Source organism: Arthrobacter sp. CAN_A1, from assembly GCF_015751665.1.
Lineage (GTDB): Bacteria > Actinomycetota > Actinomycetes > Actinomycetales > Micrococcaceae > Arthrobacter_D.
The window spans coordinates 171,607-228,336 of record NZ_JADOUR010000004.1 but is presented as its reverse complement, the minus strand read 5'-3'; the positions used below and the strand labels follow the sequence as shown (position 1 = coordinate 228,336).

The 56,730-nt window shown below is 64.4% G+C and carries 51 protein-coding genes, 5 tRNA genes and 1 other RNA gene (2 of these 57 cut by a window edge); 34 read left to right on the top strand and 23 right to left on the bottom strand.

The window, feature by feature from the left end; translation table 11 throughout:
* The 5 genes from IWX62_RS06945 to IWX62_RS06925 form a co-directional block, all read left to right on the top strand.
* Positions 1-372, top strand: the 3' end of a protein-coding gene (locus IWX62_RS06945; RefSeq protein ID WP_196840637.1) for a YifB family Mg chelatase-like AAA ATPase. The gene continues 1,173 nt to the left of window position 1, outside the view; the window shows 372 of its 1,545 coding nt (coding positions 1,174-1,545); its start codon lies off the left edge, out of view; it ends in the stop codon at positions 370-372.
* The gene (gene dprA / locus IWX62_RS06940) at positions 369-1,586 is read left to right on the top strand and encodes a DNA-processing protein DprA (RefSeq protein WP_196840636.1); all 1,218 of its coding nucleotides are present in this window, start codon (positions 369-371) and stop codon (positions 1,584-1,586) included. The genes IWX62_RS06945 and dprA overlap by 4 nt, the downstream gene beginning before the upstream one ends.
* A gap of 14 nt (positions 1,587-1,600) precedes the next feature.
* A complete protein-coding gene (locus IWX62_RS06935) occupies positions 1,601-2,209 on the top strand; it encodes a methylated-DNA--[protein]-cysteine S-methyltransferase (protein WP_196840635.1) in 609 nt (202 codons plus the stop codon).
* A gap of 98 nt (positions 2,210-2,307) precedes the next feature.
* Positions 2,308-3,228, top strand: coding sequence for a tyrosine recombinase XerC (locus tag IWX62_RS06930; RefSeq protein ID WP_196840634.1), 921 nt, complete (start codon positions 2,308-2,310; stop codon positions 3,226-3,228).
* A 169-nt stretch (positions 3,229-3,397) separates the two neighbouring features.
* A complete protein-coding gene (locus IWX62_RS06925; protein ID WP_196840633.1) occupies positions 3,398-3,901 on the top strand; it encodes a DUF3145 domain-containing protein in 504 nt (167 codons plus the stop codon).
* 95 nt (positions 3,902-3,996) lie between these two features.
* Here the strand turns inward: IWX62_RS06925 and fabF are convergent, their stop codons facing one another.
* The 6 genes from fabF to aceE form a co-directional block, all read right to left on the bottom strand.
* Complete coding sequence (fabF, locus tag IWX62_RS06920; RefSeq protein ID WP_196840632.1) at positions 3,997-5,232, bottom strand: beta-ketoacyl-ACP synthase II; 1,236 nt, start codon at positions 5,230-5,232, stop codon at positions 3,997-3,999.
* Between the two features lie 105 nt (positions 5,233-5,337).
* Positions 5,338-5,583, bottom strand: a complete 246-nt coding sequence (locus IWX62_RS06915; RefSeq protein WP_019482900.1) for an acyl carrier protein — start codon at positions 5,581-5,583, stop codon at positions 5,338-5,340.
* 82 nt (positions 5,584-5,665) lie between these two features.
* Entirely contained in the window at positions 5,666-6,718 is a 1,053-nt protein-coding gene (locus tag IWX62_RS06910) for a beta-ketoacyl-ACP synthase III (RefSeq protein ID WP_196840631.1), read from the bottom strand.
* Complete coding sequence (locus tag IWX62_RS06905) at positions 6,715-7,680, bottom strand: ACP S-malonyltransferase (protein WP_196840630.1); 966 nt, start codon at positions 7,678-7,680, stop codon at positions 6,715-6,717. The genes IWX62_RS06910 and IWX62_RS06905 overlap by 4 nt, the downstream gene beginning before the upstream one ends.
* A 96-nt stretch (positions 7,681-7,776) precedes the next feature.
* On the bottom strand, positions 7,777-9,012 hold the full coding sequence (locus IWX62_RS06900; protein WP_196840629.1) for a PucR family transcriptional regulator: 1,236 nt from the start codon (positions 9,010-9,012) through the stop codon (positions 7,777-7,779).
* Positions 9,013-9,163: 151 nt separating this feature from the next.
* Entirely contained in the window at positions 9,164-11,902 is a 2,739-nt protein-coding gene (gene aceE / locus IWX62_RS06895) for a pyruvate dehydrogenase (acetyl-transferring), homodimeric type (protein WP_196840628.1), read from the bottom strand.
* A 402-nt stretch (positions 11,903-12,304) separates the two neighbouring features.
* Between aceE and IWX62_RS06890 the strand changes: the two genes are divergently transcribed.
* The 5 genes from IWX62_RS06890 to IWX62_RS06870 all read left to right on the top strand — a co-directional run bounded on the left by IWX62_RS06890 (position 12,305) and on the right by IWX62_RS06870 (position 14,742).
* Positions 12,305-12,724, top strand: coding sequence for a DUF3052 domain-containing protein (locus tag IWX62_RS06890; RefSeq protein WP_196840627.1), 420 nt, complete (start codon positions 12,305-12,307; stop codon positions 12,722-12,724).
* Position 12,725: 1 nt separating this feature from the next.
* On the top strand, positions 12,726-13,214 hold the full coding sequence (locus IWX62_RS06885) for a peroxiredoxin (protein ID WP_196840626.1): 489 nt from the start codon (positions 12,726-12,728) through the stop codon (positions 13,212-13,214).
* Complete coding sequence (locus tag IWX62_RS06880) at positions 13,211-14,134, top strand: NAD-dependent protein deacetylase (RefSeq protein ID WP_196840625.1); 924 nt, start codon at positions 13,211-13,213, stop codon at positions 14,132-14,134. The genes IWX62_RS06885 and IWX62_RS06880 overlap by 4 nt, the downstream gene beginning before the upstream one ends.
* 94 nt (positions 14,135-14,228) lie before the next feature.
* Positions 14,229-14,304 (top strand) — tRNA-Val (locus tag IWX62_RS06875).
* A 138-nt stretch (positions 14,305-14,442) separates the two neighbouring features.
* Positions 14,443-14,742 (top strand): DUF732 domain-containing protein, encoded by a 300-nt coding sequence (locus IWX62_RS06870; protein WP_196840624.1) that lies wholly within the window; start codon positions 14,443-14,445, stop codon positions 14,740-14,742.
* Here the strand turns inward: IWX62_RS06870 and IWX62_RS06865 are convergent, their stop codons facing one another.
* A complete protein-coding gene (locus IWX62_RS06865; RefSeq protein ID WP_196840623.1) occupies positions 14,743-16,785 on the bottom strand; it encodes an acyltransferase family protein in 2,043 nt (680 codons plus the stop codon).
* A gap of 216 nt (positions 16,786-17,001) precedes the next feature.
* Between IWX62_RS06865 and gndA the strand changes: the two genes are divergently transcribed.
* Positions 17,002-18,441: an NADP-dependent phosphogluconate dehydrogenase gene (gndA, locus tag IWX62_RS06860; protein ID WP_196840622.1), complete on the top strand. Its 1,440-nt coding sequence runs from the start codon at positions 17,002-17,004 to the stop codon at positions 18,439-18,441.
* A gap of 64 nt (positions 18,442-18,505) precedes the next feature.
* On the opposite strand, the gene epsC is transcribed toward gndA, so the two are convergent.
* From epsC to msrA, 3 genes are all read right to left on the bottom strand, one after another.
* Positions 18,506-19,093, bottom strand: coding sequence for a serine O-acetyltransferase EpsC (epsC, locus tag IWX62_RS06855; RefSeq protein ID WP_196840621.1), 588 nt, complete (start codon positions 19,091-19,093; stop codon positions 18,506-18,508).
* 24 nt (positions 19,094-19,117) lie between these two features.
* Positions 19,118-20,053, bottom strand: a complete 936-nt coding sequence (gene cysK, locus IWX62_RS06850) for a cysteine synthase A (protein WP_196840620.1) — start codon at positions 20,051-20,053, stop codon at positions 19,118-19,120.
* 100 nt (positions 20,054-20,153) lie between these two features.
* On the bottom strand, positions 20,154-20,678 hold the full coding sequence (gene msrA, locus IWX62_RS06845) for a peptide-methionine (S)-S-oxide reductase MsrA (protein WP_196840619.1): 525 nt from the start codon (positions 20,676-20,678) through the stop codon (positions 20,154-20,156).
* Between the two features lie 111 nt (positions 20,679-20,789).
* Here msrA and IWX62_RS06840 point away from each other — a divergent pair, with 111 nt between their 5' ends.
* The 3 genes from IWX62_RS06840 (at position 20,790) to IWX62_RS06830 (ending at position 23,604) form a co-directional block, all read left to right on the top strand.
* A complete protein-coding gene (locus IWX62_RS06840) occupies positions 20,790-21,761 on the top strand; it encodes a Nif3-like dinuclear metal center hexameric protein (protein WP_196840618.1) in 972 nt (323 codons plus the stop codon).
* Between the two features lie 114 nt (positions 21,762-21,875).
* Positions 21,876-22,616, top strand: a complete 741-nt coding sequence (locus IWX62_RS06835) for a zinc ribbon domain-containing protein (RefSeq protein WP_196840617.1) — start codon at positions 21,876-21,878, stop codon at positions 22,614-22,616.
* 4 nt (positions 22,617-22,620) lie between these two features.
* Positions 22,621-23,604, top strand: coding sequence for a reverse transcriptase-like protein (locus IWX62_RS06830; RefSeq protein WP_196840616.1), 984 nt, complete (start codon positions 22,621-22,623; stop codon positions 23,602-23,604).
* A 4-nt stretch (positions 23,605-23,608) separates the two neighbouring features.
* Here IWX62_RS06830 and IWX62_RS06825 read toward each other — a convergent pair whose 3' ends face one another.
* Entirely contained in the window at positions 23,609-24,373 is a 765-nt protein-coding gene (locus IWX62_RS06825) for a YaaA family protein (protein WP_196840615.1), read from the bottom strand.
* Between the two features lie 42 nt (positions 24,374-24,415).
* Here IWX62_RS06825 and rnpB point away from each other — a divergent pair.
* Together rnpB and IWX62_RS06815 are read left to right on the top strand one after the other, a co-directional pair.
* An RNA gene (rnpB, locus tag IWX62_RS06820) (RNase P RNA component class A) lies at positions 24,416-24,822 on the top strand.
* Positions 24,823-24,936: 114 nt separating this feature from the next.
* Complete coding sequence (locus tag IWX62_RS06815) at positions 24,937-26,220, top strand: MFS transporter (RefSeq protein WP_196840614.1); 1,284 nt, start codon at positions 24,937-24,939, stop codon at positions 26,218-26,220.
* A 27-nt stretch (positions 26,221-26,247) separates the two neighbouring features.
* Here IWX62_RS06815 and def read toward each other — a convergent pair whose 3' ends face one another.
* From def to IWX62_RS06790, 5 genes are all read right to left on the bottom strand, one after another.
* Positions 26,248-26,820, bottom strand: a complete 573-nt coding sequence (def, locus tag IWX62_RS06810; RefSeq protein ID WP_196840613.1) for a peptide deformylase — start codon at positions 26,818-26,820, stop codon at positions 26,248-26,250.
* A 41-nt stretch (positions 26,821-26,861) separates the two neighbouring features.
* On the bottom strand, positions 26,862-28,016 hold the full coding sequence (locus IWX62_RS06805; RefSeq protein WP_196840612.1) for an acyl-CoA dehydrogenase family protein: 1,155 nt from the start codon (positions 28,014-28,016) through the stop codon (positions 26,862-26,864).
* A gap of 115 nt (positions 28,017-28,131) precedes the next feature.
* A tRNA-His gene (locus IWX62_RS06800) sits at positions 28,132-28,207 on the bottom strand.
* A 140-nt stretch (positions 28,208-28,347) separates the two neighbouring features.
* Positions 28,348-28,950 carry an oligoribonuclease gene (gene orn, locus IWX62_RS06795; RefSeq protein WP_196840611.1) on the bottom strand — a complete coding sequence of 201 codons (603 nt, stop codon included), beginning with the start codon at positions 28,948-28,950 and terminating at the stop codon, positions 28,348-28,350.
* A gap of 20 nt (positions 28,951-28,970) precedes the next feature.
* Complete coding sequence (locus IWX62_RS06790; protein WP_196840610.1) at positions 28,971-29,468, bottom strand: hypothetical protein; 498 nt, start codon at positions 29,466-29,468, stop codon at positions 28,971-28,973.
* A 237-nt stretch (positions 29,469-29,705) separates the two neighbouring features.
* Here IWX62_RS06790 and mptB point away from each other — a divergent pair, with 237 nt between their 5' ends.
* From mptB to ettA, 5 genes are all read left to right on the top strand, one after another.
* Complete coding sequence (mptB, locus tag IWX62_RS06785) at positions 29,706-31,235, top strand: polyprenol phosphomannose-dependent alpha 1,6 mannosyltransferase MptB (RefSeq protein ID WP_196840609.1); 1,530 nt, start codon at positions 29,706-29,708, stop codon at positions 31,233-31,235.
* 55 nt (positions 31,236-31,290) lie between these two features.
* Positions 31,291-31,701: a DUF3224 domain-containing protein gene (locus IWX62_RS06780; RefSeq protein WP_196840608.1), complete on the top strand. Its 411-nt coding sequence runs from the start codon at positions 31,291-31,293 to the stop codon at positions 31,699-31,701.
* A 202-nt stretch (positions 31,702-31,903) separates the two neighbouring features.
* Positions 31,904-31,979: transfer RNA gene (locus IWX62_RS06775), tRNA-Arg, on the top strand.
* Positions 31,980-32,303: 324 nt separating this feature from the next.
* Positions 32,304-33,011 (top strand): single-stranded DNA-binding protein, encoded by a 708-nt coding sequence (locus IWX62_RS06770; RefSeq protein WP_196840607.1) that lies wholly within the window; start codon positions 32,304-32,306, stop codon positions 33,009-33,011.
* Positions 33,012-33,151: 140 nt separating this feature from the next.
* Complete coding sequence (gene ettA, locus IWX62_RS06765) at positions 33,152-34,834, top strand: energy-dependent translational throttle protein EttA (protein ID WP_196840606.1); 1,683 nt, start codon at positions 33,152-33,154, stop codon at positions 34,832-34,834.
* 191 nt (positions 34,835-35,025) lie between these two features.
* On the opposite strand, the gene IWX62_RS06760 is transcribed toward ettA, so the two are convergent.
* The gene (locus IWX62_RS06760) at positions 35,026-35,910 is read right to left on the bottom strand and encodes an acyl-CoA thioesterase (protein WP_196840605.1); all 885 of its coding nucleotides are present in this window, start codon (positions 35,908-35,910) and stop codon (positions 35,026-35,028) included.
* A 165-nt stretch (positions 35,911-36,075) separates the two neighbouring features.
* On the opposite strand from IWX62_RS06760, the gene IWX62_RS06755 reads away from it, so the two are divergent.
* Both IWX62_RS06755 and IWX62_RS06750 read left to right on the top strand, forming a co-directional pair.
* Positions 36,076-36,558: an acyl-CoA thioesterase gene (locus IWX62_RS06755; RefSeq protein WP_196840604.1), complete on the top strand. Its 483-nt coding sequence runs from the start codon at positions 36,076-36,078 to the stop codon at positions 36,556-36,558.
* A gap of 2 nt (positions 36,559-36,560) precedes the next feature.
* Entirely contained in the window at positions 36,561-37,229 is a 669-nt protein-coding gene (locus IWX62_RS06750; protein WP_333483250.1) for a hypothetical protein, read from the top strand.
* A 42-nt stretch (positions 37,230-37,271) separates the two neighbouring features.
* Here IWX62_RS06750 and IWX62_RS06745 read toward each other — a convergent pair whose 3' ends face one another.
* Together IWX62_RS06745 and IWX62_RS06740 are read right to left on the bottom strand one after the other, a co-directional pair.
* A complete protein-coding gene (locus IWX62_RS06745; RefSeq protein WP_196840603.1) occupies positions 37,272-37,748 on the bottom strand; it encodes a globin in 477 nt (158 codons plus the stop codon).
* On the bottom strand, positions 37,745-38,350 hold the full coding sequence (locus IWX62_RS06740; protein ID WP_196840602.1) for a mechanosensitive ion channel family protein: 606 nt from the start codon (positions 38,348-38,350) through the stop codon (positions 37,745-37,747). The genes IWX62_RS06745 and IWX62_RS06740 overlap by 4 nt, the downstream gene beginning before the upstream one ends.
* 92 nt (positions 38,351-38,442) lie before the next feature.
* Here IWX62_RS06740 and IWX62_RS06735 point away from each other — a divergent pair, with 92 nt between their 5' ends.
* On the top strand, positions 38,443-39,432 hold the full coding sequence (locus IWX62_RS06735) for an NAD-dependent epimerase/dehydratase family protein (protein WP_196840601.1): 990 nt from the start codon (positions 38,443-38,445) through the stop codon (positions 39,430-39,432).
* On the opposite strand, the gene IWX62_RS06730 is transcribed toward IWX62_RS06735, so the two are convergent.
* A complete protein-coding gene (locus tag IWX62_RS06730) occupies positions 39,429-39,923 on the bottom strand; it encodes an OsmC family protein (RefSeq protein WP_196840600.1) in 495 nt (164 codons plus the stop codon). The genes IWX62_RS06735 and IWX62_RS06730 overlap by 4 nt on opposite strands.
* A gap of 31 nt (positions 39,924-39,954) precedes the next feature.
* Complete coding sequence (pepN, locus tag IWX62_RS06725) at positions 39,955-42,507, bottom strand: aminopeptidase N (RefSeq protein WP_196840599.1); 2,553 nt, start codon at positions 42,505-42,507, stop codon at positions 39,955-39,957.
* A 176-nt stretch (positions 42,508-42,683) separates the two neighbouring features.
* On the opposite strand from pepN, the gene IWX62_RS06720 reads away from it, so the two are divergent.
* Positions 42,684-43,157 carry a ribose-5-phosphate isomerase gene (locus tag IWX62_RS06720; protein ID WP_196840598.1) on the top strand — a complete coding sequence of 158 codons (474 nt, stop codon included), beginning with the start codon at positions 42,684-42,686 and terminating at the stop codon, positions 43,155-43,157.
* Positions 43,158-43,162: 5 nt separating this feature from the next.
* Positions 43,163-44,119, top strand: a complete 957-nt coding sequence (locus tag IWX62_RS06715) for an Fpg/Nei family DNA glycosylase (protein ID WP_196840597.1) — start codon at positions 43,163-43,165, stop codon at positions 44,117-44,119.
* Positions 44,120-44,208: 89 nt separating this feature from the next.
* On the opposite strand, the gene IWX62_RS06710 is transcribed toward IWX62_RS06715, so the two are convergent.
* Positions 44,209-44,282, bottom strand: a tRNA-Gly gene (locus tag IWX62_RS06710).
* Positions 44,283-44,414: 132 nt separating this feature from the next.
* Here IWX62_RS06710 and IWX62_RS06705 point away from each other — a divergent pair.
* The 6 genes from IWX62_RS06705 (at position 44,415) to IWX62_RS06680 (ending at position 49,798) form a co-directional block, all read left to right on the top strand.
* Positions 44,415-44,488, top strand: a tRNA-Pro gene (locus IWX62_RS06705).
* A gap of 87 nt (positions 44,489-44,575) precedes the next feature.
* Complete coding sequence (gene tig, locus IWX62_RS06700; protein WP_196840596.1) at positions 44,576-46,093, top strand: trigger factor; 1,518 nt, start codon at positions 44,576-44,578, stop codon at positions 46,091-46,093.
* A 234-nt stretch (positions 46,094-46,327) separates the two neighbouring features.
* Positions 46,328-46,924: an ATP-dependent Clp protease proteolytic subunit gene (locus IWX62_RS06695; RefSeq protein ID WP_196840696.1), complete on the top strand. Its 597-nt coding sequence runs from the start codon at positions 46,328-46,330 to the stop codon at positions 46,922-46,924.
* 53 nt (positions 46,925-46,977) lie between these two features.
* The gene (locus tag IWX62_RS06690) at positions 46,978-47,652 is read left to right on the top strand and encodes an ATP-dependent Clp protease proteolytic subunit (RefSeq protein ID WP_196840595.1); all 675 of its coding nucleotides are present in this window, start codon (positions 46,978-46,980) and stop codon (positions 47,650-47,652) included.
* 163 nt (positions 47,653-47,815) lie between these two features.
* The gene (clpX, locus tag IWX62_RS06685) at positions 47,816-49,108 is read left to right on the top strand and encodes an ATP-dependent Clp protease ATP-binding subunit ClpX (RefSeq protein ID WP_196840594.1); all 1,293 of its coding nucleotides are present in this window, start codon (positions 47,816-47,818) and stop codon (positions 49,106-49,108) included.
* 60 nt (positions 49,109-49,168) lie between these two features.
* Positions 49,169-49,798 carry a mycothiol-dependent nitroreductase Rv2466c family protein gene (locus IWX62_RS06680; protein WP_196840593.1) on the top strand — a complete coding sequence of 210 codons (630 nt, stop codon included), beginning with the start codon at positions 49,169-49,171 and terminating at the stop codon, positions 49,796-49,798.
* A 109-nt stretch (positions 49,799-49,907) separates the two neighbouring features.
* On the opposite strand, the gene valS is transcribed toward IWX62_RS06680, so the two are convergent.
* Complete coding sequence (gene valS, locus IWX62_RS06675; protein ID WP_196840592.1) at positions 49,908-52,526, bottom strand: valine--tRNA ligase; 2,619 nt, start codon at positions 52,524-52,526, stop codon at positions 49,908-49,910.
* Between the two features lie 31 nt (positions 52,527-52,557).
* Here valS and IWX62_RS06670 point away from each other — a divergent pair, with 31 nt between their 5' ends.
* Both IWX62_RS06670 and ileS read left to right on the top strand, forming a co-directional pair.
* On the top strand, positions 52,558-53,328 hold the full coding sequence (locus tag IWX62_RS06670) for an SDR family oxidoreductase (protein ID WP_196840591.1): 771 nt from the start codon (positions 52,558-52,560) through the stop codon (positions 53,326-53,328).
* Between the two features lie 316 nt (positions 53,329-53,644).
* A protein-coding gene (ileS, locus tag IWX62_RS06665; protein WP_442859240.1) for an isoleucine--tRNA ligase crosses the window boundary here: on the top strand, positions 53,645-56,730 show its 5' portion. Its footprint extends 322 nt past the window's final position; only the first 3,086 of its 3,408 coding nucleotides appear in the window; its start codon is at positions 53,645-53,647; the stop codon falls past the right edge of the window.

The following is a 56,730-nucleotide window of genomic DNA, read 5'->3' as shown; positions in this document are numbered from 1 at the left end:
GTCGATCTTCAACTTGCCGTGGCACGGGTTTCCCTTGCCGATTACGCTGACGGCTCCGCCGCCGAAGCGTCGCACATCGTCGCAGCGAGGGTGGCCGCCGCGCGCGCTGCCCAACGGGACCGTCTTGCCAAGTGGGATGCCACGACCAACGCCGAAATGTCCTCGGCAGTGCTGAACGACGAGCTCAAACTCCCCAGATCTGTGACGGCACCGGTGGACAAGGCCATGGATCAGCAGACACTGACGATGCGCGGCCACGATCGGGTGTTGAGGGTGGCCTGGACCCTCGCTGACCTGGGCGGACGCACCTCACCCATCACCCATGACGTGGACGTCGCTTTGACCCTTCGACTTCAGGAGAGTCCATCGTGACACTGTCAATTGACCCGACCATTGTGGCGCGAGCCGCTCTCTCCCGGCTCTTCGAGCCATCTGACACGGTAGGGCTTGCCCTGACCGTCGCCGTCGGACCGGTCGATGCGTTGAAGATTGCTACCGGTTCCGTAGCCGCAGGACCCCAGGTGGCACGCGAGGTGGCAGGACTGCTCGAATCGCAGGGGATCAGTGGCCGGGCGCAGACGTTTTACGAGGCGTTGGAGCGGTGGAAACCGCGGGTCGCCGACCTTGCGCCGGACCGGGACCTGGCAACCCTCGACCGGCTCGGCGGATTCCTCCTTACCCCTGAAAGTGATGTGTGGCCCGGAGCTCTCGACGACCTGCAACTCTTGGCCCCCTCGTGCCTCTGGGTCCGCGGCGACGTCTCGGCGGGCCTGCCCGAAGTCGATCGGATGGTAGCGGTTGTCGGCTCGCGGGACAGCACAGCCTATGGGGCTGGTGTCACCGGGGACCTCGCCGCCGGCCTCGTCACACGTGGCTACACGGTGGTGTCGGGCGGGGCCTATGGCATCGACGCGCAGGCGCACCGATCGGCGCTTGCCGCGGCGGGAGGGGATCGCCCGATGCCGACCATCGGGGTGACTGCGTGCGGCGTTGACCGCTACTACCCAGCGGGCAACGAGCAGCTCCTCCGCGAGACAGCGCGTCGCGGGCTGTTGATTGCTGAAGTGCCGCCGGGCTCATCACCGACGCGGTGGCGGTTCCTGCAACGCAACCGTCTCATCGCAGCCCTGTGCGCGGTGACGGTCGTGGTCGAGGCCCGGTGGCGGTCCGGCGCGCTGAACACCGCCCACCACGCGGCGGGGTTGGGGCGGGCGGTGGGAGCAGTGCCGGGATCGGTGTATTCAGCCAACTCGGCCGGATGCCATCGGCTGCTCCGCGACGGAAGTGCCGTCTGCGTCACCGATGCCGCGGAGATCGCTGAACTCGCCGGACCGATCGGCGCCATGACCGTCCCAGAGCCCGACCAACAGCCGGCAGTTCACGATGGCCTCAGCGTCGAAGATCTCCTCCTCCTCGATGCGCTACCCGTGCGGACCTCCACTACCGTCGACAAGCTTGCGTCGGTCGCCGGCCTGAGTGTCCGCGACGTCCTGGCGGGACTGAGTCGCCTGGATCTCAGCGCCCTGGCGGAACGGACCGATGACGGCGGCTGGCGTCGCGGAAACACCCAGCGGAATCACCGATAAGAGAGGAACCACCCATGAAAACCCATAGGTTCATTGCCAGTCCGATCGGCAGGCTGCTGCTGGTCGTGGAACGGGGTGCCCTGACGGCGGTCTACCACGAGGTCCACGACCCGCCGCCGGTACCAGCGGCCGTCGGAGTTCCCTTCGCCACGCTCTCGGTCGCGCAAAGTGCTGCAGGTACACCAGTGGGACCACCGGTCCTGCCATCTGGGGGTAAGAATCCTGCGGACACTTCAATCACCGCCGCAGGGCTGAAGGCCGACGCGGCGACCTTCGAGCGCGCAACTGAGCAGTTTCGGGCCTACTTTGCGGGCACGCGACGGGCCTTTAGCCTGCCGGTCCACGCCACCGGGACCGACTTCCAGCAGCAGGTCTGGGGAGCTGTTCTGGGCGTCCCCTACGGGGAAACACGCAGCTACAAGGAACTGGCCGCGCAACTGGGAAACCCGTCGATGGGTAGGGCCATTGGTGCTGCTATCCGGGTAAACCCGTTGTCGATCATCATTCCGGGGCACCGCGTGATCAGGTCCACTGGCGGTGTGACCGGGTACTCGGCGGGATCAGACATCAAACGCTTCCTGCTCGACCTGGAGGCGGGTGATGCTGCCCGCCCAGCCGCCTGACCGCCATGCCGGGCCTGGGCTGCCCGCCCAGCCGCCTGATGGACCGTCGTGCGGAGCGCCTCCTTGAGGATGCACACCGGAGGGCCCACAGTAGGAGAATGCAGCAACTGCCCGAACCGTTCGAACCCCTCGTGGAGCGGTACCAGACCTACCTGGGCGCCGAACGCAACCGGTCGGTGCACACGATCCGCGCCTACCTCACTGATATTGGCGGGCTGCTCCGGTTTGCCCATGATGCGGGGATGACCCGCCTGGATGAGCTGACCCTGGCCGACCTCCGGTCCTGGCTGGGGTCGATGGATGCGCAGGGCCAGGCGCGATCAACCATTGCGCGACGTGCTGCGACTGTCAGAAGTTTTCTGGCCTGGGCCGTTCGCGAGGAACTCATCGAGACTAATCCGGCGCTGCGCCTCCGCGCCCCCAAACGGGAGAAGACGCTGCCCGGGGTGCTCTCTGCGAAACAGCTCGAAGGGGTCTTTGGAGCATTACAGGTGGCCGCGGTCGAGGGGGATCCGGTAGCGCTCCGGGACACTGCGATCATCGAGGTGCTGTACGCCACGGGCATCAGGGTGGGGGAGTTGGTGGGCCTCGACGTCGACCACCTCGACATGGACCGCCGCACTCTCCGTGTGCTCGGCAAGGGCAACAAGGAGCGCACAGTTCCCTATGGTGTGCCGGCTGCCCATGCCCTGGATGACTGGCTCCGCCGCGGTCGCCCCAGGGTCGCCGCGGCGGCCAGCGGCTCCGCGTTGTATCTGGGGCTGCGCGGCGGACGGATGGACCAGCGACAGGTCCGGTCAATGGTAGAGAAACTTCTCGCCGGCGTTGAAGGCACTTCCGCCACCGGCCCGCACGCGCTCCGCCACAGTACTGCCACCCACCTCCTGGACGGCGGCGCCGATCTGAGAGCAGTGCAGGAGATCCTCGGACATTCCAGCCTTGCCACCACCCAGATCTACACCCATGTCTCCGTCGACCGGCTCCGCAAAAGCTATGAACAGGCCCACCCACGAGCCTGATCAGTAGGCTTGGTCCCGTTGCGAGTAGCAGCCGCGTAGTGACAGTGGCGCAATGAGGCGATGTAAGGCAGAATGAACCCTAGTCTGCCGTGTCGGCAGACACATCCAGAAGATTTCATTCCCGTTGCAGGTCGTTGGGGAAGACGTACCTACAGCTATGGAGGATGGAATGTCTGGTATCACGGCGCGCGGAGTGTTGTATATTCACTCAACTCCTTCTGCGCTATGCCCACATATCGAGTGGGCGATCGGTTCGGTGATTGATCAGCGAACCGATCTTGAGTGGTCCCCTCAGCCTGCCTCACCGGGTATGTTCAGGGCCGAATTGTCATGGGTCGGCCCCCAGGGTTCCGGATCCCAGCTTGCCTCTGCACTCCGGGGTTGGGCGCACCTGCGCTACGAAGTTACCGAAGAGCAGAGCGCTGGCGCCGACGGCGGCCGCTGGTCGCACACCCCCGATCTGGGCATCTTCCATGCCACTACCGACGTGCACGGCAACATCATGGTCACCGAGGACCGCATTCGCTATGCCTACGAAACCGGTGCCGGCGACCCCGCCGCTGTTTACCATGAGCTGTCTCTCGCCCTCGGCGAGTCCTGGGACGAAGAGCTTGAACCCTTCCGGCACGCTGCCGAAGGCGCACCGGTCAGGTGGCTTCACCAGGTCGGCTAGCTCCAGATCGGTCAAACACCACATCATCCAGACAAACAGAAGGCGCCACCCGCGAGGGGTGGCGCCTTCCGTCGTCAGCGGTCGAACGGGTACGGCTAGACGCTCTTCACCACGATCACGGCGTTGTGTCCACCGAAGCCAAACGAATTGCTGAGCGCAACCAGGTCACCCTGGGGCAGCGTGCGCTCCGTTGTCACGATATCCAGCGGGATTTCTGGATCCTGGTTCTCCAGGTTGATGGTCACGGGCATTTTGCGGTCGTACACAGCGAGGACCGTCATGACAGCCTCCACGGCACCAGACGCTCCCAGCAGGTGGCCGGTCTGTGACTTGGTCGCCGATACTGCGACGTTGTCGATATGCGAGCCGAGCGCCGTCTTCAGAGCGACGTACTCGGGCTTGTCGCCCACCGGGGTGGACGTCGCGTGCGCATTGACATGGGAAATGTCGGATGGCTGAACGCGGGCGTCGAACATGGCCGCTTTCAGGGCGCGGGTGGCGCCCAGCCCGCCGGGATCAGGGGCGGTGATGTGATAAGCGTCAGCGGTGACGGAGGTGCCAGCCAGCTCACCGTAAATCCGGGCGCCGCGGGCCAAGGCGTGCTCTTCCGCCTCGATCAGGAGTGCTCCAGCACCCTCACCCATGACGAAACCGTCTCGCCCGGTGTCGTAGGGCCGGGATGCGTGCTCGGGATCATCGTTGCGCCGGGACAGCGCGTGCATCGAGGCGAATGCGGCGATCGGCATGGGGTGGATGGCTGCTTCGGCGCCGCCACACATCACGACGTCGGCCTTGCCGGAGCGGATCAGCTCCAGTCCCTGGTGCAGCGCTTCGGTGCCTGACGCACAGGCCGACACGGGGGTGTGGGCTCCGGCGCGGGCGCCCAGATCGAGGCTGACCGCTGCGGCCGGACCGTTGGGCATCAGCATCGGTACCGTCATGGGCAGCACCCGTCGGGGGCCCTTGGCGCGGAGCGTGTCCCACGCATCCAGCAGCGTCCAGACGCCGCCGATACCGGTAGCAAACGCGACAGCAAAACGGTCATGATCGATTTCTTCGAGGCCTGAATCCCGCCACGCTTCGCGGGCTGCAATGACCGCGAACTGGGTGGAGGGGTCCATCCGCTTGGCTTCGACGCGTGAGAGGACATCGAGGGCAGGGACGGTGATCTGCGCGGCGAAGGTTACGGGCAGCTCGTACTCCTGAACCCAGTCGGCTTCGATGGTTCGGGCACCGGAGACACCTTTCAAGGCGTTCTTCCACATGGTGGGAACGTCTCCGCCAATGGGCGTCGTCGCGCCGAGTCCGGTGATGACTACTTTGCGTGCCATGGTTCACTCTCTAAAACGTGGGGGTGTAGCTGTGGAACGTGCTGGTGGGCGTCTCCCGGTCCACCAGCACCGGCTGGTGCTGGTGGACCCGAAGCCAGGAAGTGATTAGGCCTGCGCGCCGGAGATGAAGTTGACGGCGTCGCCGACGGTCTTCAGGTTCTTGACCTCTTCGTCGGGGATCCGGACGCCGAACTTTTCCTCGGCGTTGACCACAATGGTCATCATCGAGATGGAGTCGATGTCCAGGTCATCGGTGAAGGACTTGTCCATTTCGACCGACTCTGGTGCAAGACCAGTTTCCTCGTTGACGATTTCGGCCAGTCCGGCCAGGATTTCTTCGTTGCTAGCCATGGATGGCTCCTTTTCTTGTCTAGCCGGATCACAGATCCGACATGGATAATCAAACCGCGGTTGACGGTTTGGCTTGGGGAAACTAGGGAAGTACTACCACCTGTGCGCCGAACACCAGCCCGGCACCAAAACCGATCTGCAAGGCCAGGCCCCCACTGAGGGTGGGGTGTTCCTGCAGCAGACGGTGCATGGCCAGCGGAATGGAAGCGGCGGAGGTGTTTCCAGCGTCAACGATATCGCGGGCCACCTCAACATGCTCGGGAAGCTTCAGCTGTTTGACCATCTCGTCGATGATCCGGATGTTGGCCTGGTGGGGGACAAACGCCACCAGATCGTGGGCGGTAATCCCCGCCGCGTCAAGGGCCTGTTGGGCAACCTTGGCCATTTCCCAGACCGCCCAGCGGAAGACCGTCTGGCCGTCCTGGCGCATGGTGGGCCAGGTGGCCTTCGGCGCGTCGTCAAGGGACCCGCCCACCGCGGCGACCGAAGCCAGCTCGGCGTCGCGGATGTCGAGCAGTGAGTGGGACATCCTGATGGCCTGGTGCTTGCTGCCATCCGAGCCCCACACCGACGGGCCGATACCGGGGCTGTCGGCCGGTCCGATGATCACGGCCCCGGCGCCGTCCCCGAGGAGGAAGGAGATGGTGCGGTCCGCGTTGTCGATGAAGTCTGAAAGCTTTTCGACGCCGACCACCAGGACGTACTCCGCGGTTCCGGCGTGCACCATCGCGTCGGCCTGGGCGATGCCGTAGCAGTAACCGGCGCAGGCAGCGGAAATGTCGTAGGCGGGCGCCGGCGTGGCTCCGAGCCGGTCGGTGAGCTGCGCTGCAGCTGACGGCGTGGCATAGGGGTGGGTGACAGTGGAAACCAGGACCGCGCCGAGCTGCGACGCCTCAATTCCCGCGTGCTGCAGGGCGGCCCGCGCTGCGGCTTCCGCCATGTCGATCACGCTGGTATCCCGATCGGCGCGATGCCGGGTGACAATGCCGGTGCGCTGGCGGATCCACTCATCGGAGGAGTCGATCCACTGACAGACATCCTCATTGGTGACAATGACATCCGGACGGAAGATGCCGATGCCGTGGATGCGGGTGTGCTCGCGCAGTGGAGCTTGCTTCAAAGCCGGGACGTTCACTGGTGCCCTTCTGCGATGGGGGAGTTGACTGGATCGGGTGTGCGTGAGTGTTCGGTGATGAACGACACCGCAGCATCGAGATCCTCAGGCGATTTTACGGCCAAAGTTGGTGTGCCGCGCATTCCTCGCTTCATCAGACCGGTGAGAGTTCCTGCCGGGGACAGTTCGACGACGCCGGTGACTCCCATCTGCTCCATCTGGGCCATGCAGAGATCCCACCGCACCGGCCGGGAAACCTGGGCGATGAGGCTGTCGAGGTTGCCGTCCCCGGTCACCACTGGTGAGCCGTCGAAGTTCGACAGTAGGGTTGCGACGGGATCCAGTGGGGTCAGGGTGGGTCGCAGTTCCTGAAGCGCGGCGGCCGCGGGGCTCATGTGGTGGGTGTGGAAAGCGCCGGCTACCTTCAGGGGAATGACCCTGGCTTTGGCTGGCGGGTCGGCGGTGAGTGCTGCCAGCTGCTCGAGGGTGCCCGCCGCCACCACCTGACCGCCACCGTTGCTATTCGCCGCCGTCAGCCCGTGCCGTGACAGGACAGCAGCGACGTCGTCGGGATCGCCACCCAGGATTGCACTCATCCCGGTGGGGACCACCGCCCCGGCCTCAGCCATGGCGGTGGCGCGCACCCGGACAAAGGACACAGCGTCCTGTTCGGACAAGGCCCCAGCGATGGCCGAAGCCGTCAGCTCTCCCACCGAGTGCCCGGCGACAACTGTGGCAGCGTTCATCGGACGCTGGGCGAGGAGCACACGGGCGGTCACCAGCCCGGCGGCGACGATGAGAGGCTGCGCGACGGCGGTGTCCTTGATCGTCTCCTCATCCGACGTGGTGCCGTGCTGGATCAGATCCAGACCCGCCTGGGCGCTGAGGGACTCGAGATGTTCACTGACGCCCGGGAGTTCCAACCAGGGGCTCAGGAAACCGGGTGTTTGGGACCCCTGACCGGGGCAGACGATTGCAAGCACTTATCAAGCTTTCCAAACTGGGAGTGGATTGTTGGGTATCCCGGCGCACGAAGCTCCGGGGGACGCTTTGTAGGAAGTCTACAACGAGCCGGTGGGTTACGGACGAGTAACAGGACGCTCGGGCGCCGTCGAGGGCGGCTGACTCAACCGCCCCACCACCAGTGCTGTCTGGAGCACAAACGCCTCGCGGGGGAGCAGGGGATCCCAGCCGGTGATGTCGCAGACCCGTCGGAGACGGTACCGAACAGTGTTGGCGTGGACGAACAACGCGCGGGACGTGGCTTCGAGTGAGTGCCCCAGATTGAGGTAGGCGGACAGGGTTTCCTCCAGACCGTTCGATGCGCCGACCAGCGGACGGTAGATGTTCCGGATCAGCGCCTTCCGGGCCGTGTCGTCGCCGGAAATGACCCGTTCAGGCCACAGATCGTCAGCCGCGACCGGGCGTGGCGCGGCAGGCCACGCCCGGGCCGCGGTGAGACCGGCAAACGCTGCCTGCGCGGATCCGCTCGCTGCCACCAGTGACTCGGATTCGGGTCCATAAACCACCGGTCCCGGCCCGAAGAGGTCACTGAGCCGGCTATAGGTGGCGTCGGTGTTGTCCACCCCGCCGAGCACCAGGATGAGGCGGTCGCCCTGGATGCCCACCAGCGTGTCTTCGGCGATCCGGTCAGTGGTGCGGCGCAACTCGTTGAGGAACATCGCATTGGGTTCCGGCGGCGAACTGCCCACCATCACGGTGATCCGGGCCTGCGACTTCCAGCCCACCGCCGCGATCCTGGAGCGCAGGGCGTCGGAACTCTCCCCACGGAGGATGGCGTCGACCACCAGCGCCTCCAGGCGGGTGTCCCACGAGCCGCGGGTTTCGGCGGCCCGGGCGTACACATCGGCGGCAGCAAAGGCCACCTCCCGGGAATAGCGCAGCACCGCCTCACGCAGTGCGCCCTGGTCGGCGTCCGCGGCGAGGTCGGGTACCCGGTCCTCCACCACCTGAACCACCACCCGGATCAGTTGCAGGGCTTTGTGCAGGCTGATGGAACGGGTGAGTTCGGTGGGCGCCGTACCGAAGACGTCGCTGAGCACCCAGGCGGGTGACACCGGGCGCTGATACCAATTCACAAAGGACGCGATGCCCTTCTGCGCCACCAGCCCCAGCGCGGACCGCTCATCGGGGCGCAGGCCCCGGTACCAGGGCAGGGAAGCGTCGAGTTGCTGCAGGGTGGCCGTGGACAGGGCGCCGATCTTCGACTTCAACCGCACCAGGGTGTCAGGATCGGCCACCGGGATCTGGGTCCTGCGGGAACTGGGTGGAAACGGGCGTTCGGACACAGGCATTTCACGAGCATACGTCCGAAGCGGTGTCATAACCCATTTTGTGTGGAGGCTACAAAACCAGGGGCCCCGACAAAGAAACTGCCCCGACGCTCAGGATGGACGGTTGCAACCATCCATCCTGAACCCCAGGGCAGTTTCTACGGGCAAACTTCTAGCTGTCGCCGCCGGTGTTCCCGGTGGTGCCAGCGTTCACGTCGAGCAGCTTGTACTTGTCGATCGCCTCGGCCGGCGCTCCGGCGTCGACCTCGCCGCGGCGTGCCAGCATCTCGAGCGCGCGCACCACCACGGAGTGGCTGTCGATCTTGAAGAACCGGCGTGCCGCGGCCCTGGTGTCCGAGAAGCCGAAGCCGTCAGCTCCCAGCGTGGCGAACTCGTTGGGCAGGAACTGGCGGACCTGGTCCGGGACGGCCTTCATATAGTCGGTGACAGCGACGATGGGGCCGGTAGCGCCTTCGAGCTGCTGGGTGATGAACGGTACCCGAGCCTCGGCGGACGGGTTGAGGAAGGCGTCTTCCTCGGCTGCCAGTCCGTCGCGGCGCAGCTCGGTCCATGAGGTGACCGACCAGACATCAGCCGATACGCCCCAGTCCTCGGCGAGGATCCGCTGGGCGTCGAGAGCCCAGGGAACCGACACGCCGGAGGCCAGCAACTGGGTTCGTGGGCCGTCGATCTTGGCCGGGGACACCAGATAAATGCCCTTGAGAATGCCCTCGACGTCGAGCTCTTCCGGTTCCTTCGGCTGCAGGATGGGCTCGTTGTAGACGGTGATGTAGTACATGAGATTCCGGTCTTCCGAACCCTCGCCGTACATCCGGTTCAGCCCGTCCCGCATGATGTGGCCAATTTCGTAGCCATACGCCGGGTCATAGGTGACCACTGCCGGGTTGGTGGAGGCCAGGAGCGGCGAGTGGCCGTCCGCGTGCTGGAGTCCCTCACCGGTCAGCGTGGTCCGGCCCGCGGTGGCACCGATGATAAATCCGCGGGTCATCTGGTCGGCGGCCGCCCAGTAGGAGTCGCCGGTGCGCTGGAAGCCGAACATCGAATAGAACACGTAGACCGGGATCAACGGTTCGCCGTGCGTGGCGTAGGCGGTCCCCGCAGCGGTGAACGCGGCAACCGATCCGGCTTCGTTGATACCTGCGTGCAGGATCTGGCCCTCGACGGACTCCTTGTAGGCCAGGACCAGGTCCCGGTCCACCGACAGGTAGTTCTGACCGTTCGGGTTGTAGATCTTCGCCGTCGGGAAGAACGAGTCCATGCCGAAGGTGCGGGCCTCGTCGGGGATGATCGGGACAATCCGCTTTCCGAATTCCTTGTCCCGCATCAGGTCCTTCAACAGCCTGACGAACGCCATGGTGGTGGCGGCCTGCTGTTTTCCGGAGCCGCGCTTGGCTACCTCGTAGGCCTTGTCGCCCGGAAGGGTGATCGCGGTGTGCTCTTTGCGGCGCTCCGGGACAAACCCGCCAAGCGCCTTGCGGCGTTCGAGCAGGTACTTGATCTCCGGGGCGTCAGCGCCGGGGTGGTAATACGGCGCGTTGTAGAGATCGTCGTCGATCTGCTCGTCGGTGACAGGGATGCGAAGGTGATCCCTGAACGCCTTCAGATCCTCCGAGGTGAGCTTCTTCATCTGGTGGGTCGCGTTGCGTCCCTCGAAGTGTGGCCCCAGGCCGTAACCCTTGACGGTCTTCGCCAGAATGACGGTTGGCTTGCCCTTGAATTCGGTGGCTGCCTTGTAGGCAGCGAAGACCTTGCGGTAGTCGTGTCCACCCCGCTTGAGCTTCCAGACCTTGTCGTCGCTGTAATCAGCGACCATTTCCTTGGTCTGGGGGGTCTTTCCGAAGAAGTGCTCGCGGACGAATCCGCCGGACTCGGCCTTGTAGGTCTGGTAATCGCCGTCGGGGGTCGAGTTCATGATCCCTACCAGCGACCCGTCCTCGTCCTTTTCCAACAGTTCGTCCCACTCGCGGCCCCACACCACCTTGATGACGTTCCAGCCGGCGCCCCGGAAGAAGGCTTCCAGCTCCTGCATGATCTTCCCGTTGCCGCGGACCGGTCCGTCGAGGCGCTGCAGGTTGCAGTTGATGACGAAGTTCAGGTTGTCGAGGCGCTCGTTGGCTGCGAGCTGTAGCAGACCGCGTGATTCGGGCTCGTCCATCTCGCCGTCGCCAAGGAAGGCCCACACCTGCTGGTCGGAGGTGTCCTTGATCCCACGGTTGTGGAGGTACCGGTTGGACTGGGCCTGGTAAATCGCGTTCATGGGACCGATGCCCATGGAGACGGTGGGGAATTCCCAGAACTCCGGCATCAGGCGCGGGTGGGGGTAGGAGGAGAGGGCGTGGCCCTCTTTTGACTTCTCCTGGCGGAATCCGTTGAGGTCCTCCTCGGTCAGGCGACCCTCCAGATAGGCGCGGGCATACATGCCGGGGGAGGCGTGGCCCTGGAAGAACACCTGGTCCCCACCGCCGGGGTGGTCCTTGCCGCGGAAGAAGTGGTTGAAGCCGACCTCATACAGGGTGGCGGCGCCCGCGTAGGTGGAAATGTGGCCACCGACCCCAATCTCGGGGCGCTGGGCGCGGTGCACCATCACAGCGGCGTTCCAGCGCATCCAGGCGCGGAACTTCCGCTCAATCTCCTCATCGCCGGGGAAATCGGGTTCCTGGTCCGCCGGGATGGTGTTCACGTAGTCGGTGGTGGTCACCATCGGTACGCCGACGCTGCGCGCACCAGCGCGCTGCAGCAGTGAGCGCATGATGAACTGGGCCCGTTCGGTGCCCTGGACCCGGATCAATTCGTCAAGCGATTCAATCCACTCTGCTGTTTCCTCCGGATCACCGTCCGTGCCGCCGGTCAAACTGCTTAGAATTTCCGGTCCACCCTGCTCTACAGCCACGCCAAACCTCTCCCGCGCCGCAGATGATGTCTGCGGTGCTTAAAACTCCCGCAACGAAGCAGTACTTCGAAGCCTGTCTGGAGCCACAATCCAAGATCGCCGGATCGTGACGGATCACCTTGTTACTCTAGCCGCGACGTGCCGGGGATGCGTAGCCGAGACTGCGTACCGGTGCGCATTCTGCTCTCGGCACAGGTCAGAGCCTCCGTCATGAAGGTGTGAGGCCCGGCATCGGCCGGGCTGCGGCAGCTATAAGGTGTAGCTAGGCACCCCGCAGGATTCGATCTAAATCCACGCTGGCTTGATGCATGGCGTTAAAGGGTGTTGGCTGGTAATAATGCATATCAACGTAACGAGTGGACCCGCCTCCTGGGTGGCCCACAGTCTTTCGGGAGGACAACAGTGAGCGAGGCCGAAGCCGCCACAGCGGATACCGTGGCGGGCAAGTTGGGTTTCAAGAACGGGGACCTGCTGCAGGAACTCGGGTACGACGAGGATGTGGACTTCGATTTCCGCGCCACCCTCGAAGATGAAACCGGGTCGGAATTGCTCACCGAAGATGACCAGGACGTGGTTGACGGTGTACTCCTCTGGTGGCGCAGCGACGACGGCGACCTGGTCGATGCCCTGGTCGACGCCCTGATCTGCCTCGACGAAGGTGGCACCGTGTGGGTCCTGACCCCCAAATCGGGACGCGACGGCTATGTAGCTCCGTCACTCATTCAGGAAGCCGCTCCCACCGCCGGTCTGCACGCGACGTCGTCGGCCGGTGTGTCCAAGGACTGGGCTGCCACCCGATTGGTCAGCCGACGGAAAAGCTAGCGTGACCGGGCTCCCGACGATCGGCGAGCCAGCGCCGGACTTCGAACTGGCCAACCAGTTCGGTGAGCCGGTTCGCCTCAGTGACCTGCGCGGCTCCTCCGTTGCCCTGGTGTTTTACCCCTTCGCCTTTTCGGGGGTGTGCACCGGTGAGCTCTGCGAGCTGCGGGATAATCTGGCGCTGTTCGACGACGACGGCGTGCGCCTCCTCGCCGTATCGGTCGACTCCAAGTACACTCTCCGCGCCTATGCCCAGGACCAGGGGTTCACCTTCGACCTGCTCGCCGACTTCTGGCCGCATGGCGACGTCGCCGCCCGGTACGGCGCCTTCGACACCACCCGCGGCTACGCGGAACGGGCCACCTACCTCATCGACGCCGAGGGAATCATCGCGGCAATCTTCCGGACCCCGCTAGGGGAACCCCGCCACCTGGACGATTACCGGGTCGCGCTGGCTGCCCTCCGGGCACCAGCCCAGCGCCCTGGATCATGAGTCACGCAGCAGACTCTCAAGCATCACCCGGCCTCGGGCTGACCGGTTTCGCCAGTGGTGATCCGGCCGTAGGCGGAACCCTCACCGCGGAGGAGCTTCAGCAGCTCGGGGAGGTAGTCACGCTCCTCAGCGGGCACCGTCTCGCGGTCCTCACCGGTGCTGGCCTGAGCACCGATTCCGGAATCCCCGACTATCGTGGCCCGCAATCCGTCCCCCGCAGCCCGATGACTTATCAGCAGTTCGTCGGAGACGAGGCGCTGCGACGTCGCTACTGGGCCCGGAACCATGTGGGCTGGCACCATCTCCGCCACGCCGATCCGAATCCTGGGCATCAGGCCCTGGCCGTCCTCGAGGCCCGGGGGCTGCTCTCTGGCCTCATCACACAGAACGTTGACCGGCTGCATTCGGCCGCCGGGCACCTCGACGTGATCGACCTGCACGGGACCTATGACCGTGTGGTATGCCTGCAGTGCCACCGGCACTATGGCAGGTCCGATATTGCTGTGCTCCTGGAGCAGCTCAACCCCGGGTACCTCGAACGGGAGTCCGATGCCGGGGATGTGGCGCCCGACGCCGACGCCGACGTCGATGACACCGGAGACTTCGTGATGGCCCCCTGCCCCACCTGCGGGGGGATGCTGAAGCCGGACTTCGTGTACTTCGGGGAGAACGTTCCCAAGGATCGGGTCGCCGAGGCCTACCAGGTGGTCGACTCAGGGGATGCGCTGCTCGTCGCTGGGTCATCGCTTACGGTGATGAGCGGGCTGCGTTTCGTCCGGCATGCAGCGAAGGCCGGCAAACCGGTGGTCATCATCAACCGGGGGTCGACCCGCGGCGATGATCTGGCGACCATGCTGGTTGATCTGGGAGTCTCGGAAGCCCTTACCTTCCTGGCTGAAACGCTGCCCGATCTCCGGTAGGCGCAGGGCGCTCCCCGATTGGCATTCGATCTGGAATGCCAGTAGAGTAATTCTTCGTTGGTTGGCCGGTCCCAGGACTGCCGATCACATGTTTGGGTCTTTAGCTCAGCTGGTAGAGCGCCACGTTTACACCGTGGATGTCATCGGTTCGATCCCGGTAGGACCCACCACCGAAACCCCGCCTTTCCAAGCCATAGTGCTTCATAAGGCGGGGTTTTTCAGTTTTAGGGCAGGCGGAGGGGCAGGGCAGTCCAATAATCAAGAGCAAGGTATCGCACCGTGCCGCAGGAGCTGCGCTGGTGTGCCTGATGGTGGGATTGGTGGGGTGCTCGACGGCCGACGGGGGACCGGGCACCGCCGAATCCAAGGCAGTCTCCCAGCAGCGATTCCTGTCTGAGCTGCGCGACGCCGCACCGGACTCGGTGTACTCGAAGGATGAACAACTCATCGCCACGGGTGAGCGGGTCTGCGAAGAGCTGGCCGCAGGGTCCGACCTGGAGGAGCTGGGCGCACGCGATCCGGCGGAGAACCTGACCGACGAAACCGTCGAACGTATCAGGATCACCCAGGCCCTGGCGTCAGAGCACCTGTGCCCGGACGCCGCCTAATTACTTGAGCTGGTCCAGTTCATCGCCCAGCGGACCTGCCAGGGCCAGGCTGAAGTCAGTCGTGATGTGGTGCTCATCCCGGTACACCAGCAGGTCTCCGATGATGGACGGGCAGGTCTCGGTACACAAATAGCCGTTGAGGTCCACAAACGACGCATTGGGGTACCCTGCGGCTGCCCGCTCCTCGGCGGCAACAATCTCCTCGTCGATGCTCTCAGCCTTCGGAATGTCGCAGGTGGCAACGCTTTCGATGTTTTGCGACAGACAGGCGAGCGGTGAGGCCGCGTGGCGGGGTGTGTTCGCTATTACCACTGTGTGAGACGACGCAGGCAGGGACGCCAATGTTGATGACAATCCGGCGTCCCACTGGGCCAATAGCGGATCAGTTGTGTTTGTCGGATCGACTTCTGCGTAGTTGGATATGAGGACCAGCTCTGGATCCAGCTCGTTAATGTAATCCAGCGCGTTTTGCCGCCACTCTTCGCATTCGGAGTATGGAGCCTGCTCGTGAAGTATTCCGATGTCAACCGACGGGCAGCTGGACTTCGTCAGGTTGTGCAGCCGGTAAGAATTGCCGGCTGCATAGGCCTCTGCCGCTGGAAACCATTGGGCCGCGTGGGAGTCGCCGAAGAGCACCATGTCTCGGTTTGCGTCTCCGTCTCCGAAAAGACAGTCTTTCCGGACATCTGTATCCGGGAAGTCCGCGTGACACCCGGTGGCATAAGTTTCGGGGATGCTGTCGGGTGCCTCGCGCAATGAGGGTCGAAGGTTGGCGGGGACAAAGGAGGAACCGGCTGGCCCATCCAGCAGTGGTTGTGAGGTTGCATCCCTGTCAGTAGCCAGGGGGACCTCTCCCTGAAGCGCCATGATGACTGTTGCAACTCCGACAAAACCCACCGAGGTCAGCGCCGCAATGAGGATAACCCTGCGGGCCCGTACGGGAGCCGCTGCGGACGGATGACGGAAGCGATTCTCGACGTGCCTGTACAACAGGACGGCGAGCGGGACGCTCAGCACCCCCAGCGCGAGCGTGACGGGCAGCGGCAGCGGGTTCTCATAGCCGACCGCTGCCTGCGGGATGATCAGCAACGGCCAATGCACCAGATAGATGGAATAGGACCAGGCACCCACCTTCTGCATCGGTGCCCGGCTCAGCAACAGGCCGGCGCCAGCGCCCGGATGGGTGCTGCCACAGATGATCACCAAGGCGGTGGACAGCACCGGAAGCAATGCGGCCCAGCCGGGGAACACCGTCGTCGCGTTCAGGGCCACCAGGCTGACCCCAATGCCCGCCAGGCCCGCCCACGTGCCAATGGCCGAGGAGCGGGCGTTGAGGGTGACCATGCCGGCATGGAGAGCGAAGGCCGCCAAGGCTCCGACGCCCAACTCCCACGCACGGGTGGGCAGGAGGAAGAAGGCCGCCGGCTGCGAGGTGCTGGTCAGGATGACGCAGAGGATGAAGGACACGATGACAAGGGCCAGTACCACCCAGAACAGGCGCTTGATGGACCGTCTGACCAGCAGGAAAACCAGCAGCAGGAGCAGCGGCCAAAAAAGGTAGAACTGCTCCTCGATCCCCAGCGACCAGTAGTGCTGGAAGGGTGAGGGGGCCGTTTCCGCGAGGTAATCGGACCCCTGCACGGCGAACAGCACATTGGGGACGTACAGGGCGGTGGCGATGGCATCCTGCAGCGCCCCCGGCCGGGTGAAGGGCGCCAGGAACAGCAGCGATGCCACGGTGGTCAGTGCCAGTACGGCGAAGGACGCCGGGATGATCCGCCTGATCCGCTTGGCGTAAAACTCCCCAAAGGGAATCCGGCCGCCGGCCTTGAGCATCGAAATCAGCTGGCCGGTGATCAGGAATCCGGAGATGACAAAGAAAATGTCCACGCCGACGTAACCGCCAGGGACCGCACCGAGCCCCGCGTGATAGAGGACCACCGCACCCACCGCTACGGCCCGCAAACCTTGAATATCAGACCGGAACGGGGCCGACTGTCGGGCAGCTGGTCGCGAACTGACAAGTCCTTCATGGTTAGCCATCTGCGCCTAATCTATCAATTCGGCAACGATGTATCGATTCTTAGGTCCCGCAGCGGCAGGCTCACGACGGCGACTCGCCTTCATGATCCGACGCCGTCTGGCCAGTGGCCCACCAGCGGTAATAGGGTGAAAGGACTACTTCGTGGCGCGGAGCTGCCTGGCTGGCCGCGCATCGGCCCCCGTGGTTGGGGGCATAACCCCAGTATTGGAGACTTCATGAGTGCACAGATCGGTGTCACAGGCCTAGCGGTCATGGGCGCAAACCTGGCCCGAAACCTCGCCCGCAACGGGTACACCGTCGCGCTCCACAACCGTTCAGTGGAGAAGACCGACGTCCTGCTGGAGAAGCATGGACACGAAGGCGACTTCATCCGCACGGAGACCCTCCAGGAACTGGTCGACTCCCTGGAGACTCCGCGCCGGGTGCTGATCATGGTCAAGGCCGGTGCGCCGGTTGACTCGGTCATCAGCCAGCTCGAGCCGCTGCTGGAAAAAGGCGACATCATTATCGACGCCGGCAACTCACACTACGAGGACACCCGCCGCCGGGAGGCCGCCCTCGCACAAAAAGACCTGCACTTTGTGGGCGTCGGCGTGTCCGGCGGTGAAGAGGGAGCACTGCTGGGTCCCTCGATCATGCCCGGCGGCTCCCGCGAGTCCTACGATTCGCTCGGCCCCATGCTCGAGAAGATCTCCGCCAAGTACGACGGCGAGCCCTGCTGCCGCTGGATCGGCACCGACGGCGCCGGCCACTTCGTCAAAATGGTGCACAACGGCATCGAGTACGCCGACATGCAGGTCATCGGTGAGGCCTATGACCTGCTCCGGTCCGGCGCCGGCATCGAGCCGGCCGAGCAAGCCAGGATCTTCACCGAGTGGAACACCGGCACCCTGTCCTCCTTCCTGATCGAAATCACCGCCGAGGTCCTCGCCCACACGGACGCGGCCACGGGTAAGCCCTTTGTCGACGTCGTCGTCGACTCCGCCGGACAGAAGGGGACCGGTCGCTGGACTGTTGTCTCGGCGCTGGAGCTGGGCAGCCCGACGTCGGGCATCGCCGAATCGGTATTCGCCCGCGGACTGTCTTCCCAGCGGGACCAGCGCGCCGAGGCGCAGGACATCCTCGCCGGCCACGAGGGAACCGTCGATCTCCCCGAGTCCTTCGTCGAGGACGTGCGCCTGGCGCTGTATGCCTCGAAGCTCGTCAGCTACGCCCAGGGCATCGACATGCTCACCGCAGCCGCCAGGGAGTACGGCTGGGAGCTCAAGCTCGACGAGATCGCGTCGCTGTGGCGCGCCGGCTGCATCATCCGCGCCGAACTGCTGGACGACATCATGAAGGCCTACGCCGAAGCGGACAGCCACCCGCTCAACCTGCTGCTCGCGCCGGCCTTCGCCGAGTCGATCGCCGGCGCGGTTCCAGCCTGGCGACGGGTTGTCTCCACAGCGGTGCAGCTGGGGATCCCGGTACCGGTGTTCTCGGCGTCGTTGGCCTACTACGACGGACTGCGCCGTCGCCGGCTGCCCGCAGCCCTCACCCAGGGCTTGCGGGACCTGTTCGGTGCTCACACCTACCACCGCGTGGACAGGGATGGCACCTTCCACACCCTGTGGGGCGAGGACAAGTCGGAGATCGAGGCAGTGGACACCCACTAGTCCCGTTAAACGACTGATGGCCCGGGCAGAATTGCCCGGGCCATCACTCGTTTAACCGGAAAATCTAGATGTAAAGCGCCGGATCGATGTACTCGGCCGGATCCACGGCGGGCAGGGTTTCCCGCGCTGAATCACGGTGCCGGAAGGTCGCCGGTATACCCGTCGCTATCGAATCCGGTGGCGTGTCCTTCACGACGACGGCGTTCGCGCCGATCGCGCTCCCGGCACCGATGGTGATGGGACCCAACACTTTCGCCCCGGCACCGATGGTGACCCGGTCGCCGATCGTCGGATGCCGTTTGACCTTCTCCAGCGAGCGTCCACCCAGCGTGACGCCCTGATAGAGCATCACGTCGTCGCCGATTTCCGCTGTACCGCCGATCACCACGCCCATGCCATGGTCGATGAAGAACCGCCGGCCGATGGTTGCGCCGGGATGGATCTCAATCCCGGTGGCGGCGCGCGCCAGCTGGGCCAGGAGCCGCGCCGGGAACCGAAGGCCCGGCCGTGCCCACATCTGGTGGGTCAACCGGTGCACCCAGATGGCGTGCAGACCGGAATAGACCAGCCCATTCTCGAAGGAACCACGGGCGGCCGGATCATGCTCCCGCGCCGTCTGAAGGTCCTCGTGCAGTCGCGCTAGAAAACTCACAAACCACTTTCCGTTGGGAGGGGGTTAGCCCCGAATATCGTCGAACAGGACAGTCGAGATGTATCGCTCTCCGAAGTCGCAGACTATCGCCACAATGAGCTTACCCGCGTTCTCGGGCCGTTTGGCGAGCTCCAGGGCCGCCCAGACAATGGCGCCGGAGGAAATACCACCCAGGATCCCCTCCTGCGTTCCGAGTGCACGGGCCACGCGCACCGAATCCTCAACCGAGGCGTCGATGACCTCGTCGTAGGCGTTCCGGTCAAGGATCTCGGGGATGAAGTTGGCGCCCAGACCCTGGATCTTGTGCGGACCGGGCGCGCCGCCGTTGAGGATCGGTGAATCGGCTGGTTCCACGGCGACGATCTGCACGCCGGGCTTGCGTTCCTTGAGGACCTGCCCGACGCCGGTGATGGTTCCACCGGTCCCCACGCCTGCCACAAAAATGTCGACGGCGCCATCGGTGTCCTCCCAGACCTCTTCGGCGGTGGTGGCACGGTGAATGGCCGGGTTCGCCTCATTGGCGAACTGCTGCGCCCAGATGGCGTTCTCGGTGGTGGCGACAATGTCCTTCGCCTTCTCCACGGCGCCGCGCATCCCCTCGGACCCTGGAGTCAGCACAATCTCGGCGCCGTAGGCACGCAGCATGACGCGGCGTTCAGTGGACATAGTCTCCGGCATGGTCAGGAGCACGCGGTAGCCGCGTGCGGCGCCCACCATGGCAAGAGAGATCCCCGTGTTGCCGGAGGTGCCCTCCACGATGGTGCCGCCGGGCTTGAGCGCTCCCGCTTTCTCTGCGGCGTCGATGATCGCGACACCGATCCGGTCCTTGACACTGTTCGCCGGGTTATAGAACTCCAGTTTCACGGCAACCTGGGCGTCGAGGCCCTCGGTCAGGCGGTTGAGCCGCACCAGCGGGGTGCGGCCCACAAGCTGGGTGACGTCGTCGTAAATCTTTGCCATTGGTACCTGCCTAGGTTAGAAGTCGGGGATTGCTCGCCGGGTGCTCCGGTACACGCTGGGATTCAGCCTAGCGGCGCGGGTGGACACGCGGGTGGGAACGTTACTCGACCAGCCATTGCGCGTAATACTTCCGCGCCTTGGCGAGCTTCGGGTTGATGATCACCTGGCAGTACCCCTGCTCGGGGTGCTTGGCGTAGAAATTGTTGTGCCATTCCTCGGCCGGATGGAAGCGGGGCAGCCGGGTCACCTCGGTGACGATCGGCTTGGACCAGCTCTCCTGGTTCCGCTCCACCGCGCGCTCGAACAGTTCCTTCTGCTCGGTGTCCTGGTAGAACATCGAGGACCGGTACTGGGTCCCGACGTCGTACCCTTGACGGTTCAGCGTGGTCGGGTCGTGCGAGACGAAGAACATGTCGAGGATCACTTCCGGCGGGATGATCGACTCGTCGAACGTCACGGCCACCACCTCGGCGTGACCGGTGGTGCCGGTGCAGATCGCCTCGTAGTCGGGGTCCGGTGTGTGTCCGCCGGTATAGCCGGAGATGACGTCGGTGACGCCGCGGGTTTTTTGGTAGAGGGCATCGAGGCACCAGAAGCAGCCTCCGCCGAGCACGAATGTCATCATGCCTATAACAATGCGTTGCCTCTCCAGAAGATTCCCATCCCTTGAATCCCGTCGCCTGGTGTCGGGAGGAAGAATTGGTCGACGGCGGCCGTAAGGGGTACAACTGGTGCTATGGAACCGGACCATCAGACTACTGAGCACCCCGCCGAACCGACCCATGCTGACCGGCAGGCTGACCCCGCCGGGCAGAGCGAGTCCGCCGGGCAGATCGGGTCCACTGGGCAGGTCGGCGCCGGACCGACAACGCCCACGGTGGGCGACGCCATGGTGGCCATCGAGGAGCTGTGGCCGGAGGCTCTCGCCGAAAGCTGGGACGCCGTAGGGCTGGTGGTGGGCCGGCCGGACAGCAGTGCAGCGAAGATTCTGTTTGCCGTGGATCCCACCCACGAGGTCATCAGCGAAGCACTCGACTGGGGAGCTGACCTGGTGATTGTCCATCACCCGTTGATGATGAAACCGGTCCATTCGGTGGCGGCGAGCCACTTCAAGGGCGACGCTGTGCATCGTCTGATCGAAGGTGGCTGTGCCCTCGCCACCGTGCACACGAACGGTGATAGCGCCGTCGGCGGTGTCTCCGACGTCCTGGCCGACGCGTTTGGACTACAGGATGTCGAACCGCTGTCGAAGGCCGCCGACGGGCTGCCCGAGGAAGGTATCGGGCGGGTGGGTAACCTTGGCGAAGCGACAACCCTCGGCGATTTCGCCGCCGTCGTATTCTCGATCCTGCCCGCGGTAGCGGGCGGCGTGCGGGTTGCCGGGGACCGCGATGGGCTGGTCCGCAGGGTCGCCGTCTGCGGCGGCGCCGGCGACAGCCTCCTGGGCCAGGTGCGGGACAGCCGGGCGGATGTCTACGTGACGGCCGACCTGCGCCATCACCCGGTGTCGGAGGCACGCGAAGGGGCGCACAACGGCAGGCCGTACCTGATTGACGTGTCCCACTTCGGCAGCGAATGGCTGTGGCTGACACCCGCCGCCTCTGCCCTGGAGAATGTGCTGGCGGACCAGGGTTTCACCGCTGACATTCGGGTGAGCAGCGTCAACTCCGACCCCTGGGATTTCGTCCTCACCGCCGGCCTGGACTAAACCCGGCGGCCTCGGGCGCCAGCGATTCGGGGACGTCCGGCCAACGGTGACCGCAGCCGACGCCGTGCAATAGGCTAGATGGACGGCTCATCGGCAACCGCGGAGGTAAATACTGTGGCAAAAGCACCACCGGCAGAACAGCTCCGGCTGTTGGAACTACAGGCCCTCGACTCGCGGTTGAACCAGCTGCAACGCCAGGCGGCCACGGCGCGGGCCAACCCCGCCCTCGCTGAGCTATCTTCCCAACTCGAAGGCACCGACAGCGAACTCGTGGGCACCGCCACGGTCCTCAGCGACCTGGAGCGTGAACTGACCCGTTCCGAGGACGATGTTCAGTCAGTGGTCAACCGCCTGGAACGGGACCAGAAGCGACTCGACAGTGGCACCGGCAGCCCCAAGGATCTCACCGCCCTGCAGAGCGAGGTCGCGTCACTCACCAAACGGCGCTCCGACCTTGAGGACATTGAACTCGACATCATGGAACGGGTCGAAACGGCCCGCGAGGCCAAGCAGGCCGCCCAGCACCGCAAAGAGGACGCGCAGGAACGGCTCACCGCTATCGAAGCCACCCGCGACGCCGAGCTCGCCACCATCGATGCTGAGGCCAGTTCGGTCAGGGCGCAGCGCGGCGACCTTGCCGCAACGTTCGACGCCGGACTGCTGGCTCTCTACGAAAAGACCCTGGCCCGTCGCGGTGTTGGTGCGGCCCGGCTTTTCCACGGCACGTCCGAGGGATCGGGGATGCAGCTGAGCCCGGGCGACCTCGCCGACCTCCGCAAGGCGGCCGACGACGACATCGTGTTCTGCCCTGACTCGGGTGCCATCCTGGTGCGTTCCGCCGAGTGGGGCAACTGAACCGGTGCCTGCTGAACGAACCCTTTTTGACCACACCGACGAAACACCCACCACAACCTCAAGTCCGCGTTTCCTGATCGTTGAGGCCGACGGTGGATCGAGGGGCAACCCCGGCCACGCAGGCTACGGCGCGCTGGTGCGTGACCCCGAGACGGGGTCCATCCTGGTGGAAAAGGCCTCCTACATTGGGAAGGCTTCCAACAATGTGGCCGAGTATTCCGGCCTGGTCGCCGGCCTGGAACTCGCGAACGAACTGGATCCCACCTGCCGCATCCTGGTCAAGATGGACTCCAAACTGGTGGTGGAGCAGATGGAGGGCCGCTGGAAGATCAAGCATGCAGACATGCGGGCTCTCGCCACCAAGGCGCGCGCCGTCCTGGACCCCAAACGGGTGAAGTATCAGTGGATCCCCAGGGAACTCAACAAGGACGCTGACCGCCTCTCCAACGAGGCAATGGATGCCGGCATGGCGGGTATTCCCTGGGTGCCCCGCACCACACCGCGGCAGGCTGCCGGCGCGTCTGACGCCGCGGCCGACGCAGCGGATGACGGTCCTGAACGGGTCAAACAGCCGACGGGCCGGTTGCACCATGTGGAGCTGTGGGTCAGGGACCTGGCGGAGGCCTCCGAGTCCCTGGGCTGGCTGTTGCTGCAACTCGGCTTTACGGAGAAGGACTCCTGGGCAGACGGCGTCAGCTTCGCCGGTGCCGACGGCTTGTTCGTGGTGATTGAGTCCGGCCCGGATGTCGCCGATGAACCCCACCAGCGTCGTCGTCCCGGCCTGAACCATCTGGCCTTCCAGGCCGGGGCTCCGGCAGAGGTGGATTTGCTGGCGCGCCGCGCCACCAGCCACGGGTGGACCAAGATGTTCGCCGCTGACTATCCGCACGCGGGTGGCCCGGATAGTTATGCGGCGTACCTGGAGAACGCTGCCGGTTTTGAAGTTGAACTCGTTGCTGACTGGGACGGGCCTCCCGCAGCCGGATAAGTGGCTAGCCCTGCAGAATGATGCTGAGCTGGGCAGGCTTCCGCGACGTCGCCGGAGTGAGCTCGGCCGGCCACCGCTCACGCGCCGCTGCAAGGAGCTGAACGGGAGTGCCGGGCTGTTTGCCCCGCCGGGTGAGCAGGTGCCGCGCCAGGAGTCCCCGGGTGTGCTTCGCCGAATGCGACACCACCGTGCGCTTCCCGTCGCGTTCCTGCAGCACATTCACCGCGATTGTCCGCTCCGGCGCCCCGGCCCACGCAGACGCGTAGGTGCTGGAGCGGCAGTCGACCACCAGGGCGTCACCGGACCTGACACCGAGCGGTCCGCTCAACCGTTGCTTCCAGAACGAGGAGAGCGTCCCCGTGCCGGGTAGCGACACCGACATGGACAGGCGGTACGCAGGAATAGGATCGGCGAAGCCGAGCGCGCCCCAGAGCGCGGAGATCACCACCACCGATTCCTGGGCCTTCCGACGCTGCACCGGGGTCAGTGTTGAGTAGCCCAGCGCGTCATACAGCACCCCGGAATAGATCCTGAAGGCGGGCGCCGCTGGTTGATCGCCGAGCGTCGCGTTCCGCAGCAACTCAGCGCCGAGCGAATCACCCACGCCCAGAATGCTGTGGGCATCCGGGGCGGTGCTGGTCACCGCCAGGGCTGTCATGACCGTCTGCCGGGCAGCAGTGAGTTCAGGGAACTGGAGGGCCTCAAGATCGACTGCCGGGCCTTTCACGGCAGGCGATTTACCTTCGGACGGAGGCAGCAGAATTAGCACCGCACCACTTTACCCAATCACCCCGGTAGAATCGATCGCGGATGGGTTGACCAGGCGGTCGCGTTGAACCGATCGAAGTGTTCGTGCACGGACATCGGTTCGCCGAGGAACGTCCGGGCTCCGCAGAGCAGGGTGGTGGGTAACGCCCACTCGGGGTAACCCGCAGGAAAGTGCCACAGAAAACAGACCGCTGGGTCGCTGAGAAATATGCGGCGCAGTAAGGGTGAAAAGGTGGTGTAAGAGACCACCAGCGCGCCGGGTGACCGGCGCGGCTCGGTAAACCCCACCCGGAGCAAGGCCAGACAGGGCGCGTTTGAAGGCTGCTCGCCTGAGTGTCCGGGTAGGCCGCTGGAGGGCGTCGGTAACGGCGTTCGTAGATGGATGGCCGCCACTTCTCCGCCGGCGACGGCAGGGAAAAACAGAACCCGGCGTATCGGTCAACCCATCCCTCGAATCCTGAGATTATCAGGGCGGCACAGCCGCCGGTCAAGACCCCAAAATGAACTTTCAACGGAATCCTGCATCTGGCCGTTCTGCCGGGTCGGCTCGGCTACGCTGTCTCAATGACCGACACCGTGGCGCCGCAGAAGTCGCTGTTGGTACGCAATCCAAACTTCCGCGCCTTGTGGCTTTCAGGCACCGTCGGAGTCTTGGGAACAGCCGTCACGGCCATCGCGTTACCCGTCATTGCCGTCGTCGAACTGCAGGCCAGCGACTTCGCAGTCGCAGCTCTCGCGGGAATGACCTTCCTGCCGTGGCTGCTGCTGGGTTTGCCCGTGGGTGTCTGGGTGGACCGCTGGCCCCGGAAACCGGTCATCATCTGGTCCCTCGTCGGCCGGATCATCGTCCTTGCCACGATCCCCGTGGCGTTCTGGCTGGGCATGATGTCGGTGGCCCAGTTGTTCGTCGTCTCCTTCCTGGTGGGCCTCTCCGCGGTCTTTTTCACCCTGGCCGACCAGGCCCTGATTCCGCAGGCCGTCTCGAAGGATGAGCTGGTCGAAGGTAACGGCCTGATGACTGCGTCCTCGGCGTCGGCCGATGCGGCCGGCCGCGGCATCGCTGGGTGGCTCACCGTGGTGATTGGTGCCTCGAATTCCCTGCTGGTGCAGATCGCGACGTCGTTGGCCTCGCTGTTTGCTATTTCGTCCCTGAAACTCAAAGAAGCGGAGCCACACCAGGGGGAGCGGCGCATCTTCAGGGAGATGAAGGATGGGATGCGCTACACGTTCAGTACCGGCCCGCTACGCGCGATCCTGTTCAACGCTGCGCTGTGGAACCTGGGCGGCAGCATGGTCGCGTCGCTGCTGGTGCTCCTGGTCCTTCGCACTCTGAACGAGTCCGAGATCTGGCTGGGCGTCCTGATGGCCGCTGCGTCGATCGGGGGAGCGCTGGGCGGTATCACCGTCAAACGCGCGACAGACCGGTTCGGGTCTGGACCGGTCTGGCGGTACGCGATGGTTCCGGGAGTGCTGGGCTACGCGTCCCTGCTGGTCATGACGCCGGGGTACGGGATGCTCTGGGGTGTCCTGGGCATGTTCGTGATGGGCGTGTGTATCGCCTGGAACATTGTTGTCGGATCGGCCTTCAGGCAGCGGGTCTGCCCGCCGACCATGATGGGCAGGCTAGGCGCGGCCTCCCGGATGGTCAGCTGGGGGATGCTCGGGGTGGCAAGTATTCTCGGCGGGATCCTCGCGGAGCTGGTGGGTATCCGCTTCGCCGTGCTGATTGGCGTCGTGCTGACGGTGGGAGCGCCGCTGGTGGCCGTTTTCGGGCCGTTGCGGCACGTTGAGCGGCTCGAAGACCTTGAGCCCGAGCAGGAGCCGGACGCAGTCACCAAGAAGACCTAGCCGGTCCAGGGGAGGACCGGTGCGGGCCTAGTGGCCGAACGGGTCCGGATCCACTCCTGGCATCCAGGTCAGGCCGGGGACGCCCCACGCGTTGCTTTTGATCGCCTTGCGGGCCGCGCGCGAGTACGGTTCGACGAGCCGGTCGACGTACAGTTTGCCCTCCAGGTGGTCGTACTCGTGCTGCATGCAGCGGGCAAACCAGCCCGTGGCCACAAACTCGAGCGGTTCGCCGAAGCCGTCAAACCCGGACACCTTGACCCACTCGGCGCGCTTCAGGGGGAACGACTCGCCCGGCACCGACAGGCAGCCCTCAGATTCTTCCTCCGGGTCGGGCTCCGCGCCGGAAATCTTCGTGGTCACCAGCGACGGGTTGACCAACACCCCGCGTGGCGGCACGTCGTCGTCGTTCACCATCCCGTACACGAAAATCCGCTGACCGACGCCGATCTGCGGCGCGGCCAGGCCCACGCCGTTGGCCTCATCCATGGTCTCGAACATGTCGGCGATGAGCGTGCGCAGCTGCTCGTCGAATTCGGTAACGACGGCGGCGCGGCGGTGCAGCACAGGCTCACCGGTGATGGTGACTGGGTGAACGGTCATTGTCGCTTTCCTGGAAGGGGTGGGAAAAGTCAGGGGTGGGTCTAACCAGCGATGTGGCGGCCGACGACGTCGCGCATGATCTCGCTGGTACCGCCGAAGATGGTGAGCAGCCGGGTGGCGAGGAACGCCTGGGCTACCGGGTATTCGAGGATGTACCCGTACCCGCCATGGAGCTGGAGGCAGCGGTCCGTGATGGAAGTGGCCCGTTCGCTCGCCCAGAGCTTGGCGCGGGCGGCGCCGGCTGCGTCCAGGGTGCCGGCGTTGAAGGCGAGCATGGCCTGGTCCACGTAGGTTTCGGTGACCTCAACCTCGGTGAGGATATCGGCCAACTGGAAGCGGGTGTTCTGGAAATCGATGACCCGTTCGCCAAACGCGTTGCGTTCCTTGGTGTAGGTCACCGTGGACTCGTAGATAGCGCGGGAGACGGCCGACGCGGCGACGGCTATTGCCAGCCGGCCCTGAGGCAGCTGCTCCGAGGCGTACCGCAGTCCGTGGCCCAGTTCTCCGACCAGGTTATCGCCGGTCACCCGGACCTCGTCGAAGAACAGCTCGGCGGTGTCGGAGGCCTTCAGGCCCATTTTGTCCAGCTGTTTCCCCGTGTTGTAGCCCTTCCCCTTCTCAACCATGAAGAGGGAGAACGAATCTGCGGAGCCGCGTCCGGTGCTGCCATCGGTCCGGGCCATGACCAGGGCTGCGTCGCCGCTGATGCCGTTGCCGATGAACGTCTTCTGACCCGAGATCAGCCAGTCGTCGCCGTCGCGCACTGCCTTGGTGCGGATACCGCGTAGGTCGCTGCCTGCTCCCGGCTCGGTCCAGGCGACGCTGGTGACGCGTTCACCGGTGACCATCGGTGGCAGCCAGCGGCTTTTGAGGTCCTCTGAGCCGTAGGCGAGGAGGTGGGGGAGCACCATGTCGTCATGGAGATGGAAGGCCAGAGCGACGGCGAGGTGATTGGTTTTGGCGAATTCCTCGTCCAGCACCGCGCGGAACCGGTAATCAGGCATTCCGGCCCCACCGAATTCCTCGGGTACTGCCAGACCCAAAAGGCCCTGCTCGCCGGCAGCTGTCCACATCGAGCGGGGCATCAGATGATCGCGGTCCCAGGCGGCGTAGTGGGGCGCCACTTCACGTGAGGTGAATTCGGCTGCAACCTCGCGGAACAGCAGATGGTCTTCTTCGAACACTGTGCGTTCCATGCGGTCCAACCTCCACGGTGGTTCAACGCCAGCTGACGCCGGCTTAGGCCCTACAGGTAAGGCCGCCCCCGAAATTCATCAGGGACGGCCTTCCGAGGTCATCCTTTGACCTTCTTGGGGTGAGTAACGGGGCTTGAACCCGCGACCTCCTGGACCACAACCAGGCGCTCTGCCAACTGAGCTATACCCACCATGTGCCTTCGGCCAAAGTGGCAACGTCACGGAATGAATCCCGGTGGTTGTCACCTACTAAAGGCAGCGCAGACAAGTCTACACAATTTTTGGGGTCCCTCTGCCACCGCCGGGGCAGCCGGGGGATTCAGACCTTTTACTACTCGGCCAACGACCCGGCAATTGCCTTGCTGGTAGCCGAGTCAGGCCCAGGGCTGGGGACAAAAACTGACTCCCGGTAGTAACGCAGCTCACGGATGGAATCGCGGATATCGCCCAGGGCCCGGTGTCCGCCACTCTTCGCTGGGGACTGGAAGTAGGCCCGGGTGAACCATCGGCGCGCGAGCTCCTTGATGGTCGACACATCGATCACCCGGTAGTGCAGGTGCTCGATCACGGCGGGCATATCACGGGCCAGGAACGATCGGTCGGTGCCGACCGAGTTCCCGCCCAGCTGCGCCTTCCGGGGTTCCGGAACCCACTGGGTGATGTAGCTGAGCACCTCGGCTTCAGCCTCCGCCATGGTGATCCCCTGCGGCAGCTCGGTCAGCAGCCCCGACGTCGTATGCATGTCGCGCACGAAATCACCCATCTGGGCGAGGGACTCGTCGTCGGGCTTGATGACGACGTCGACCCCGTCCCCCAGGATGTTCAGCTCGGAATCGGTCACGAGCACCGCAACTTCGATGAGTGCGTCAGCTTCGAGGTCGAGCCCCGTCATTTCGCAGTCGATCCAGACAATGTGTTCATTAGATATCGGCACACCCCAAATGTACCGCGAGATCAGGCGCGGGAGTGGCTCCACTGGCGGCCACCGGCACGCTGCTCGACTGAACCCGCAAATACGCCGGGGGCCTGGCCTCGCCGGTAGGCCCGCACTGGCAGCGGACCGGTAGCCGGTGGGCCGAATTCCTTGACCCACCGGCTCTCGGCGGTGGCGGCGTGTGTCACAGGGCTCAGTGGAGCCTGGGTCGGCTGCTCGGAAACGGGCTGGCCTTCGCGCTGGCCGGGTTGCGCTGCCGGGGCAGGATCCCGACGTCGGGAAGTCGCCGCTGAGTGGGACGGGGCCGGGCGGGGTGAGGGCGTGTCGCGGCCCAGAAACCACACGATGGTGAAGGCCGCTGCGGGCATTGCGCTGAGAACCAGGCCCGGTGCCGAGCCCAGATCGAGGATCCAGAGGGAGGCCGCACAGGCCACCGAGACAAACCCACCCCACGCAAGAAGTTCATAAGCGGGCTTCTGCCGTTTGACAGGTACCGCACTGTGGCGCCCCAAAGCCATCAACCACCAAATCGTCAAGGAATACTGGTCACGCTCAGTCTAGGCCCGGATTTCCCCCGCGATGACGCATAGACGAGTGGTGTGACCCCGGTTGGGGACCAGTTGTCAATGCTAAAATCTAGCCAGTCTGCCCGGCCCACGGCACATCGGTCCACCAACAGCAGTCCCGAACCACAGCTTTTCCCAAAGACAGCAAGACAGAGATTCAGTGTTTGACCGAGGATTGGATAACCCCAGATGACTGCCCAGGTGCCAGCTGACGCCTCGCAGCCCCGGACGGACGCAGCGTTGCCCGACCGGCCGAACATCGCCGTCATTCAGGGGTTCATTGGATCCTTGCTGATGATGATCGGGTCATACGGGGTGGGCTGGCTGTCGCTAGCCTCGGTTGAATTGCGCCGGGTGCCCATCATCATCTGGATGCGGTTTGAACCGGCTGGCGCGGTGGTGTCAGTGCTGATCCTGGCGCTCGGTGGCATGCTGCTGGTCAGGTCCTGGCTGCGGCTTGGCCAGCGCCTGCACGGCTGGGGTCCCGAGTCCCGGCCGGTGATCCTCCGGGCGGTCATCGCCTGGGCCGCACCGATGTGCCTTGCCTTACCGCTGTTCAGCCGGGACGTGTTCGCCTACATCGCGCAGGGTCAGGTGATGGTGACCGGCCTGAACCCCTACGTCGATGGGTATTCCCAGATCTCGAACTACCTGCAGATCGGCGCGGACGACATGTGGGCCCAGAGCCCCACCCCGTACGGTCCGGTGTTCCTCTGGATCGAGGCTTTGGTTGTCGGGATCACCAACGGCCAGCCGGATTTCTCGGTGTTGCTGTTCAGGCTGATCGCCATCGTCGGTGTTGCGCTGTGTGTCTACTATGTGCCCAAGCTGGCCGAACTGCACGGCGTCAATCCCAACCGCGCCCTCTGGTTGACCGCCGCGAACCCGCTTTTCCTGATCAACTTCATTGCCAGCATTCACAACGATTCGTTGATGATCGGCCTTGCTCTCTGGGGTTTGTATCTCGCCGCGACCCAGAAACCGTTGCGCGCCATCGTGATCGTCACCCTGTCGATTGCCATCAAACCCATCACCCTGATCTTCCTTCCTTTCATGGGCTTGATGTGGGCGGGTAAGGGAGCCAGTTGGCCTCGGAAGTTCCTCTACTGGGCGCTGACCGCCGGCCTGTCGTTTGGGATTCTGTGGATCATGGGGCTGATCAACGGATTCGGGTTCGGCTGGGTGGGAGCGCTCAGCACCCCCGGCAGCGTCTGGATCTGGTACGCACCAATCGGCTTCCTGGGCATGGTCGTCATGATTCTTGCTGACGCGCTGGGGTTTGACGGTCAGTCGTTTGCCGAGGTGGTCTACCTGCTGGGGCGTCTGGTGTCGCTGGCCATCATCGGGTGGCTGATGTTCACCGGTGAACACAGCAGGCTGGTGCGCCGGCTGGCACTCGCCTTCGCGGCCATCGTCTTCCTCGCGCCGATGATCCAGTCCTGGTACGTGGTCTGGCTGATCCCACTCTTCGCCGTGACGGGCATCCGGAATGACTGGCAGGTCAAGACCCTGTACTTCATGGTCTCCTTCTTCATGATCTACGCGATCTCGGATCAGCTGGACATCTTCCCCTACTTTGAGCTGAGCCTGACGGTTGCCCGGCAGGTGGCTGCGGTGGTGGCTCTGGGGTTCGCGCTGTACCTCGTGTTCCTCGATCCGAAGACGAAAATCCTGTTCAGGAAACGCTACGAGGCGCCTGTTCCCGGCGCGCTGCGCTGACCCCCGGCGCCCTCCCGAACATGCTTTCTCAGCCCGAACCGGCGATACTGGATCAATGACCGACTCCACAGAACACATCATCAGCGGCGATTTCGAGATATCTGACTGGAGTCCAGAGCCCTACACCGTTCCGGGATCGTCCAGCGAATTATCCAAGGTCAGCGCCACGAAAGTCTTCAGCGGCGACCTCGCGGGAACCAGCTCAGCCGAGCTTTTGATGGCAGGCAACGACTTCGGGGCGGGCTACGTTGCCTCGGAGGTTTTCACCGGGTCGGTCGGCGGCAGGGTGGGCAGCATGATCGTCCAGCACTGGGGGATCGCCGAAGGGACAGCTGCAGCCAGTTCGGGCCACATCATTCCCGGATCAGGAACTGAAGGGCTCAAGGGCATCTCGGGCAAGGCAGTCTATTCGCAGGATGCGGCTGGCCAGCATCACCTCGAACTCAAGGTCACTTTCGACGCGTAGCGCCCGTCCGCTGGCCACTCCCGCGTGTCCAGACTGCACACCCGTCACGACGACGACCGTCACGGCCACCTTCCTGCCCATTAGGTGAGCAATAGAGACATCCGGGTCCGATATTCCCACCCCGAATGCCCAGGCTGACCCCGCATGTCCAGATTGCTCACCGTCACGACGACGACGGGCAGCGTAGTAATCTAGAAAAGTCGCCCCCGTAGCTCAGTGGATAGAGCAACGGCCTTCTAATCCGTTGGTCGCGCGTTCGAATCGCGCCGGGGGCACCAAGCTTTTCCGCGGCAGTCGGCTGGGTACACGCCGACCGCGGTGCAACGGGCCACGGGATCGTCTGGCCCGCAGCGATGGTGCCCAAAGGACCTCAGGTGCTATGAATCCGCACCCACCCGCCAGGCCGCCCACGCATCAGCGTCTGCCCGGCAAAAACCCTGATTGCTCACACAGGGGGCCGCTTTCCCCTCCTCCACACCGTGTGGTCCTTCTCAAGTTGTCCACATACCGGCGTCAATCATCCCGCCACGGAGCCGTGGGGGATGGAATGGGGTGTGCTGGCATGCCCGCCAGTGCTTCCAATCCCGCTGAAGGGGAATTCGATGAGCGACAACATCACAGTTCGAGGCTATGTGGCCACCGACATGAAATCGGGAGTCGCCGAGAGCGGCCTTGCGTACGCCAGTTTCCGGATGTGCTCCACCGAACGCCGGTTCGATCGGAACACCAACACCTGGGCCGATGGCCAAACAAACTGGTACGCCATATCAATGTTCCGGCAACTTGCAACCAACGCGGGGGTCAGCATCAAGAAGGGAGACAAAGTGGTGGTGAGCGGCCGCCTCAGGGTTCGGCCGTGGATCCGTGAGGACGGGCGGACCGGTACCTCGGTCGACATTGACGCCGATACTGTCGGCCACGACCTGATGTGGGGGACCGCCCACTTTCACCGCACCAGCTCCGACCGCTCGGGCGGCGAAACCTCCACCGCCGGTGATCCACTCGATGTGGAGGCAGCCGACGTGGACTATCCCCACGTGGACCATTCCACCGGAGAGATCCTCGGTGAAGCGGCAGCGTACTCGGGCGCGGCGAGCGATCCGGCTCCCTCCACTGCCAACTCCGAGACCAACGCCAACTCCGGCGCAGGCCCGGGCGCAGGCGACCCCTCCGGCAACCCCAATAGCGCAGACGGACCAGGCAGCACGGCCAGCGGCGGTCCTGCCGATACCGGCGACCAGACGGATGCCCCCGGGGACCGCGCCAAGTCCAAACGTTCCGGACGCCAGCTCACCGAAGCGCCCTACTAAACCGCTGGTGGACTCACTGGGTGAAGGTGGGGCAGCGGTTGTGCGGCGGTGATCCATGATCAGAGTCACCGGAGGCGGGTTGCACGCGAGCTGGCGCACACAAATGGGAGATAGGTGGTTGCACCGACTAGCCTTGAGGCATGGCGGAATTTATCTACACAATGACCAAGGCACGCAAGGCTGTCGGCGACAAAGTTATCCTCGACGACGTCAGCATGTCCTTCTACCCCGGCGCGAAGATTGGCGTCGTGGGCCCCAACGGCTCGGGCAAGTCCACCATCCTGAAGATCATGGCAGGCCTGGACACCCCTTCGAACGGCGAAGCAAAGCTCAGCGCCGGATACTCGGTAGGGATCCTCCTGCAGGAACCTCCACTGAACGAGGAAAAGACTGTTCTGGGCAACGTGCAGGAAGGCGTCGGTGAGATCTACGGCAAGATCCAGCGCTTCAATGAGATCTCCGAAGAGATGGCCAACCCCGACGCCGACTTCGACAACCTGCTCGAAGAAATGGGCAAGTTGCAGGAAGCCATCGACGCGGCTGACGCCTGGGACCTTGACTCGCAGCTCGAGCAGGCCATGGACGCACTGCGCTGCCCACCACCAGAAACCGATGTGACCATCCTGTCGGGTGGTGAACGGCGCCGCGTTGCCTTGTGCAAGCTGCTCCTGCAGAAGCCTGACCTGTTGCTCCTCGATGAGCCTACTAACCACCTCGACGCTGAAAGCGTGCTGTGGCTGGAACAGCACCTCAAGAGCTACGCCGGTGCTGTCCTCGCCGTAACCCACGACCGGTATTTCCTGGACCACGTTGCCCAGTGGATTGCCGAAGTGGACCGCGGCCACCTCTACCCTTACGAGGGCAACTACTCCACCTACCTGGAAAAGAAGCGTGCCCGTCTCGAAGTGCAGGGCAAGAAGGACGCCAAGCAGTCGAAGCGCCTCACCGAAGAACTCGAATGGGTGCGCTCCAACGCCAAGGGCCGCCAGACCAAGTCCAAGGCAAGGCTCGCCCGCTACGAGGAAATGGCCTCGGAAGCGGAGCGGACCAAGAAGCTCGACTTCGAAGACATCCAGATCCCGCCGGGCCCACGCCTGGGCAGCCAGGTCATCGAAGCGACAAACCTGCGGAAGGGCTACGACGACCGCGTCCTGATCGACGGCTTGTCCTTCTCGCTGCCCCGCAACGGAATTGTCGGGGTAATTGGCCCCAACGGTGTCGGTAAGACCACGCTGTTCAAGACCATCGTGGGTCTCGAACCCATTGACGGCGGCAAGCTGACCATCGGCGACTCGGTCAAGATCTCCTATGTCGACCAGTCACGTGGCGGAATCGATCCGGAAAAGACCCTGTGGGAAGTTGTCTCCAGCGGACACGACTTCATCCAGGTGGGCCAGGTCGAAATGCCATCCCGCGCCTACGTCTCGGCCTTCGGCTTCAAGGGACCAGACCAGCAGAAGCGGGCAGGGGTGCTGTCCGGTGGCGAGCGCAACCGCTTGAACCTCGCGCTGACCCTCAAACAGGGCGGAAACCTTCTGCTCCTTGACGAACCGACTAACGACCTCGACGTCGAAACGCTCTCCAGCCTCGAGAACGCCCTGCTTGAGTTCCCGGGCTGCGCCGTGGTGGTCTCGCACGATCGGTGGTTCCTCGACCGGGTGGTCACCCACATCCTCGCGTACGAGGGCACCGAAGAGAATCCGGATAAGTGGTACTGGTTCGAAGGAAACTTCGAGTCCTACGAGGAGAACAAGGTGGAGCGGCTCGGTCCCGACGCCGCGAAGCCTCACCGCGTCACCCACCGTCGCCTGACCCGCGACTAGGAGTAGATGCGCGAGCCGGGCACAGCAGGCCAAGCCCGGCGGACTCACTGGACACAGGAGCGCCCCGACCGTCAAACGGTCGGGGCGCTCCTGTGTTTCAAGACTCCCTTGGATTGAGTCAACACAAATAGCGTGTTTGGCGGGATTTTTCGGTTATTTGTGTTGACTCATTCCAAAGGGGTGCGGCGGGCTCAGGAGGGGACCCGGACCATGCCCTCCTGGGCCACCGTTGCGACGAGCTCTCCGGCCCGGTTGAAGATTTGACCGGTCGATAGGCCGCGGGCACCCGAGGCGCTGGGGGACTGCTGAACGTAGAGCAGCCATTCGTCCACCCTGACCGGCCGATGCCACCACATGGCATGATCCAGGCTGGCCACGCTCATGCCCGGGGTGATCCAGCTCAGGCCGTGCTGACGAAGGATTGACTCGAGCAGCGTGTAGTCGCTGGCATAGGCAAGGGCCGCCCGGTGCAGCCCCTGGTCCTCAGGCATCGGCGCAAAGGTCTTCATCCAGACCGCGTTGCGTGCCACCCGGTCGCTGTCATGCTGCACATACAGGGCACCATCCACATGGCGAATATCAAACGGCCGGTCAAAGGACCACGCCCGCGCCAACGGGTGGTCCAGGTCGCCCAGCAGGTCCGCGGTGCTCGGCAGGGACTCGGGATCGGGCATCCCTTCGGGCATCCGCTCCTGGTGCGCCAGGCCGTCGTCGGGCTGTTGGAAGGAAGCGATCATCGACAGAATAGGAACCCCATTCTGGTAGGCGTGGGCGCGCCGGGCCGAGAACGAGCGCCCATCACGCAACCGCTGTACGCCGAAGGTGATGGGTTCGAGGGCGTCCCCCGCCCGGAGGAAATAGGCGTGCATCGAGTGGACCTCCCGGGTCGGCTCGACCGTGCGGATCGCGGCTATCAACGCCTGGGCCAACACCTGACCGCCGAAGATCCGACGCCCGGCCTGCTGCACCGAGGTGCCCACGAAGATTTCCTCGTCGGTCTGCGCTCCATCCGCGCCGCTCAGGTCAAGCAGGTCGACCAGCGTTTGGGTTGGATCGACAGTGGACTCGACAGCCATAGGTGAATTCTCCTCGTGATGCGGTGATGCGCAGGGCAGCAGCGCCGCAGGAACGACGCCGAAAGTACCTCTGACCTTAGTTGCACACGCCCGCGGCCCTCAACACCGGCAAACAATCGGCGGCACCGTTTAGCTGCGGCCGGAACCGTTTGAGAGGATGGGGGCATGCCCCGGATCCAGCGCTTCCCTATCCAGCTCCGCTTCGGCGACGAAGATTCCTACGGACACGTCAACAACGTGCGCTTCCTTCAGTACCTTGAAGACGCGCGCGTCCAGTTCATCCATCTGCCCCTCGAGGAGGCAGCCCAGGGCGACGCCGAAGCGTCAGACACCCTCCTTGACCTGATTGGCCCGGATCATTTCACCCTCGTCGCACGGCACGAGATCGAGTACTCGGCGCCCCTCAACTACCGTCCCAACCCACTGGAGATCAGCATCTGGGTCACCGGGGTCGGCGGTTCAAGCTTCGACCTCGGCTACCAGATCGCCGAACCCGACGGATCGGTCAGCTACGCGTTGGCAGCCTCCACCATGATCCTGGTCAACCGGACCACCGGCCGGCCCACCAAACTGGGTGACGCTCAACGGGCAGCGCTCGAGCACTGGCTCGGCGAACCGGTGGCCTTCCGACGTCGACAGACCGTCTGATAGTGGAGCATTACGCGCCAGCCACGGAGCTGGTTTTCGCTGACCCCCTGACCGTCGCCGACCTGCACACGTTCATCGCCCGGGCCAGGGCCGCCGAAGACGGCGCCGTCCGGTTTCAGGCATCGGGGACCGTTCTCGCGGCCTACATTTGCATTCTGCGACCGCGCGTCCTCGGCGAGGCCACGCCCACGGTGCTGGGACTGCGCACCATGCCCCTGGCCACTCCCGCGCACGTCGACACAACAGTCGCCCTCGCCTCGGTGTCGGACCGGCTGGCCCGGCTGGGGGAGGCCGACGTCGTCATGCAGGTCCCGCCGACCACCGTCACCGAAAGCTGGGCGGGAGTGCTGCCCCCACGGGCGGGCTGGGAACCACGGGGTGACCTGAGCCCGGACCTGGTGGAGGCGGCCGCCCGGAACGGTATCCGCGAAGTTGCCGAAACGGTTCCCCATAATCCGGGGGCCTTGATCGTGAACAGCGCCCGGGGCGCCATCTGGGGCCGGAGCATCGAGGACCTGTCAGTCGAGGTGCCCGCCGGCGCGGCCTTTGGCGCCTTCGCGCTGGGATTCCTGGTGGACGGGGAGCGTCCAACGATCCTGACGAACGGCCGCTGGACGAGGATCAGCACCTCACGGGGCCACGTGCTGTCGCGCATCCCGACGGTCCTGTGAGGAAACCAGTGGTGAAGCACCACCCGCTGATCGTGATGGTGATCAGGCGGAGTTGACCATCGAATGGGCTGCCCGCTCAAGGTAATCCCACAGGGTGGCTTCGTGGAGGGGCGCCAGGTCCAGCGAGTCGAGGGCTGCACGCATATGGGCCAACCAGTGGTCGCGTGCCTGCGGCGACACGGTGAACGGCATGTGCCGCATCCGGAGGCGGGGGTGGCCGCGCTGGTCTCCGTAGGTTTTGGGGCCGCCCCAATACTGTTCGAGGAACATCAGCAGGCGCTCCTTCGCCGGGCTCAGGTCCTCCTCCGGGTACATGGGGCGCAGCAATTCATCGGTGGCGACGCCGTCATAAAAGGCATCGACGAGCCGCACAAACACTGGATGGCCGCCAACCGCCTCGTAGAAGTTGTCTGTGTAAGCAGGCTGGTCAAAGCGGGGTCCTACCGGCGTCAGTTTGGCGATCGGTTCCCCGAACCGGGAGGGGATGGGGATATCTTCGGTGTTTCCAGGCGTCGTCATGGTGTGTCTCCTGTCGGTTCGGTGGCCACTACCGGCGCCACGTAGTCTCCCTGCGAGCGGTTGCCCACCTTCATGATGTCCCCGTTGCGGATGTACCAGATGGCGCCGTTCTCGTCGATCAGTCGGGTGATCCGCAGTCCGACCGACTGCACCACCCCGACGGTGTCGCCGACCTCGATCGTGTCGCCAATGCCGTACTGGTCCTCAAGGGTGATGAAGAACCCGAGGAACGCGTCCCTGATGATTTCGCGGGCACCAAAACCGATAGCGATGCCCACGATACCCACACTCGCGAGGATGGGACCAATGTCCACCCCGAGCGCCTGCAGGGCCATCATGATGGCAATCACCGCAATGGTGAGCCCTGAAACACTGCGCAGGAGCGCACCGATCGTTTCGGTGCGCTGGACCCGCCGTTTGTGGTCCAGGGTGCGAAGCACTGGTTGAGCCCATTTGAAGTGTGGCTTCTTGAACAGATCGGATCCACTGCGCACCCGCCGGACCATCCGGTTGATGACAAAGCGGACCACCAGCCACAGCACCAGCGCCGCCACGAGAATGACTGCGGCATTGAGGAGCTGATCTCCTAGATCAATCTGCATGGGGGCGTGACCGTTTCCTTCACTGGCGGGGTTTCTCTCCGCCCGCGGCGGAAAGGGTGTCTGCTTCTAGGCTAGCGCCGTAGGCTGTGCCGATGCGCATCCTGATTCTTGGCGGTACAGTCTTTCTCTCCCGGCGGATTGCCGAACTGGCCCTTGGCCTGGGGCACCAGGTCACCTGTCTGGCCCGGGGGACGTCGTCGGGCCCGCCGGACGGTGCCGTGTTCGTGAAGGCCGACCGGGACGGCCCCACCCCGTACGCCGACGTCGATCAGGACTGGGACGCCGTCATCGAGGTGTCGTGGCAGCCCCGCCAGGTCAGGGAAGCCCTTGAGGCGCTTGCTGCGCGGACCCGGCACTGGGCGTACGTATCGAGTTGTTCCGTCTACGCGGACAACACGGTGCCCGGCGCGGACGAGACAGCTGGGCTGTTGCCCGCGTACGACGTCGACGGCCCCGCTCCGTCCGCTTCCTACGGTGAGGCGAAGGTGGCGTGCGAAGACCTGTGCCGGCAGTACCGGGGCGGGCAGGTCCTGATCGCCCGGCCCGGGTTGATCTGCGGCCCGGGCGACGGGAGCGACCGGTTTGGCTATTGGCCGGCCCGGTTGGCCCGCGGAGGGGAGGTGCTGGTCCCGGCCATCCAGGACGCCCCTACCCAGACCATCGACGTGGACGACCTCGCCGAATGGCTCATCGCCGCCGCCGACCGGCGGCTGGCCGGGGTGTTCAACACGGTCGGTCCGTCAGTGAAGTTTGGGGACCTGATCGACATCACCGCAGCGCAGGTCGGGTTCAACGGCTCGCTGGCGTGGGTCGAACCCGCCTGGCTCGCCGACCACGGTGCGGCGTACTGGGCGGGTCCGGATTCCCTGCCGCACTGGCTGCCCGAAGGCTATGAAGGACACGGAGCCAGGTCGGCCGACGCTGCGCTCAGCGAAGGGCTCAGGCAGCGACCGGTGCAGGATACGATCGCCCGGGTGCTGCAGGACGAACGACGTCGGGGGCTCGCCCGGGACAGAAAGTCAGGGCTGACGCCCGACGCCGAGTCCCGGCTCCTCACCCAGCGGCACCCGACGAAGCCCTAGGCGTGCTGCTGCGCGTCTTCGGCGACCACCACTACTGGCTCATGATTGACCGGGAAATTCACTGACCGGGCGATGAAACATGACCCTGCCGCCTCCCGATGGATGGCCTGGGCCGTGTACTTCAGCAGCTGGTCGGTGATGGTCACCCGCGGTTTGAGGGTAACGCTGAGGAACTCGCCGCTGCCGTCAGCGTTCAACCGCATGGTGCCGACGGCAGCGTCCTCATAGGCAGTCACCACCACGCCATGCTTCACCGCCATATGTAGGTAGGCCAGCATGTGGCACTGGGAGAGGGCGGCGAGCAGCAACTGTTCAGGATTCCACCGGTCCTTGTCCCCATGGAACGTGGGGTCCGCCGTGCCGAGCAGCGTCGGCGGACCCACAGCAGACACTTCGTGTTCCCGGCCGTAGCCGCGGTACGAACGGGTGCCGTCGCCGCGGTTGCCGGTCCAGGTGACATCTACCCGATAGTGGTGCTCGGAGAGGTTCATGGCTCAAAACTACACCCGAAACCCCCTGTTTTTACCGGTCGACAGCCTGGGCTTTCAGCGCCCGCGCAATCCCGTCCTGACTCTCAAGAATCAGGCGCCGCAGGGAGGTGCTCCCGGCGTCGAGCGTCTTGAGGAAAGCGGTCGACTGGTCCAGCGTTTCCTGGGTGGTCAACCGTGACGGATACAGGCCCACGATGATCTGCTGGGCGATCTCGTGGGTCCTGCTAGCCCACACGTTGGAGGCCGCGGCAAAGTACTTGTCCACGAACGGCGCGAGAACCGCCGGGTCATGCACGCGCATGAAACCGGCGATGGCCGAGCGCTGCGCGGCGTTGGGCATGTCCGAGCGCTCCACGATCGCGTGCCAGGCGGCTGCCTTCGCCTCGGGGGTGGGGATGGCCGCCGTGGCCTGCGCGGCGGCGAGCTGGCCGGTCGCCGTCGCATCACGCTCAAGTTCAGCGTCGACCTCCTGCTGCCCGAACCGCCCGCCGGCCACCAGCGAGGTAACGAGTTCCCAGCGCAGGTCGGCGTCGATTTCCAGGCCCTCAGGCACGGTGGAACCGGTGAAGATGGCTTCGATCGAGTCGAGATGCGCATCAGTTTGCGCGTGTCCGGCGAACGCCTTGACGAACTGCAGCTGGGAATCGGAGCCGGCGTCGGCGGTTTGGGCGAGCTCCCAGAGGCTGTCGGCGGCCGCGACGGTCATCGCTGACCGGTCAGCGGGGTTCACATAGAACGCGAGGGTGGTGGCCAGCTGACGAAGCAGCACCAGCACCACCGACGAGTCGGATTCGGAGCCGATGTTCTGCAGGATCAGCTCCACATAGTTCCTCGCAGGGGTTTCGCCGTCGCGCGCAGCGTCCCACGCCGACGCCCATACGAGGGTACGGGGGAGCGAGTCGTTGAAATCCTTCAGATGGCGGGTTGCCGTGCGGAGGGAGACCTCATCGAGGCGGATCTTCGCATAGGCCAGGTCATCGTCGTTGAGCAGGACCAGGTCGGGACGGGTGCGTTCCACCAGCTCCGGCACGTCGGTGCGTTCGCCGTCGACGTCGAGCTCCACCCGGTCCGTGCGCTGCAGCTTGCCCTCGGCGTCGAGGGAGTAGAAGCCGATCGCCAGCCGGTGCGGGCGGATCGTGGGGTACTCCGCCACCGCCGACTGGAGCACAGCGAAACTGGTGATGACGTTGTCGTCGTCGGTCGTCAGTTCCGGACGCAACGTGTTCACGCCAGCGGTTTCCAGCCACAGCGCCGACCATTCCTTGAGGTCGCGGCCGCTGGCGCGCTCCAGCTCGAAAAGCAGATCGACCAGTTCGGTGTTCTTCCAGGAATGCTTGCCGAAGTATTCCCTGACGCCTTCCATGAACTTGTCCTGGCCCACCCAGGCCACCAGTTGCTTGAGCACCGAAGCGCCCTTGGCGTAGGTGATGCCGTCGAAGTTCACCTGGACGTCTTCGAGGTCGTTGATGTCGGCGACGATCGGGTGGGTCGAGGGAAGCTGGTCCTGGCGGTAGGCCCAGGCCTTCTCGAGTGACGCGAAAGTGGTCCACGACTGCTTGAACTCGGTGGCCTCGGCGGCGGCGAGGGTGGACATGAACTCGGCGAAGGACTCGTTCAGCCACAGGTCGTTCCACCAGCGCATGGTCACCAGATCACCGAACCACATGTGCGCCAGCTCGTGCAGGATGGTGATGGCACGGCGTTCAACGGTGGCGTTGGTCACCCGGGACCTGAAGACGTAGCTCTCCAGGAAGGTGACCGCGCCGGCGTTCTCCATGGCACCGGCGTTGAACTCGGGCACAAAGAGCTGGTCGTATTTGGCAAACGGGTAGGGGGTGCCGAACTGCTCCTCGAAGAAGGTGAAGCCCTGGCGGGTCAGGGCGAAGACGTTCTCCGCGTCAAGGTGCTGCATCAGGGACTTCCGGGCAAAAACACCCAGTGGGATGACCCGTCCGTCCGAGCTGGTGAGCTCGCTGCGCACCGACTGGTAAGGACCCGCGATCAGGGCTGTGACATAGGAGGACAGAACGGGGGTTGGCTCGAAGGCCCACGTCGCCCTGGCGCCGCCGTCCTCAGCCGACCCGGCGTCGACCGGGGCGGGCGTGGGGGAGTTGGAGATGATGTCCCAGTGCGACGGCGCCGTCACAGTGAAGCTGAAGATCGCCTTGAGGTCCGGCTGCTCGAAAACGGGGAAGACGCGCCGCGAATCCGGAACCTCAAACTGGGTGTAGAGGTAAACCTCGTTGTCCACCGGGTCCACGAAGCGGTGCAGTCCCTCGCCCGTGTTCATGTAGAGCATGTCGGCGTCGATGACCAGCTCATTGGAGGTCGCCAGGATGGGCAACTGGATGCGGACGCCGTCGGACACCTCGGCCGGGTCCAGTTCGACACCGTTCAGGGTCACGAGCGACACACTGTGGGTGACAGCGTCAATGAAGGTGGAAGCCCCCTGGGTGGCCTCAAACTTCACCACAGTCCTCGACCCGAAGACCGTGTCACCGCGGGTGAGATCGAGATTGATGTCGTAGGACGTGACTGTCAAAAGGTCGGCGCGGGTCCGTGCCTCGTCGCGCGTCAGATTCATGCCTGGCAAGGTGGTGCCTTTCGAAAAATGGTGGCTGATGCCCTGCGGGTGGCGGGCGTCGTCTGTGATGCAGCTTACGCAGCACAGCCATTCTTTCACCAGCCGCATCAAACCTGCACCCTCGGGGAGGAAGTACCCTTGACATCACACACCCACCTCATCGAAACGGATTTTTCATGCGCGTTCATATCGCTACCGACCATGCCGGCATGGAGCTCAGTGCCCACCTGATCGAGCACCTGCGCCGCTCCGGTCACGAGGTTGTTGACCATGGACCCCAGGCCTACGACGCCGAGGACGACTATCCCGCGTTCTGCATCAACGCCGCGCAGGCCGTGGTCATTGACCGGCAGGCAGGGCGTGACGCGTTGGGTATTGTGCTGGGCGGGTCAGGCAATGGTGAGCAGATGGCCGCCAACAAGGTACGCGGGGTGAGGGCCGCCCTGGCCTGGAGCCTGGAGACAGCGAAACTGGCCCGGCAGCACAACGATGCCAATGTGGTGGCGGTCGGCGGACGGCAGCACTCGGTGGATGAGGCGACCCTGATCATCGAGGCGTTCCTCGCCGAGCCGTTCAGCGATGCCGAACGCCACGTGCGCCGGATCGGGCAGATCGCCGCCTATGAGACCACCGGCAGCGTCAGCGGGTAACTGCTATGCCCGAAGGTCATTCAATTCACCGGCTGGCGTTGCAGCTGTCATCAGTCTTCGGCGGCCAGCGGGTGGCAGCATCGAGCCCCCAGGGCCGCTTCGTGGCAGGGGCGGCGGGCCTGGACGGCCGCGTACTGACGCGCGCCTCGGCTCATGGGAAGCAGCTCTTCGTTGAGTTCGCCGACGCCCCCGACGAAAGTCAGACACCGCCCATCTTCCTGCGGGTGCATCTGGGGCTTTACGGTGCGTGGAGCTTCGGCGGCGACAAATCATTCATGGGGGCCTCTAGTATTGGGGCGCCCCGCAAGATCGGTGAACGGGAACTCGCCGGCTCGCCCGATGCAGCCTACGACGGACCGCCGGCCCCCGTGGGAGCGGTCCGGTTGCGGCTGGTCAGTGATGACGGTTGGGCGGACCTGCGTGGTCCGACGGCGTGCGAGGTGATCACCGAACCTGAGCGGGACGCCGTCGTTGCCCGTCTCGGCCCGGATCCGCTGGCGGGCGTCAGTGCGGGTGGGGTCGTAGGCGACGACGCCGGTGCCCACGCCGGCCACGACGTCGTCCGGTTCGCGGCGGGCCTGCGCAAGAGCGCCAGCCCGGTGGGTCTGCTCCTGATGAACCAGGCGGTGATCGCGGGGGTGGGGAACATCTACCGTGCCGAAGCGCTGTTCCGGCAGAAGCTTGATCCGTGGCGCCCCGGCCGATCAGTGAGCACGGAGGAGGCAACGGTGCTGTGGGATGACCTTGCGGTGACCATGCGGGACGGGGTGCGGGCCGGACGAATCATTACGACGTTGCCGGCTGACCGTGCGTCGTCGTCGTCGTCCCGGGTCAAGCGTGAAGACGCGCACTACGTGTATGGGCGGGCGGGGTTGCCCTGCCGGCGGTGTGGCACACCGGTCGCGGTGGCTGAGATGGCCGCGCGGAAACTGTTCTGGTGCCCGGGCTGCCAGGCCTCCTAGCGGCCGGCCGGTAGAAAGAAAAAAGCGCCCGGCGCCGGGATGGCGGGGTGCTTTTCGTTGGGTCTTGCGGGTGGAGATCCCTGCAATTTTGGAGGGGATGACGGGAATCGAACCCGCATCATCAGTTTGGAAAACTGAGGCTTTACCACTAAGCTACATCCCCTGGAAACCCGAGCAGATCACGTGGTACTTCGTGGCTCAGGCCGTCGGAACGCCTATAACTACACCACAGTCGGTGCCGTTTAGACAAATGTGCAACTGGAGCAAAAGTTACGTAGACTAATGGCTGCACTTACGGGGTGTAGCTCAGCTTGGTAGAGCGCCTGCTTTGGGAGCAGGAAGTCGCAGGTTCAACTCCTGTCACCCCGACTCTGCATTATCGCCGCGGATGCCGTTCCGGTAATTCCACGGACGCCGTGTGGTCATTCATCTTCAATCATTCAGGAGTACTACGCCGTGAAGAGCGCTGTCGAAAACCTCACTCCCACGCGAGTGAAGCTCAATGTTGAAGTTCCCTTCGAGGAGCTCAAGCCAAACATCGATGCGGCTTACAAGACCATCTCCGCACAGGTCCAGGTTCCGGGCTTCCGCAAGGGACGCGTTCCCAACCAGCTGATTGACCAGCGTGTGGGTCGCGGCTACGTCATCGAGACCGCCATCAACGACGGTCTGAATGACTTCTACCAGAGTGCCGTTCAGGAAACCGGAATCCGGCCCCTGACCCGCCCCGAGGTGGAGATCACCGAAGTGCCGGATCCCGCCGCGAAGGACGGACAGTTGCTGTTCACCGTCGAGCTGGACGTTCGCCCGGAGATCAGCTTGCCCGAGTACTCGGGCCTTGAGGTTACCGTCGAAGCCGCTGAGGCATCCGACGCCGACGTCGACAAGGCTCTTGACGAGCTGCGCGGCCGGTTCGGCACCCTGACCGCCGTTGATCGCCCAGCTGCCGACGGCGATTTCCTCACCGTGAACCTGGTGGCGACCGTTGACGGCGAAGAGGTTGACGCCGCCCAGGACGTGTCCTATCAGATCGGTTCCGGCACCATGCTCGAGGGCATGGACGAGGCCGTCACGGGGCTCAGCGCCGACGAGGACGCAATCTTCGAAACCACCCTCGCCAACGGCGAGAACGCCGGCAACAAGGCGCAGGTCAAGGTTTTGGTCAGCGCTGTGAAGGAGCGTGAGCTTCCCGAGGCCAACGACGACTTCGCCCAGCTTGCCAGCGAATTCGACACCATCGCCGAACTGCGCGCCGACCTCACCAAGCGCGCGGCTGACGAAAAGATCACCGAGCAGGGTGTGGAAGCACGCGACCTGGTCCTCGAAAAGCTCATCGAGCTCATCGAGGTTCCGGTTCCCGCAGCGTTCATCGATGACCAGCTGGAACAGCACTTCACCGGCGAGAGCGCCCACGCCGCGGCTGAAGGTCACGACACCGAAGAGCACCGCACCGAGATCCGCGAGAACACCGAGCAGGCGTTCCGCAACGAAATGATCCTCGATGCGATCGCCGAGAAGGAAGAAATCGGTGTCAGCCAGCCTGAGCTGATCGACTACATCGTCTCAACCGCCGGCCAGTACGGCATGGAGCCCAACCAGTTCGCCCAGATGCTGGACCAGAGCGGACAGGTTCCGATGATCGTCGGAGAAGTCCGACGCCGCAAGGCACTCGCCAAGGTGCTGGAACTCGCCGTCGTCAAGGACAGCTCCGGTGCCGTCGTCGACCTGAGTGACTTTGTCCGCTCCGGCGACGAAGCAGATGACGCCTCGTCCGAGGATGAGGCTCCGGCCGAGAAGAAGCCAGCCAAGAAGGCAGCCGCCAAGAAGCCGGCAGCAGCCAAGAAGCCTGCGGCGGAGAAAAAGCCTGCGGCGGAGAAGAAGCCAGCAGCCAAGGCGCCAGCCGCCAAGAAGGCTGCCCCCAAGAAGCCTGCAAAGGCCAAAGCCGCAGCTGACGAAGAGTCCAGCAAGGCCTAAGTCCCACCCTTCACGATTGAGGGCCGTCTTCCCAGTGGGAGGGCGGCCCTCAGCCGTTAACTCGAGCAGCCCCGCACTGGTGCGCCGTCAGCGAACAGCCTCCACAGCGGGATCAAACGCACCCCCAAACAAGTTACTGTCCAATGAGAGACAAACGGTCGGCTGCCGGCACCCGGCAGACCAACCAGAGTGAGAGGCTAACTTCCAATGGCAATCGAACCCACCACGCCGACCATGGCGACCGTAGACCCCGCTGGCCGGGACGACTACATCTACAACCGGCTCCTGAAGGAGCGCATCATCTGGCTCGGCTCCGAGGTCAGGGATGACAACGCCAACGCTATCTGCTCCCAGCTGCTGCTTCTTTCGGCGGAAGACCCCGACAAGGACATCTTCCTGTACATCAACTCGCCCGGCGGATCGGTCACCGCAGGGATGGCCATCTACGACACGATGCAGTTCATCCCCAACGACGTCGTCACCGTCGCCACCGGGCTCGCCGCATCAATGGGACAGTTCCTTCTGTCCTCGGGCACCAAGGGAAAGCGTTACGCCACCCCCCACGCCCGTGTGCTGATGCACCAGCCGTCCGGCGGTATCGGCGGCACCGCCTCCGACATCAGGATCCAGGCGGAACTGATCCTGCACATGAAGCGGGTCATGGCTGAGCTCACCGCAGAGCAGACCGGGCAGACGGTCGAGAAGATCCTGAAGGACAACGACCGCGACAAGTGGTTCACCGCTCAGGAAGGCCTTGAGTATGGCTTCTTCGACAAGATCGCTGCGCACGCCACCTCGGTATCGGGCGGCGGCGGCACGCAGCGCGACTAACCGCTGCGGCCTGCGCCCCTACCCCTCACAGCAGAGACCACCCAGGAGAGACCATGAACCACAATTTTGGAGCCGCAGCAGGCGGCACCGCACCCCAGATGCCGTCCAACCGGTACGTCCTTCCGCAGTTCGAAGAGCGCACCCCGTACGGTTTCAAGCGTCAGGACCCGTACACCAAGCTGTTCGAGGATCGCATCATCTTCCTCGGCGTACAGGTTGACGACGCCTCGGCCGACGACGTCATGGCCCAGCTGCTGGTCCTGGAGTCGACCGACCCTGAGCGCGACATCACGCTCTACATCAACTCCCCGGGCGGATCGTTCACGGCCATGACGGCCATCTACGACACGATGCAGTTCATCCGGCCCGAAATCCAGACCGTCTGCCTGGGACAGGCCGCCAGCGCGGCAGCCGTCCTGCTGGCAGCCGGGGCGCCCGGCAAGCGGCTCGCCCTCCCGAACGCCCGCGTCCTGATCCACCAGCCAGCACTCGGCGGCGGCCAGGGTGGCCAGGCGTCAGACCTGGAGATCCAGGCCAACGAAGTCATGCGGATGCGCACTTGGCTTGAGGACACGCTGGCACTGCACAGCGGCAAGAGCTCGGAGCAGGTCAACATCGACATCGAGCGTGACAAGATCCTCACGGCTGCGGACGCCAAGGCGTACGGGCTGGTCGACGAGGTCCTCACTTCACGCAAGATGACCCCGCCGAAGATCAACAAGCCATAACCAGCTTCTGGCAAGACCGGGGCCCGTGGTGCGAAACAAACGCACCACGGGCCTTTTGATGCTGATTAGCAGCCTCAATTGTCCTAGAGTGGAAGGTAGCCCGGAGCCAGCAGCTTGGACACCGGCTGACGATTTCAACAGATCCACGTAAGGGGACTGACACATGGCTCGCATTGGTGAGAGCACAGATCTGCTCAAGTGCTCTTTCTGTGGGAAAAGCCAGAAGCAGGTCCGCAAACTGATCGCCGGACCCGGCGTCTATATCTGCGATGAATGCATTGACCTCTGCAACGAAATCATCGAGGAGGAGCTGTCCGAGGTAGCCGACCTGGGCACCTTCGAGCTCCCGAAGCCCCGCGAGATCTTCGATTTCCTCCAGGAATACGTCATCGGTCAGGAACCAGCGAAGCGTTCCCTCGCCGTCGCCGTCTACAACCATTACAAGCGGATCCAGTCGGGCCACACCCCGCGCAATACAGGGAACCTGTCGGATGCGGTGCCTGCTGAAGACGTCGAGATCGCCAAGTCGAACATCCTCCTGATCGGCCCGACCGGCTGTGGGAAGACCTACCTTGCCCAGACGCTGGCCCGCCGGTTGAACGTCCCCTTCGCCGTCGCCGATGCCACTGCCCTCACGGAGGCGGGCTACGTGGGCGAGGATGTCGAGAACATTCTCCTCAAGCTCATCCAGGCCGCTGACTATGACGTCAAGAAGGCCGAGCAGGGCATCATCTACATCGATGAGATCGACAAAATCTCGCGGAAAAGCGAGAACCCGTCGATCACCCGCGACGTTTCCGGTGAGGGAGTCCAGCAGGCCCTGCTGAAAATCCTTGAAGGCACCGTCGCCTCGGTGCCGCCCCAGGGTGGTCGCAAGCACCCCCATCAGGAATTCATCCAGATCGACACCACCAACGTGCTGTTCATCGTTGCCGGTGCGTTCGCGGGTCTCGAAGAGATCATCGGTTCCCGTGCGGGACGCAAGGGCATCGGCTTCGGTGCGCCACTGAGCTCGCTGAAGATGGAAGAGGCCAGCTACGGCGATGTGATGCCGGAGGATCTCCTGAAGTTCGGGCTGATCCCCGAGTTCATCGGACGGCTTCCGGTCATCACCACGGTGACGAGCCTGGACCAGAAGTCGCTGATGCAGATCCTGACCGAACCCAAGAACGCGCTGATCAAGCAGTTCCAGAAGATGTTCATGCTCGACGGTGTTGAGCTGACCTTTGAGCCGAAGGCTCTCGAAGCTATCGCCGACCAGGCGCTGGAGCGCGGCACCGGTGCCCGAGGGCTACGCGCCATCATGGAGGAAGTGCTCCAGCCGGTAATGTTCGACCTCCCAAGCCGGGACGACATTGCCACGGTGGTCATCACCGAAGATGTGGTCGGCAAGAAAGCTGAGCCAACGCTCATCTCGCACGACGTCGTTGCAAAGCGCCGGAACAAATCGGCCTGACCGACGTCGTCTTAAACCTGTGGCCGGAATAGTCCGGTGCACGTCCGGGTTGTACGGGACATGACTGAAACGATTCTTCCTACTGACAGTGTCCAAAAAGCCGACTTCTGGTTCGACCCGGCCTGCCCCTTCGCGTGGGTTACCTCCCGCTGGATTGAAGAGGTGGAAAAGGTCCGCAACATCACGGTGGACTGGCATGTCATGAGCCTCGCCGTCCTCAACGCCGGCCGGGACCTCCCTGAGGAATACCAGGAGTTCATGAAGCAGGCCTATGGACCGGTGCGCGTCATCATCGCCGCAGCTGAACTCCACGGCAACGACAACATCAAGAAGCTCTACGACGCCATGGGCACCCGGATCCACCAGGGAAAGAACAAGGACTTCGCCGTCGTCATCAGCGAGTCCCTCGAGGAAGTTGGACTTCCCGCCGACCTCGCTGACTACGCCACGAGCGACGAATACGACACCCAGCTCCGCGCCTCGCACCAGGACGGAATCGACCGGGTGGGCGACGAAGTTGGCACGCCCGTCGTCGCCTTCAACGGCACCGCATTCTTCGGTCCGGTATTGACCCGCATTCCCCGCGGCGAGGACGCCGGCCGGATCTTCGACGGCGCCGTCACCCTCGCCGGGTTCCCGGAATTCTTCGAGCTGAAGCGTTCACGCACCGAGGCCCCAGTCTTCGACTAGCCAGGGTTCGACTAGCCAGTTCTCACTAAAAAGTAGGCAGCAGGCACGAGAGGCCCCGCAGACCGTCTGGTCTGCGGGGCCTCTCGCGTCTAACCCGGAGCGGGCCGAGTCAGACGGCCTCGACCGGAGCCAGCTCCACCTCGAAGACCGACAGTTCGCCCTCGGCCTCAGCCAGATGCAGTTCGCGCACATTGCCTGCCGCGAGCAGATCATTGAGCCCCGCGTTGAGCTGGCGCAACTGAGCCGCAGAACCATTGACGACGGCGCTGAGCACCTCGGTGCGTTGCTTCACCTTCGCCTCGGACTTCGACCGGCGGATGCCGCCCAGTGCGAGGGCGACGGTGCCCAGCACGCCGGTGTCGGCGGTGCGGATCGTGCCGGCGAGGTGGCCCGACGTCGGCCACTCGGTCCGGTGTACCGATCCGCTGCGCCACCAGCTCCACACTTCCTCGGTGGCGAATGGCAGGAACGGCGCAAACATCCGCAGCAGCGCGTCAAGGGTCGTGGCGAGGGTGGCGAGCACCGACGCCTGCTCCGCCTCGCCCGCCGCACCGTAGGCGCGGTCCTTGATCAGCTCCACATAGTCATCGGTGAAGGACCAGAAGAACGACTCGCTGAGCTGCAGCGCTTTGGCGTAGTCGTACTTCTCGAACGCGGCAGTCGACGCGTCGATGACCTGGGCCAGCTGGGCCAGCAGGGAGAGGTCCAGCTGGTTAGTGACTACCGACGTGTCATCGGTGAGGACCGTGTGCTCGGTGGCGCCGAGGTTCAGCACAAACTTGGACGCGTTCAGCAGTTTGATGGCCAACCGGCGGCCGATCTTCATCTGCGCGATTTCGTACGCTGTGTCGGCGCCCAGTTTCGCTGACGCGGCCCAGTACCTGACGGCGTCGGCCCCGAACTCCTCAAGCACGTCGGTGGGGACCACCACGTTGCCCTTGGACTTGGACATCTTCTTGCGGTCCGGGTCGAGGATCCAGCCGGACAGCGCAGCGTGGCGCCATGGCGCGGAATCCTGCAGCGCATCGGCACGGACGGCACTGGAGAACAGCCAGGTCCTGATGATGTCGTGGCCCTGCGGGCGCAGATCGAACGGGAACACCTTCGCAAACAGGTCGGGGTTCTTCGGCCAGCCGCCCACAATCTGGGGCGTCAGCGATGAGGTGGCCCAGGTGTCAAGAACATCGTTCTCGCCCACGAAACCGCCCGGCTGGTTACGGGCGCTTTCCTCAAACCCCGGCGCAGGCTCGGCTGCAGGGTCCACGGGAAGCGCATCGTGGGTGGGAACGATCGGGGTCTCGTACTCCGGTTCGCCGTCCGCGTCCAGGCGGTACCAGACCGGAATGGGCACCCCGAAGAAACGCTGGCGGGACACGAGCCAGTCGCCGTTGAGTCCTTCGATCCAGTTTTCGTACCGTGACCGCATGAACGCCGGGTGGAAGTCGATTTCCCGGCCTCGCTGGATGAGCTTTTCCCGCTTGGCTTCGTCGCGTCCACCGTTGCGGAGGTACCACTGGCGGCTCGTGACAACTTCCAGGGGCTTGTCGCCCTTTTCATAGAAGTTGACCGGGTGGACCACCTTCTTCGGCTCGCCCTCCAGTTCCCCGCTGGCGCGGAGGAGGGTGACAACACCCTCCTTGGCGCTGAAGACTGTCTTACCGGCGATGGCCGAATAGTTTTCCTGCGCCTTGTCGGTGCTGATCCAGTCGGGAGTCTCAGACCGGATGCGGCCGTCGCGGCCCACGATGGCGCGGGTGGGCAACTGCAGCTCGCGCCACCAGATCACGTCGGTGAGGTCACCGAATGTGCAGATCATCGCAATGCCGGTGCCCTTGTCGGGTTTCGCCAGCGGATGGGCCTTGATCTCCACCTCGACGTCGAACAGCGGCGACGTGACAGTGGTGCCGAACAGGTGTCTGTACCGCTCGTCGTCGGGGTTGGCCACCAACGCCACGCAGGCGGGGAGCAGCTCGGGGCGGGTTGACTCGATGAAGATCTTTTCCCCGCCGGGGGTGTGGAATGCGATCCGGTGGTAGGCGCCGGCCTGCTCCCGATCCTCGAGTTCCGCCTGCGCTACTGCTGTCCGGAAGGTGACGTCCCACAGGGTGGGAGCCTCCGCGAGGTAGGCGTCGCCGGCGGCGAGGTTGTCCAGGAACGCGCGCTGGCTGACGGCCCGCGAGGTGTCGTCGATGGTGCGGTAGGTGAGGTTCCAGTCCACGGAGAGGCCGAGGGTGCTGAACAGGTTCTCGAAGACCAGCTCATCCTGGACCGCGAGTTCCTCGCAGAGCTCGATGAAGTTCCGGCGGGACACGGCGTCGAAGTCGCGCTGGTTCTTGGGTGGCTCGGCAGGAGGCGTGTAGCCGGCGTTGTAGGCGACCGACGGATCGCAGCGCACCCCGTAGTAGTTCTGGACGCGGCGCTCGGTCGGCAGGCCATTGTCGTCCCAGCCCATCGGGTAGAACACGTTCTTGCCGCGCATCCGCTGGTACCGGGCGACGACGTCAGTCTGGGTGTAGGAGAACATGTGGCCCACGTGCAGCGAACCGGACGCGGTGGGCGGGGGAGTGTCAATCGAATACACCTCCGCCCGGGAGGTTTCGGGGTCAAAGGTGTAGGTACCTTCCGCCCGCCACTGCGCGGCGAGCCGGGACTCAAGACCCTCGAGGACCGGTTTGTCAGGGACATTTACTGTTGCGGGCGTGTCTGTGCCCGGAGTGTGTTCAGCCATGGGGCCAATTGTTTCACGATAAGTTGGATCCATGACTTCCACCCAGATCACGCCATCCCAGCGAGCAGCAGTTGTCACCGGAGCGAGCACGGGTATCGGGCAGGCCACGGTCCGCCTGCTCGCCGCCCAGGGCTGGCGGGTTTTCGCCGTCGCCCGTCGCGCCGACCGACTTCAGGAGCTCGCCGCCGAAACCGGGGCCATCGCTGTGCCAACGGATATTACCCTGGACGACGACGTCGACCGGCTGCTGGGCATCGTCGCCGACGCCGGGGGAGTTGATTCGCTGATCAACATTGCCGGGGGAGCACGCGGCGCCGAGCGGATGGTCGACGCGAAGACCGCCGATTGGGACTGGATGTATCAGGCGAACGTGGTCGGCACCATGAAGATGATCAGGGCGTTCCTCCCCATGCTCAGGGAACAGACCGATGGCGGCACTGTCCTGAACCTCACCTCCACCGCCGGCATGGTGTCGTACGAGGGTGGCGCCGGGTACAATGCGGCGAAAGCTGCGCAGCGGGCCATGACCCGGGCGCTCCGGCTGGAGGAAGCAGAGCACGGCGTCCGCGTGGTCGAGGTGCTGCCCGGCATGGTGCACACCGAGGAGTTCTCGCTGAACAGGCTGGGTAGCGCCGATGCCGCCTCAAAGGTGTACGACGGCGTCGAGAAGCCGCTCACCAGCGAGGACGTCGCCGGCATCGTCGCCTACGCGGTCACGGTGCCCCATCATGTGAACCTCGACGAGATCGTGGTCCGCCCGCTGGCACAGGCTGCAGCGCACAAGGTGATCCGGAAGCAGTAGTCCCGGGTGCACCACAGACCAGCGCGCGGCGGTCAGTTTCCGCTAGACTGATAGCAACAGCTTTGACCCGGCCATCACCGGTGAGCTTCCGGAAGAACCTTCGCCGTGCGCCAGACGGATCACCCATCAGGCGTACAGCGGGGCAGTAGAGCCGGACGGGTAAGCCCGTCACAGCGGTCACGAAGTGGCAGCCGTGGGAGGATTTCCTCTTGCTGGCGGCAAGTGAGGTGGTACCGCGGGTTCAACGCGGGGTTGCAGGCTGACCCTGCTGTGTGGACACGTCCTCGCAGGTAATGAACCACACCTTGCCTACAGGATGAACAACATGCCACAGATCTACCCCAAGGCCACCAGTCTTGACAGCGCCGCTGGCGCTTCCGTCTCCTCCTCAGCGTCGCTGAGTTCGTCCTCGGCATCCCTGGGTTCGTCCTCGGCTTCCCTCGGTTCGTCCTCGGCTTCGCCGAGGTTTCCTGAGATCGAGGAACGCATCCTCAAGTACTGGGACGCTGACGGTACCTTCCAGGCGTCGATCGACCAGCGCCACGCCGATCTGCCCGACGGCGAGAATGGCTCCAACGAGTTCGTCTTCTACGACGGCCCCCCGTTCGCCAACGGGCTGCCCCATTACGGTCACCTCCTGACCGGCTACGCCAAGGATCTGGTGGGCCGTTACCAGACCCAGCGCGGCCACCGTGTGGAACGCCGTTTCGGCTGGGACACCCACGGCCTGCCCGCCGAGCTGGAAGCCATGAAGCAGCTGGGCATGAGCGACAAGGCGCAGATCGAAGCCATGGGCATCGACAAGTTTAACGATGCCTGCCGTTCCTCAGTGATGAAGTACGCCGGCGAATGGCAGGACTATGTCACCCGCCAGGCCCGCTGGGTGGACTTCGACAACGACTACAAGACCCTCAACATCGACTACATGGAGTCGGTCATCTGGGCCTTCAAGAACCTGTACGACAAGGGCCTCACCTACAACGGCTACCGCGTGCTGCCGTATTGCTGGAAGGACGAGACGCCGCTGTCCAACCATGAGTTGCGGATGGACGACGACGTCTACCAGGACCGCCAGGACCAGACGGTCACCGTCACGTTCCCTCTCCTGGGTGGCAGCTCGGCGTTGTCCCAGGAGCTCGCCGGAGTCCACGCACTTGCGTGGACCACCACACCCTGGACCCTGCCCACCAACGCGGCCCTCGCCGTCGGGCCGGACATCGCCTATGCAGTGGTTCCCGCCGGACCGGCGCTGGCCGACGACGAGCGGCGCTTCCTGATCGCCGCCGACCTCTTGGGCAACTATGCGAAGGACCTGGGCTACGCTTCCGCGAAAGAGGCCACTGCGGCCGTCGAACGGACCCTGCAGGGCGCCGACCTGGCCGACCTGGGCTACGAACCACTGTGGGACTACCTCACCGACCCGGAGCAGGGCGGCTACCGCAACGCGTTCCGCTTCCTCGTGGCCGACTACGTGACGACCACCGACGGAACAGGCATTGTGCACCAGTCGCCTGCCTACGGCGAAGAGGACCAGAAAATCTGTGAGGAGGCTGGCATCCAGGTCATCCTCTCCGTGGACGAAGGAGCCCGCTTCCTCCCGATGTACGGGCACGGGCCACTCGCTGACATCGTGGGACTGCAGGTCTTCGACGCCAACAAGACCATCACCCGGGTGCTGAAGGACGGCGGCCGGCTGGTCCGCCAGGCCAGCTACGTGCACAGCTACCCCCACTGCTGGCGGTGCCGCAACCCGCTGATCTACCGTGCCGTGTCGTCCTGGTTTGTTGAGGTCACCAAGATCAAGGCCCGCATGGTGGACCTGAACCAGGGCATCAACTGGATCCCGGAGAACGTGAAGGACGGACAATTCGGTAAGTGGCTGGCCAACGCCAGGGACTGGTCGATCAGCCGCAACCGGTACTGGGGCAGCCCCATCCCGGTCTGGCAGTCCGACGACCCCATTTATCCGCGCACCGACGTCTACGGATCGCTCGCCGAGATCCAGGCGGACTTCGGCCGGCTGCCGTTGAACAAGGCAGGGGAGCCTGACCTGCACCGCCCGTTCATCGATGAGTTGACCCGACCCAACCCCGACGACCCGCGGTCGCCCGAGGACGGTCAGTCCACCATGCGCCGCGTCGAGGATGTGCTGGACGTCTGGTTCGACTCCGGGTCGATGCCCTTCGCCCAGGTGCATTACCCGATGGAGAACCAGGAATGGTTCGAGTCACACAACCCCGCTGACTTCATCGTCGAATACATCGGCCAGACCCGCGGCTGGTTCTACATGCTGCATGTGCTGTCCACCGCCCTGTTCGACCGGCCCGCGTTCCGCAACGTGATCAGCCACGGCATCGTCCTTGGCAACGATGGGCAGAAGGCGTCCAAGAGCCTGGGCAACTACCCGGACGTCACCGAGGTCCTGGACCGGGACGGCGCCGACGCCATGCGCTGGTTCCTGATGTCGTCCCCCGTGCTGCGCGGCGGTAACTTGATCGTCACCGAGCAGGGCATCCGCGACGGGGTGCGGCAGGTCATCCTGCCGCTGTGGAACGTCTGGCACTTCTTCAGCCTGTACACGAACGCCGCTGCCGGTGGCGCCGGCTACGAGGCGAAAACGGTGAGCCCGGAACAGGCCGACCGCCTCGCCGAGCCACTGGACCGCTACATCCTCGCCTACACCGGAAACCTGGTGCGGGACACCACCGCAGCGCTGGATGGGTTCAACATCAGCGACGCCTGCGAGGCGCTGCGCCGCTACCTGGACACCCTGACCAACTGGTACGTGCGGCGCAGCCGGCAGCGGTTCTTCGATGAGGACACCGATGCCTTCGACGTGCTCTACACCTGCCTCGAAGCCGTGTGCCGTGCCGCTGCCCCGCTGCTTCCGCTGGTCACCGAGGAGATCTGGCGTGGACTCACCGGCGGTCGCTCGGTGCACCTGACGGACTGGCCCGAGGCAACAGCTTTCCCTGACGCTGCGGAGCTTGTCGAACACATGGAGCGCACCCGCCAGATCTGTTCCACCGGGTCCAGCCTGCGCAAGGCAGCGAATCTCCGCGTCCGGCTGCCGCTGTCCAACCTGACGGTCGTAGCGCCGTCGGCCGGTGACCTGTTGGGCCAATACCAGGGGATCATCGCTGATGAGCTGAACATCAAGACCGTTCGGCTGCTCGATGCGAAGGATGCGTCGCCCGAGGAGTTCGGGATCGTGCAGCAGCTTGTGGTGAACGCCCGGGCGGCAGGACCGCGCCTCGGCAAGAACGTGCAGGCAGCCATCAAGGCCGCCAAGTCCGGCGATTGGTCGGTCTCCGCGGACGGTGCCGTGACCGCGGGAGGGCTGCCGCTCGAACCCCACGAATACACGCTCGAGACCGTTGTTGCTGACGACGGTGACAACGC

What these genes read in the sequence shown, in the direction of transcription:
- IWX62_RS06720 (WP_196840598.1), top strand. Translation starts at nt 42,684, where the DNA reads ATGCGCGTTCATATCGCTACCGACCATGCCGGCATGGAGCTCAGTGCC.
- mptB (WP_196840609.1), top strand. Translation starts at nt 29,706, where the DNA reads ATGACTGCCCAGGTGCCAGCTGACGCCTCGCAGCCCCGGACGGACGCA.
- IWX62_RS06695 (WP_196840696.1), top strand. Translation starts at nt 46,328, where the DNA reads ATGGCGACCGTAGACCCCGCTGGCCGGGACGACTACATCTACAACCGG.
- IWX62_RS06760 (WP_196840605.1), bottom strand. Translation starts at nt 35,910, where the DNA reads ATGGCTGTCGAGTCCACTGTCGATCCAACCCAAACGCTGGTCGACCTG.
- IWX62_RS06670 (WP_196840591.1), top strand. Translation starts at nt 52,558, where the DNA reads ATGACTTCCACCCAGATCACGCCATCCCAGCGAGCAGCAGTTGTCACC.
- IWX62_RS06935 (WP_196840635.1), top strand. Translation starts at nt 1,601, where the DNA reads ATGAAAACCCATAGGTTCATTGCCAGTCCGATCGGCAGGCTGCTGCTG.
- IWX62_RS06840 (WP_196840618.1), top strand. Translation starts at nt 20,790, where the DNA reads ATGGAACCGGACCATCAGACTACTGAGCACCCCGCCGAACCGACCCAT.
- valS (WP_196840592.1), bottom strand. Translation starts at nt 52,526, where the DNA reads ATGGCTGAACACACTCCGGGCACAGACACGCCCGCAACAGTAAATGTC.
- clpX (WP_196840594.1), top strand. Translation starts at nt 47,816, where the DNA reads ATGGCTCGCATTGGTGAGAGCACAGATCTGCTCAAGTGCTCTTTCTGT.
- gndA (WP_196840622.1), top strand. Translation starts at nt 17,002, where the DNA reads ATGAGTGCACAGATCGGTGTCACAGGCCTAGCGGTCATGGGCGCAAAC.
- IWX62_RS06930 (WP_196840634.1), top strand. Translation starts at nt 2,308, where the DNA reads ATGCAGCAACTGCCCGAACCGTTCGAACCCCTCGTGGAGCGGTACCAG.
- IWX62_RS06925 (WP_196840633.1), top strand. Translation starts at nt 3,398, where the DNA reads ATGTCTGGTATCACGGCGCGCGGAGTGTTGTATATTCACTCAACTCCT.
- cysK (WP_196840620.1), bottom strand. Translation starts at nt 20,053, where the DNA reads ATGGCAAAGATTTACGACGACGTCACCCAGCTTGTGGGCCGCACCCCG.
- IWX62_RS06715 (WP_196840597.1), top strand. Translation starts at nt 43,163, where the DNA reads ATGCCCGAAGGTCATTCAATTCACCGGCTGGCGTTGCAGCTGTCATCA.
- IWX62_RS06805 (WP_196840612.1), bottom strand. Translation starts at nt 28,016, where the DNA reads ATGGAACGCACAGTGTTCGAAGAAGACCATCTGCTGTTCCGCGAGGTT.
- IWX62_RS06730 (WP_196840600.1), bottom strand. Translation starts at nt 39,923, where the DNA reads ATGAACCTCTCCGAGCACCACTATCGGGTAGATGTCACCTGGACCGGC.
- pepN (WP_196840599.1), bottom strand. Translation starts at nt 42,507, where the DNA reads ATGAATCTGACGCGCGACGAGGCACGGACCCGCGCCGACCTTTTGACA.
- IWX62_RS06790 (WP_196840610.1), bottom strand. Translation starts at nt 29,468, where the DNA reads ATGGCTTTGGGGCGCCACAGTGCGGTACCTGTCAAACGGCAGAAGCCC.
- IWX62_RS06680 (WP_196840593.1), top strand. Translation starts at nt 49,169, where the DNA reads ATGACTGAAACGATTCTTCCTACTGACAGTGTCCAAAAAGCCGACTTC.
- msrA (WP_196840619.1), bottom strand. Translation starts at nt 20,678, where the DNA reads ATGATGACATTCGTGCTCGGCGGAGGCTGCTTCTGGTGCCTCGATGCC.
- IWX62_RS06900 (WP_196840629.1), bottom strand. Translation starts at nt 9,012, where the DNA reads ATGCCTGTGTCCGAACGCCCGTTTCCACCCAGTTCCCGCAGGACCCAG.
- IWX62_RS06740 (WP_196840602.1), bottom strand. Translation starts at nt 38,350, where the DNA reads ATGCAGATTGATCTAGGAGATCAGCTCCTCAATGCCGCAGTCATTCTC.
- IWX62_RS06780 (WP_196840608.1), top strand. Translation starts at nt 31,291, where the DNA reads ATGACCGACTCCACAGAACACATCATCAGCGGCGATTTCGAGATATCT.
- IWX62_RS06880 (WP_196840625.1), top strand. Translation starts at nt 13,211, where the DNA reads ATGAGTCACGCAGCAGACTCTCAAGCATCACCCGGCCTCGGGCTGACC.
- IWX62_RS06915 (WP_019482900.1), bottom strand. Translation starts at nt 5,583, where the DNA reads ATGGCTAGCAACGAAGAAATCCTGGCCGGACTGGCCGAAATCGTCAAC.
- IWX62_RS06690 (WP_196840595.1), top strand. Translation starts at nt 46,978, where the DNA reads ATGAACCACAATTTTGGAGCCGCAGCAGGCGGCACCGCACCCCAGATG.
- fabF (WP_196840632.1), bottom strand. Translation starts at nt 5,232, where the DNA reads ATGGCACGCAAAGTAGTCATCACCGGACTCGGCGCGACGACGCCCATT.
- IWX62_RS06735 (WP_196840601.1), top strand. Translation starts at nt 38,443, where the DNA reads ATGCGCATCCTGATTCTTGGCGGTACAGTCTTTCTCTCCCGGCGGATT.
- ettA (WP_196840606.1), top strand. Translation starts at nt 33,152, where the DNA reads ATGGCGGAATTTATCTACACAATGACCAAGGCACGCAAGGCTGTCGGC.
- IWX62_RS06745 (WP_196840603.1), bottom strand. Translation starts at nt 37,748, where the DNA reads ATGACGACGCCTGGAAACACCGAAGATATCCCCATCCCCTCCCGGTTC.
- IWX62_RS06815 (WP_196840614.1), top strand. Translation starts at nt 24,937, where the DNA reads ATGACCGACACCGTGGCGCCGCAGAAGTCGCTGTTGGTACGCAATCCA.
- IWX62_RS06770 (WP_196840607.1), top strand. Translation starts at nt 32,304, where the DNA reads ATGAGCGACAACATCACAGTTCGAGGCTATGTGGCCACCGACATGAAA.
- IWX62_RS06865 (WP_196840623.1), bottom strand. Translation starts at nt 16,785, where the DNA reads ATGGCTAACCATGAAGGACTTGTCAGTTCGCGACCAGCTGCCCGACAG.
- IWX62_RS06870 (WP_196840624.1), top strand. Translation starts at nt 14,443, where the DNA reads ATGGTGGGATTGGTGGGGTGCTCGACGGCCGACGGGGGACCGGGCACC.
- IWX62_RS06755 (WP_196840604.1), top strand. Translation starts at nt 36,076, where the DNA reads ATGCCCCGGATCCAGCGCTTCCCTATCCAGCTCCGCTTCGGCGACGAA.
- def (WP_196840613.1), bottom strand. Translation starts at nt 26,820, where the DNA reads ATGACCGTTCACCCAGTCACCATCACCGGTGAGCCTGTGCTGCACCGC.